The following is a 57,671-nucleotide window of genomic DNA, read 5'->3' on the forward strand; positions in this document are numbered from 1 at the left end:
GCTCCCCACTGGCATAAGCCGACCCCATGGCCCCAGCCGTTGCCGTGAATGACGAAGCGCCCGTTTTTAAACTGAATTTGCGTCAATTTAGTGGATTTCATCCAATTGGGGCCCAAGGCCTGCCTGAGCCGTTCCGCGGGAACGATCAGGCGCCCGTTGGCCGTGATCACTTTGAAATTTAAAACGCGCCGGCTCTTGGTCATTTCGCCGATTAAAAAACTTTTGATCGGCTCATGGAACGTATACCCCAAGCGCCTTAAAACCGCGCCGAGTTCGGCGAGCGGCAACGTCGTGGCCCAGCTGTAATGAGGGCTCATCTGGCAAGAGCCGAAATCGCTGACGGAAATAATATTGTTCACGGAGCCGCCCCAGACATCGCGTATATCTTCGGTTCGTCCGCCGCAGCAAGAATGAAAATAGCCCGCAACAACCGCCCCTTGATCATCCAACAACACCAAACCCCGGGTTTCATCCACCGCCTCTTTGGCGCGCGTATCCTCGACCCCGGCTCCCCAATAAACCTGATGGCTGGACTTTGTTCCGATATTGAACGAAGCCAAAGGGTCCATCCCGATTTTGTGCAAGGCGTAGGATCGCGAAGCCACGGCTTGAGCCTTGAGCGCCTCCATGGGCCAAGTTTTGGTATCCACTTCGCTGGCTAAAACGCCGTACAAATAGTCCTCGATATCCAGCACATTGACCAGACCCATGCGCCCGTCCGGCATGCGGGTGACTTCGAGGCGGCCGCGATAAGGCTTGCCCCGCCAATAAAGATGGCGGCCGTCGTTGGAGGTGACGATCAAGCCGTCGGCTACGCGAAGAGCGCCCTCTTGACTGACCGGAATCTGCCCGTCCTGGCGCGTGACCGTGAAGCCTCCCTCGGGAACCTCCACATGCAAATCACCCTGGGAAATATGGTCCAGCAAAACGCGGATTTCGTGGGCTCCGGCCGGGACGCACCAGGCAAACAAGGCAAAAAAAATGAACCGCCGTTTCATTTGAAAAATCAAAATCAGCTCAACGAAGGCGCTTCAGGAACCGGCGTTGCGGAGCGCGCCGCGCGGCGCTTGATGCCTAAATGCCCGAACGCCTTTTCCGTGGCCACGCGCCCTTTGGAAGTGCGGCTTAAAAAGCCCTCCTGAATCAGGTAAGGCTCGTAAATATCCGTAATGGTGTCCGCCTCCTCCTGGAGGCTGGCGGCCAAGGTCTCCAAGCCCACGGGGCCCCCGTCAAAATGATTGATGATGATCAGCAGAAAACGCCGGTCCATGGGATCAAGACCCAAATCATCGATTTCCATGCGCTTTAAGGCCTCGCGGACCAAGTCCGGGCTCACCTGTCCGTTGTTTAAAACATGGGCGAAATCGCGCACGCGCTTTAGAATTCGGTTCGCCACTCTGGGCGTGCGCCGGCATCGTTTAGCCAGAATATCCGAAGCCTCGGGAATCAAGCGCATGCCCAGAATACGCCCGGAGCGCGTGATGATTTGAGACATGTCTTGAATGTCGTAGAAATTCAAATGCCCGATAATGCCGAAGCGATCGCGCAAAGGCCCGGTCAAGAGTCCCGCCCTGGTCGTAGCCCCGATCAAAGTGAATCTTGGGATCGCCAATTTCAGCTGAGTCGAACCCATGCCCCCGGCCCGGCCGCCCGTATGGATATAAAAGGTGAAATCCTCCATCACCGGATACAGCGCCTCTTCGATGGCGCGGTTAAGCCGGTGAATCTCGTCGATAAAAAGAACGTCGCCCTCTTCGAGGGTGGTCAAGAGTCCGGCTAAATCCCCCAATTTGGTCAAAATCGGGCCTGATGTCACGCGGATATTGACGCCCATTTCCCTGGACAAAATATGGGCCAAGGTGGTTTTCCCCAAACCCGGAGGCGCATAGAAAAGAGCGTGATCCATGGGCTCCTTTCTCTTTTTGGCGGCTTGGATGTAAATCGACAAATTTTCTTTAAGCTGCGCCTGGCCCACGAATTCAGCCAAGGTCTGAGGGCGAAGCAAGGCCTCGATATTTTCCGGAACCTGAGGCTTTTTGGCGTCGGGATTCTTGCGGGGAATTTCTTTTTCCATCATCGATTCAGCCCGCTCGGCCCGCCCCCAACTCCCTTAAGGCGCGGCGCACCAACGTTTCCAAATTGATGGGTTTGTTTTCATCGCCCTCGCTTAAACGCAGCACCGTCCCTAAAGCCTGATCCGCGTTCCGATAATCAAAGCCTAAAGCAGCCAAGGCTTCCCTGGCGCGCTCCCAAAGAGCGCCGTCAAATTGAAGCAAGGGGCCGTCCGCTTGCGTTTGATCCGGGACCGCGCCCTTAGCCAACATTTTCTGCAGCAAAGGCTCGGCCCGGTCCTTTAAATTCGCCAGCATTTTATCCGCAGTTTTGGGGCGGAACCCGAAGAGATTGCCCAACATTTTGGCGTCCCCGCGCAACAGGCCCTGAAGAAAACTCACCGGCGACTTTTCCTTGATTTTCTCGAAGTAATCAAGGGCCTTCTTGGCTCCGGAGCCGGGGACATCGCGCAAAAGATCAAACAGGGCGCGGTCTTCTTCGGTCAAGAATCCATAAAGCGTCGTTTCTCCGCCGTAAAGAGCCGATGACTGGGAAACGTAAAGCAAAACCTCCTGATTGGCGGACAAACGCTTCGCCGTCCAAGGAGCCACGGCCAAGCGATAACCCACGGAACCGGCCTCAAGCCAGACTTCGCAGGGAGCGCCTTTGCCCTGGGCGCCCACATGAACAACCGAGCCGCGAAAATACGCGTACATAAATCAAGAAACAGAGGCGAGCAAAGGAGATTTGACGCTCAACGCCGCGGTCAACGCGATGGCCACGGCATCCGTCGTATCGTCTAGTTGCCCCGAAGGCACGCTGCCCACGAGAAATTTCAAAAATCTGGCCACATCCTGTTTGCTGGAGCGCGCCGATCCGGTGACCGCGGATTTGACGGTCAAGGGATGAATCTCGGAAATGGCGAGTCCGGTCTGCCCGGCGGCCAGCATCAACACGCCCCGCGCTTCGCCCAAATGAAGCAAATTGGAAATCCGATAACCCTGGGGAGGCAAATGAATTTCTTCAACGGCGACATGCTGCGGCCGGGGCGCTTTTCTAAACAAACGGCAGGCTTGGCCATAAAGATCCGTCAAACGCTCGGTTCTGGGCCGGCCGCGCTCGGTGGTGATGACGCCGCATTCCAAAAGTTCCGGCTTTTCGCTGCGCCGGGCATTCGAACCTTGCGCAACGCGCAGCTTGGCCCAGCCGCAACGGTCCCATCCCGGATCAATGCCCAAAATAATCATGGCGTCGACGTAGGATACAAAAATCAATAATATCCAAACTCATGATCGCCAAGAGCCTAAATATTATTCTCGATCGTCCCTCCGGCAAATATCTTACGATCGCAGGTCTCACGCTCTTATCCTACTCGGTCTTCGGCTACACCTACGCCGGCAACCCCAATGTGATCCAAGTCCTTCCCTTCATCCGTAAAATCATGGACCCTGCGCTTTATCCCGGCGATCCTTACGTCGACACGTTAGGCTCTTTCCCCAGCCTTTATCCGCGCCTGATGGCTTTTCTGGCTCAAGCCGTCGATCTTGCCAGGCTGCATTTGCTCCTTCATATCGCTCTCAAATATCTATTGCTTTGGACCGCGTATCACCTGGCGGAATTTCTTTTCGCCAGGCGCGCGACGTCCTGGCTCGCCTGTTTCTTATTCGCCCTATCGCCGCAGGTTCATTTGCTCTCCATCTTGGGCGATGAGCCGATGTTTAAAACAGCGCTGTATCAGACTTCGATGTCCGGGCCTTTCCTGCTGCTGGGCATCCTATGGCACTTAAAGGAACGTTATCGGTCCGCTTTCGCTCTTGTCGCCGGCCTCTATTACATCAACCCGTTAACCGCGAATTTTATCCTGGTTTTGTTCGCAGCCGCAGGATTCGACCATTGGCGAAAAGCAAAATGGGGCTGGGGTGTATTTGTTCTGCTGTGGCTGCCCTGGCTTCTTTGGTATTTGAGTCTAAAAAATCCTTTCGGCGGTCCTACGAACGACTTTCTAACGGCCTTGCGTCTATGGGACCCCAGCCATTACTTTCCTTCGGCCTGGCCCTTGGAAAAATGGCTGAGGCTTTCGACCATGGGCGCGCTGTTGGGGTTTTTTCTCGCTCAGGGCTTTGCCCATTGCCGCAAAGCGAATAACATCAAACTCTTCTGCCGAGCGATGGTCATCATGTGGTCCTGTGCTTTCATTTTCGGTGAAATATTCCCCGTCATACCGGTCATCCGTTTGCAATTATTCAGAAGCGATATTTTTTTGGTCGCTTTCGGGTTGATTTTCGGCGCGGATTTCTTGCGGCGCTTGGCTGCTGACGCCCGGCTCCAATCCCTGGCCGCCGCCGGGCTCATCGTCGTCGCGCTCGTCGAACTCTCCCCGCCTTATTACGGACTCATGATCATGCCCATTCTCATCGCCCGGGCCTGGACCCGGTCCCGGAGCCTAATCCTTGGCCTGACCCTGAGCGCCCTGGCCGTCATCTTGTGCGACGCTTTGGGAGAATCCCCGGCCGTCACAAAAACGCTGATCGCTCTGCTCCTGCTGACTCTATTCGCGTTCTCCGTGCTCGCGGCTGAAACAAAAAAATACGCCACAGCCGCGCGAGCCATGATCCTTGTCTTCTTGATTCCTTGCGCGCTCAATGCCCGCGTCATCATCCACAGAATCAAATTCCTGGATTTTGACCATAAAAATACAAAACAGATGGATTGGGACGAACTTCAGCTCTGGGCCAACAACAATGCTCCGCCCGGCGCGGTATTTTTAACTCCGCCCGGCGCGCACGGTTTTCGCGTCCTATCGCTTCGCTCGCCGTATATCGAATGGATCGACGGAGCGGCCATGCACTGGGCTCCCGGATTTGAAAAAGAATGGCTCCAGCGGCTGGCTCAAGCGGATTTTATGATGACAATCGGCCTCTCTCGCGTAAGCGACGATATCCCGATCGAAGCCGTTATCGTGGAGGGACGAAGCGAACAGCCGGCGATTTATGAAAACGAAACATTCAGCGTTCTGAAAAACTATTGACGCTGAGCGAGGATTTCGTCGGGGACGTTGTAGTTGGCGTAAACGTTTTTAACGTCGTCGTGCTCTTCCAACGACTCCATCAAGGAGAGAACTTTCTCGGCGTCGCCGCCCGTTAGAGGAACTTCGTTGGTTGGCAAATACGTGACTTCGGCCGACATCATCGGGATTTGAGCCGCTTCAAGGGCCTTTTTCACGCGCTCAAAATCTTTAGGGTTCGACAGAACCTTAAAAATCTCTTTTTCATCCGCCTTCACGTCCTCGGCGCCGCCGTCGATCGCCACCTCAAAAATTTTCTCTTCCGCGACCTTGGCTTTCTCGACTTCGATATAACCCTTTTGCTGAAACACCCAGGAAACGGATCCGGCCTCGCCCAAGGACCCGCCGCTTGAGCTGAAAATTTTGCGAATTTCAGATGTCGTGCGGTTTTTATTGTCCGTGGTCGCCTCCACCATCACGGCCACGCCGCCGGGCCCGTAGCCCTCAAAACGCACCTCTTCGATGGTGGCGCCGGGAAGCTTGCCCAAGCCGCGCAAAATTGCCCGATCGATATTGTCCGAAGGCATATTGGCCGTTCGGGCGTCATCCATGGCCTTTCTTAAACGGGGATTAGTCTCGGGATTGCCGCCTGATTCTCTGGCGGCGATGACGATTTCCCGGATAATCCGGGTATAAACCTTCCCCTTTTTGGCATCCAAGGCCGCCTTTTTATGCTTAATGCCGGCCCAATGACTATGTCCACCCATATTGCGAAGATTATGCCATATCCCGGCTTTTCCTCAAAATCGCCCCTCTCCCCATTCGGCGACGACCCTCAGAAGATTCGCATTGCGCGTATTCAATCCTGCTTCGCGCATATTGCGGCCGATTTCCTTAACCAAAACATCCGGATTCAACTCTTGTCTGCGCACTTGATTCTCAACCTGATGAGGGTCGATAATCAGACGGCTTTTGTATTCCAACGTTTTAGGCAGGCCGGCGGGCCAACGGTCCCGCCGCAGCAAAACCATGGCATTGCCGTCCCACCAGATCAGGGCCCAATCGGATTGCGGATAAGCCAACCCGTGCCAGCTGCGCACGGCATAACCGGGCTTTCCGGAGGCAGCGTTCGATGAATGAACGGGCAAGAACGCCTCCGCATCCGGGTGGTGCATGACGCAGAGATCGACTTGGCGCTGCTTGAGATAATCCGTCCATTGATCCGGCCGGGCGGCGCGCTGGAACAGCTCTTTAAGCTCGTGATGGAAAATATAGCGTCCATCCATGAAAAATCGCGCGCCCTGATCATGAAGCCGCCAGGAAGCAAACCCGCCCCAGCCCCATTCCACCCAGATATTGAGACGCAAGAGTTCCGGGTTTCGCTCAAGAAACCCAAAAGCAAGCTCGGGGTATTTGCCCGCAGCCAGATACGCTTTGGGAATGCCGCGGTAATTCCAAAGATTACGCCCCGTTTTAACAACGCGTTCCCCCAAAAAATAGCCGCCATAGCCGACGCCGGAGGCGACCATGAGCAAAACCATGACTTTAGCCGCCGCTTTCAGCAAAACAACGAAGCGCCGCTGCCCTTTGAGCGGCCAATCCCATCGCGCGAGCAACCAAGGAGCGGCGTCCCGGAGAGCCTCCCATAAAATCGGCAAACTGACCAAACCGAAAACAGCCAAATTGCGCACATGCCGGGCCGCCCAAAGACCAAACGCGCCCACCAAAAGAATCCCAAAAAAACGCAGCCGTCCGGTCGCGGCCCATAGCGCAATCAGCAACCCCACGGCCAAAGGCAACGCTCCCCAGTAATGCCAGCTCAACGGATGATCGATCCGGGTCGGCTGCCATTCGTGAATCGCCGTGGCGATGAAAGGCGCGTCCTTCATATGGCGCACAATCACTTCATAAAGCTTGATTCCATAAGGGTTGACCAGCGTTGCGGCGAAGGCCGCCAGAGCCGCGAAAGCCACGATCGTCAACCGGCGCCGGCGCTCCAGCGCATCCTCTCCCCCCCGCGCCCGGCTCCGGATCGAGCCGGCTGCGGATCGGTGCCAGGCATTGATCCAGGCCAAGATTTCCGCCCCGAACAAAATCGCCAGGTAACCCAAGGCCCAGACAAAACCACCGTGAATATTCGCCCACAGAGAAAAAAGCAAACAATATAAACCGGCTAGCAGATATGTTTCTTGATCCGCCCGCATCTTGGATAACTTTGCCGCCAGTTTATCGAAAAGTAAAAAGAAAACCGGCAAACAAACGAACGTAAAAAGTTCCGGCTGCATGGTCGCCCGGGAGGCCAGGAAAGCGTGCGTCATTAAAATATTGGCCGAACGCGCGGCCACGCGCCAAGGCTCCGCCGCGGCCCGCCGCCAGCCCAAGCGATGAACCAAATAACGATCCGCGGCAACGATAGCCAGAAGGATAAGCGCGGCGCGCGCCAAAACCAAGGCCCGGAAATCGCCCCATCGGTAAAGCTTCCAAACAGCCATTTCAAAAAGCCATTCGTAGTTGACCCACGGCGCTCCCTGCTGAGTAAAGGAGAAAAGCTCTTGATCCAACAGCCATCGGCCCATGGCTTGGGCTTTGCGGCCGGCGGCCAAATGCCAAAACAAATCCGGATTGTTCTCCGGGTAAAGAAGGGAAATAAAAATTGCGCCGTAAAGAAAGTAAAAAATGAAACGAACGTTGATCCGCATAAGTCCTGATACTTTACCGAAAATTTGCGAAGCCAATTTCTGTAAACTCACGATGTGACCAACGGCGCCCAACGGCCATCCAATCTCCGGGAACATGCTTCCTGGAACGAAGCGATGGCCGGCCGTTACGACCCGGACGCGTTCATCAACAAGACAAGCTGGCCCATTCGCTGGATGGAATCTCTGCGCTTAAAAAAAACTTGCCGGGCTCTGGAACCGCGCCCGGGAGACCTTGTTCTTGATTTAGGCTGCGGCTCCGGCAACTTGATCGAATTGCTGGCGAACACCCAAGCCGTCGGCGTTGATTTATCCCAACGGCTGCTCAATCAAGCCAAGAGCCGGCTGCGCTCTCACCCGAACGCGTATCTGGTCAAGGCGCCGGGGGAATGCCTGCCCTTCGCCGATGGAACCTTCGACCGAATCGTCTGCTCCGAGATGCTCGAACACGTTCTAAAACCCGAGGCCGTCTTAAAAGAAATGAGCCGCGTGGCCAAAGCGCAGGCTAAAATCGTCATTACCCTGCCCAATGAAACCATCATCAACCGGATCAAACGCCTTGTGTTGGCCCTCGGCTTAAAAAAGATTCTGGCCAAGGACTACCCCATGTCGGATGACATGCTGCAACAATGGCACCTTCATGAGGTCGACCGGCCATGGCTCGAGCGCCAACTCAACGGCGGCACCCTGCGCCTAACGTCGGAATCAACCGCGCCCGGCCCCTGGGCGCCGTTTCATTACATTTTCTGCTTGGAAAAGGCCCCGGTCAGCTCATCGAAAAAATAACTATCGCCCTTTTTGACTATTGAAAAATCGTCAATAATACTGCAAACTACCCATTATGTGGATCGCGCGTGAAATTGAACACACGATCAAAAAAATCGCCTCGCAAAGACCTGTTCTTATCGTAACGGGATGCCGCCAAGCCGGGAAAACCAGCCTTTTAAAACAGCTCTTCGCCAAGGCCAACTACATCTCTCTTGATGTGCCGGCCGTCGCTCAGGAGGCCGAGGAGTCCGGGGAGGGCTTTCTGGCCAAATACTCCGCGCCCCTTGTCGTTGATGAAGTTCAGTATGCTCCAAAACTGCTGCGCTATATAAAAAAAGAAGTGGACCGCAATCGCGAACGCTCCGGTCTTTACTATTTGACCGGTTCTCAAAAATTTTCACTGATGCAAGGCGTCACCGAAAGCCTGGCCGGACGGGCGGCCATCTTGGAGCTTTATTCGCTCTCCGCGCGTGAACTGGAAAGCTTCAGCGGCCACCGCGCCGAGGGCAATCAACTGGCCCAGTGGATTTTCAAGGGAGGGTATCCTGAAATCTACGCCCGGGACCTTGATCCTCAACGTTTTTTTTCGGATTACTTAGTCACTTATTTGGAACGGGACGTCCGTCAAGCGCTTCAAGTAAGGAACTTGCGGGATTTTGACCGATTTATGAGGCTGGCCGCCGTCAGAACGGGACAGCTTCTTTCGCTTAACTCGTTTGCTTCGGATTTGGGACTAAGCCCGAACACTATTAAAAGCTGGCTTTCGGTTTTGGAAGCTTCCAATATCATTTATCTTTTGGAACCCTATTACCGCAATTTGGGCAAGCGCATCGTCAAGACTCCTAAATTGTATTTTTTAGACACAGGCCTTGCCTGTTATCTCGCCGGCATCCGCACAACCGCAGAATTGACTCAAAGCGCTCTTTTGGGCGCCATCTTTGAAACCCATGTTCTAGGCCAGATGATCCGCCGTGACGCCAATCGCGGACGACGGTCTTCGATTTTCTTTTATAGGGATCATTACGGGCATGAGATTGATTTCGTGATCCCTGTCGGAGAAAAACTCAAGCTGATCGAGGCTAAATGGGCCGAATCTTACGCTGATACCCCGAAGGGTTTCAAGGAAATAGCGGCCTTGACCGGTCAAAAAAATATCCTCACGCAAAGCGTCGTCACCGCCCTGCGGGGCCCGCGAAAACTCACCGGCAAGAACCTTTGGCTTGATGACACCGTAGAGCTGCGAAGCCTGGAAACAGGCGCCTAGTGGACGCGCCCGGGCCATGGGCGCCGTTTCATTACATTTTCTGTTTGGAAAGAGCTCGGGTGAGTTCGTCAAAAAAATAGCTGTTGATAAAATTGGAACCCGCCTCATCGTAGTTGCGGCGCATTTCACGCTCAAGACCGCGGGCATCAATGCGTCCTGTTTTCAAACCAAAGTGAACCGCCTCGAAATCAAGCGGCGCCCAAAATTGATACTCCCGTCTGGCCAAGAAATGCGGCGATACGGCGGAACGCCGCACCAAAACAACGCTTAACGCATCCCACCAGATCAGCGCCCACTCCTGAGGCGAATAAAAAACAGCGGTCTTGCTGCGCAAGAGGCGCTCTTGGCTGGCGTCGGCATCCCAGGCTTCGGACGGCATGTAATCACCGGTCTGAGGCAGGGATCGAATGACAAGATCGACTCCCCTTGATTTTAAAAAGCCGCTCCATGCTTGCGGGCGGTCGGTATATTTCATCCCCTCTTCCATAAGGCTGTGAAAAAGATACCGCCCGTCAAAAAAAACTTTAAAACCATTGTCCGCCAACCGCCAATCAACATAGCCTCCCCAGCCCCAATCAGACATGATCCGTTTGGGCAGATCAGCCTCATAGCGCTCCACAAATTCAAAGGCCAAAACGGGAAACATGGAGGCGTTAATATAGTCTCTATTTAATTTGGGTTTGGCGCGAATAATGCGTATGTTATGCTCGGCGCTGGCTGCGGCCAACCAGAAGAAAAAACAAGCCACTGCTGAGATGGAAAGGGCGGCCAGCGTTTTAAACCAAAGAGGGGCGAGCCGGCGGCAATGGCTCCACGCCTCAAGAAAATAAGGCATTGTGGCGACGCCGAAAACAGCCACATTCCTCGTATGTTCAAAGACCATATGGCCGCAGAAAATCAGAAACAAAAAACCTTCCAGCATCAACCGCTTTCTCAACAAGCTGGCGGCGCTCATCAACGCCAGGCTGACGGAAAAATAGCTCCAAAAAATGGCGCCGCTGCGCACGAATTCCGTCGGTCCCCATTCTTGGATTGTCATTTGCAAAAAATTTATGTTTTGCATGACCCAAAAAATCAAGTAATACACGCCAAAGCCGAAAGGGTTCAAGAGAGCGGCCGCGGCGCCGAGCAGCATAAGCATCATGAGGGGCCGGATTTTGATCCATGCCCGGCGCGCTTCCAGGCTCCAATCCCACGACCGGTAAGCGCTAATGATTCCTTCCAAGCAACGGCTTGCCGCCTGAAGTCCAAGCACCATGAGGCCGAAAAAAAAGCTGCTATGGATATTGGCCCAAAGCGCGAAAAAAAGAACATAAATGGCCAGCCACCATCTAGCGCGCGCTCCTTTTTGCCCAATAACCAACACAAGACGATCGCGCAGGAAAAAAAAACCGACCAAAAAAAGCAATCCGAATAACTCAGGCTGCATACTGCTTCGGCCGCCCACAAGGCCGACGCTCAGCATGATCACCGCCAACCAAAGGGCGCTCGAATAGCCGGAACTCCTGCGCAATGAATAAACCGACAGCAAGAGGGCGAGTGCTACCGTCAAAGCAGATTGAACTGCGGCCAAAAGCCAAAAAGAACCGAGATCGTGTATCCTAAGCGCAATCCACCCAAAAAGCCATTCAAAATTGATCCAAGGAACCCCCGCTTTCGTGAATGAAAAAGTTTCCGTGTTTAAATAAGCAAGCCCCCCCGCTCTCGCTTCCCGGGCCGCTGCCAAATGCCAAAACAGATCAGGATTGCTGTTGGGTATAAAGAGACTCGTCGCTAAAAAGAAAAGCAGAACCGCCGTGGCAAGCGGCAAAAAAATGAAACGACCGGAATATTCGGTCTTAAACGACAGGAATTTCAGAAACAGCTAGGGCCAAACGAAAGCGCAGTTGATATTGCTGTTGTTCCAGTTGCGGTTGCCCGGGATGCCGCCTGAGTTAAAATTAACCGTCATAAAATAAGCGTTGGTGCAACCCGTGGGCCAACCGGTTGTGCCGCCTTCCATAGCGGCATTTCTTTGCATTTGCGCTATATTTTGGCTGATACCGACAGGCGCCAAGAAAAACCGGCCGGCCACGATATCTACATCCAGAGCCTGCCCCGTGGTTGAATAGTTGCCATTTCTCTGACGATAGCGATCTTGAGCCTGGGCGATGGCTGAAAGCATGGAAATCGCCTCGGACGCGCGCGAACGTTCTACGGAACGAAAATATTTAGGCACGCCCACGGACGCTAAAACACCGATAATGATTAAAACGACAAGAAGCTCGATCAGCGTAAAACCTTTTTGATTATTCACGAATTTGCACCCCCCGTATCCACTATTAAGATTAATAGCATGAATATATTCGTTTTTCAAGGGCAGGCCGGAGCCGCGGTGCAAGCGGGCCAAGCGCCGACGCAGCAGGCTACGCCCTGAGGCAAAGGCACTTGCGTGCCGTAACCGCATATCGTTCCTCCCGCCGTGATCGCATAGCCCCAGTTCGCGAAATTGCCAGTGCCGCCGTTTCGCCTCGCGAATGCCGCACGCGTTGTTGCCGTTGCATTGTTAGCGGCGCAATACGAATACGAACGAGCAGGGGCATTGAGATTGGGGACATAGTTTAAACTGACCAGGCTTTGAGTGCCCGCCTGGGCAGCATCACAATCGGAAGTGATCAGGGGATTGCAGTAACAGTTCAAGCCCGTCGGGCAATTATTGATGACGTACATTCGATTGGCCGCATACACGGCGTTCATCAGAGCCTGGGCTTCCTCGGCTCTTGAGGTTTCGACCGTTTTTGTGTACATGGGAACGCTGATGCCCACAAGCGTCCCCATGATAATCAACACCACCAACAGCTCGATCAGCGTAAAACCCCTCATTATCTTCCTCCTGTTCCGACGGACGAGAGTTCGAAAATCGGCAGAAAAACGGCCATCACGATGACGGTCACGATCATGCCCACGCCCACGATCATAATCGGGTCGATGACCGAGGACAACCGGGCGATAAAATTATCGATTTGCCGCCGATAGTAGCTGGAAAGGGTGTCCAAAATTTCAGGCAGGCGGCCCGACTCTTCGCCGATTCTCATCATTTGCACGGTAATGGGCGGAAATGCCTTGGATTGGGCGAAACCCTGGGCAATGGTGCCGCCGCCCTTGATCGACTCCCTGGCCGTGGCAATGGCTTTTGAGATAATTCTGTTTCTGCCCAGAAGTTTTTCCATAATCAACAACGCTTTGAGAATATCCACCCCCGATTTAAGCAGCAAAGCAAAATTCACCAAAAATTGCTCAACCAAAATATTTTTGACGAACGGGCCGAACATGGGCAGGCTCAGCATCAAGCGCGCGCTGGTCCACTGACCGGCGTCGCTTTTTAAATAAAGCCGCCATAGAAAAAAAGCGCCGGCCGTTCCTCCGACAATCAAACCCAAATTACCCGTGATGATACCGGAGACGCTGATCACCAACGCGGTCAGAGGCGGAAGCTTCAGGTTAAAATTTTTGAAAATATCGCTGAAAACCGGCACGATTTTGATGATGAAAAAAGCCAGGACAAAAATGGAAGTAGCCAACAAAATCGATGGGTACATGAATGCGGTTACGACTTTGGCGCGCAAAGCCTCGCGCTGATTCAAATAATTGCTGATGTCTTCCAAAGCCTTGGGCAATTGCCCGCTGGCTTCGCCCGCTTCGATCATGGGCACCCAGATATCCTTAAAAATCCTGGGGTGGCGGGCCAAGGCTTGGCTCAAATTGGTGCCGCCGGCGATGTCTTGAGCCACTCGATCCAAAGCTTTCGTCAGCCTGGGGCTGGAAACATTTTGACCCAGCAATTTCAGGCCCTGAAGCAGAGGCAAACCGCCTTTTAAAAGCGTGGACAACTGCTCCGCCAGGAAGACCATGTCCGCGGCAGGGACGCCGCCGCCGGCAAAAAATGAAAAAGATTTGGCTTGGGGAGTCGCCGTCGTCTCGCTCGTTCCATCCGCAAGCCTGCGCGTGCCAAGGCCCCTGATTTCCCGAACATTTAAGACCAAAAGCCCTTGGCGCTGAACCTGGGCGATGGCCTCCATCTCGCTGGGAGCCTCGATCTCGCCGCCGACTTCCTTGCCTTGTTCGTTTTGAGCTAAATAAACGTAAGTAGGCACATTAATCCTCGATCATGACCGTGGCCAAATATTCTTCCAAACTGGTCAAACCCTGTTGAACCTTAAGATAGCCCGACTCTTTCATCGTCATAAAGCCGCAATCGCGGGCGAGTTTTCTAAGCTCCTGAAGGGGCAAATTCTGATGGATGGCCGTTCTCAGGCGATCATTGGTCAAAATAATTTCGTAAATCGCCTTGCGTCCCATATACCCCGTGCTTGAGCATTTTAGGCAACCCTTGGCTTTAAACAACGGTTCTTTATAAGGCAACCCCAAGCTCTCGACTTGCGCCTTGTCCGGGGTGTACGGCTGTTTGCAGTCTTTGCAAAGCATGCGCACCAACCGCTGAGCCGCCAACAAAACAAGCGTCGAAGAAACAAGAAACGGCTCAACGCCCAAATCTTTAAGCCTCAAGGCCGCGGATAAGGCGTCGTTGGTGTGAAGGGTTGAAAGAACCAAGTGTCCGGTCAAAGCCGCGCGAATGCAAAGCTCGGCCGTTTCCAAATCGCGCACCTCGCCCACGAGAATAACGTCCGGGTCCTGGCGCAAGAAAGAACGCAGGGCCGCGGAAAACGTCAATCCGATTTGAGGTTTGACCTGCACTTGATTTAACCCCCTGATCTGAAACTCAACCGGGTCTTCGATGGTCATGATATTGATATCCGGCGCCTGAATCGCCTTTAGAATGGAATAAAGGGTGGTGGTTTTCCCGGAACCCGTGGGGCCGGTGAGCAAAATCAGGCCGTGGGGATAAGCCGCCGCCTTTAAAAAATCCTCCTGTTGCTTGGGTTCCATCCCGATTTTTTTGACGTCGAGCTCCACGGCCTGCTTGCTTAAGATGCGGACGACGACTTTCTCCCCGAAGACGGTCGGGCAGCTTGATACGCGCATATCAATGGTATTGTCTTTATGCTTGACCGCGAAAGAACCGTCCTGTGGAAGCCTTCGTTCCGCCACGTTCAACTTGGACAAAATCTTGATGCGCGAGACCATGGGCCCGCCCAAAATCTTGGCCGGGGGCGGCTTCTCATGAAGAACGCCGTCGATTCTGAAGCGCAGGCTGATCAAATCTTCCATAGGTTCAATATGAATATCGGAGGCCCGCTCCTCGATCGCCTGGCGGATGATTTCATTGACCAATTGCACCACCTTGGTCTCGCCGGCCTGAGCCACATTTTTATCAAGGTCGGCTTTTTCTTCCTCTCCGACTTCCTCGATCGGAGCGATGACATTGGCCTTGGCCGAAGCCTCCTGGGCAATTTTGGAAAAATCAGCGGCCCCCTGGCCGCCGCCGTAAAGAGAATCCAAGATGGCGCCGATTTCCGTTCTCATGGCCAGGTAAACCATCAAATTTTTTCCGGTCAGAATCCTTAAATTATCCATGGTGATGACGTCCATCGGGTCGGCCACGGCCACGCCTAAAGTTTCATCCCGGACAAAAAGAGGGGCCAAATGATGGGAACGCGCGAAATCCTGGGGGATCAACGATTTCAACGCCTCTTTGTCGCTGACCGTCAACAGTCCGTTGGCGCGGCTGGCGAAGGGAAGCCCGAATTGCCGCGACAGCGCTTTGGTCAACTGCTCTTCGGAAACAAAACCGTTTTTGACGAGTATTTCGCCGAGCATGCCTCCGGTCTGCTTCTGGATGGTCAGCGCGCGATCAAGCTGCTCCTGATTAATGAGCCCTTGCTCCAAAAGAACATCGCCGATGCGTAATCGAATCATAAGGCTACCCTGTTGGTCATCCCTCCATTATTGACGGCGTCAGGAAAATCGCCAGTTCGGAGTTGACTTTCTGGGTCGACCACGAACGAAATAAAATCCAACCGATAATCGGAATATCGCCTAGAATCGGCACCTTGCGGACGATGCGCTCCTCGCGGGTGTCCATCAAACCGCCCAAGACGATGGTTTCCCCGTTTTTGACGCGCACCATGGTCTTGACCGCGCGCGTGATCGGGTCCTTGACCCCGATGCCCACCGTGGAATTGACGGTTCTGGTCAATTTGGGTTCGATGACCAAGGTGATATAACCGTCGCCGTTGACCTGGGGCGTGACGCGTAAAATCAAGCCCGTCTGCTGGCGCTCAACGCTCGACTGGGCCGCGCCCACATTGCCGACCACGGCCGCGGTGCCGATGGCTTCATTCCTGGTGACGCGGATTTCCGCGGGCTTGTTGTTGACCGTTGAAATCCTGGGACGGGCCAAAAGCTTGCCCCTTGTTTTGGTCATGATAGCCCTCAATAAAATTTGAAATTCGCTGAAGGAAACGACGCCGAACGTGACGCCGCTGCGCGCGTCAAAGGCCGATATGGGAATGGCGTTGGGCGAACTAAAGGCCTCGTAACTTTGGCCGGTATTAAACGGCGTCCAAAATGATTTGCGGTCCTTGTCGTAGCCGTCGCGCATCAAGTAATCGGTGTAGCGCGAGGGGCCGATAAAACGCACCAACTCCCCGTTTTCTCCGCCGAATTCCAAACCCATTTTTTGCAGCCCGTCGCTGTTGATTTCCACGATTTGGCTTTCAATCGAAACCTGGGGGGATTTTTTATCGAGATCGCGGATCAATCTGTCGATCTCGGGGAAACGCTCGGGCAAGTCCGTGATAATGAGGGAATTCGTCCGCTCATCCACCGCAATGCGGCCGAACGAAGAAAGCATGGTCGTAATCACGCCGACGATATCCTGCCCGGCCGGCTGCGCGGCGGAAGCGCCCGATTGGGCTTCTTCGGATCCGCCGGCCGTACCGACCGAACTCTGATCTTCACCCTGCAATTCGGTGATTTCAATGTCCCTGAGGGGAATAAAGCTGAGCTCAAAAATCCTGGTAGCGGTTCTGGGCTGGGTTTCTTTTCTAGTCGTGATCAGGTAGGTGTGGGTCTTGCCAGGAATTTTTTCATACGCCAGGCCCTTGATGCCCAGGAGAACCCCCAGGGCTTCCTCCAACGTAACGCCTTCCAAAAACGCGGTGACTTTCTTGTTTTCAAGCCCTTCGCTGATGATGAAATTGACCCTGGTTTGCTGGCTGACCGCCCTTAAAAAAACGGACAAAGGCACATCCGAAAGCCGGATCGTGATTTTGGCCAATTCCGGCGACAGGCGGCCCGCGGTCTTTTTCACCGGAGCTTTGGCCGTTTCTGTCAACGGAGGCTCGGGTTTAATCGCCGACGGAGAATTGTCGGGCTTGGCTTCGGTTCTGGCCGGAACGCTTCTGGGAGCCGTCGGCCTTGGAGCCTCGGGCTCTTCCTGTTCCTCATCAGGAGGGGGCGGAAAAACTTCGCTTTGCGCCGCCGCCGGCAGAATTGAGCTCCCCCACAACAAAACCGCCAGACTCACGGCAACGCCTTTTTTCAGATACTCGGAAAAACGCATCATCCCCCCCTAACCGTCCGCGCATTATTCGCACTCCCGCAAACAGGCGGGATTTTCGTGCTGCTAAATAGGATAAGGGAAGTGTCTTAAGCGCGCAATAGGAAATTTGCCGCGCGGGCTATTTCTTTTCTAGCGTCAATCGGCGCAGCTTAAGATGAATCTGGGCCTGCAGTTGGGCGACTTCGCGCGGATCAGGCTCCACCATTTGAGGCAAAGTCAGCGCCACCTCCTCCTGTTTTGAGGGCGGGAGGCTCGAAAGCACCTTGCCGGCGATGTCGGACTCCAATGCGCTGATAAAAATAGCGATGGCGCGGGAATTTTCCTCAGCCAGAACGCGCGCCAGCATTTCCGGATCGGCCTTGGTGAACGAGGCCGTGGAGCTTGCCGACGGCTCAAACGACGGATTCATGGCCGTCAATCGCCCTCGCGAAGCATGCGAGAGGGCGTCCACCTTGGGGCTTAAGGTGACGTCCACATCATGCGTCCTGGTCGTTGTCGCTACCCGCTCCAACGAAACGCTGATCTGATTCGCCGAGCGCACGACCGTCACCAACACCAGCAGCGCCATCAGCAAAAGAACGGCGAACTTGATGAGATCAAGCATGGCTTCAGGTGAAAAGAGAAGGTCCTTTAAGTCCGTCTGCCGGGCAACGGCGTAAACGTTAACAGCGTCGCCGCGCTCAGGCGCCATGCCCAAAACGCGAACCGCCAAATTCTGGATGAATTCGGAATCCGCGGAAGAGTCTTTTTTGTCGATGAGCACCAAGGCTTGGACGCGGGCGGGCTCAAGGCTGGGCGTTTCGCCGGCCTGCGCCTCAGGCCATTCGAATTGCACGTGAACGCCGACTTTGCCGGCGCCCAAGACGCGCTCCAAAAGGCTCAACAATTCTTGAGATTTCTTCGTTTCGTAGCTTTGGCGGGTCCAAAGATAAAAGGGAAGATTCGTCGTTTGAGCAACGGCGGCCGGCGTTTCGACCATCGGTTGCTCAGCCGCGTCGACAGGCTGCTGCGCGGCGGCGGACCCTCCTGTTTTGGCCTTTTTAGCGGGCGCAGCCGCAGCCCATGGGCCGGCCACCAATAAAAATCCCAACAAGCCGATCCCCGCTATTTTTATTCCCGAACCGCTGACCCTCTCGCTCCCTTGCATCATTTACTCCCCTCCACTGAATGTTTTATGAAAGATTCGATCTTTGAATTTAAAAATCACGCGATTGCCCTGAATCTGAACGATTTTAGCGCCCATATAGCTTTCGCCGCGCTTTAAAATCTGATTATTGACGATGACGAGCACCCCTTCATCGGTATGCAGCACGCCCTGAATGCTGATTTTTTTCTTGACGATTTCAAACGGGTCATTAGCCTTGCGGCGGGCGGCTTCCGCCTCCAACCTGCGGCGTTCTTCGTCTTCTTTCTGCTTGCGGATACGGTCGACTTGGCGAAGCTCTTCGGGAGTGATGGTCGGATCCCGGCCTGAACGAGGCTCGTAAGCGACTTTAAAATCGGAAAGCGCCTCAGCCGAGGGTTGCCGGGGCGCCGGGGCGGCGGCCGGCGCAACAGTTTCCTGCGGTTTCACCGGGGGTTCCTGGATTGCCCGTTGCGGCGTTGATTCGATTTGATCCGCGGCAACCGGAGCCTCGGCCGCGGAAGACACGGGCGGGGCCGGCGCAACGGGGATGTCCGCAGGCGGCGCGGTCTGGGCGGACATTTCCATCGACGGCCGTAGCGCCGCTTCTTCCTGGCCCGGCCGGGGAGGCGCGGACACGGGATCGGCAAAAACCGATGACGCCGGCGGCGTGACCGAATCCACGGCAGCCTGCTGAGCCTCTGCGGCGGCCGCTTGCGTTTGCTGGTTCGTTGCTTGACCCTCTCCTTCGGAGGCCGGGGGCGTTGGCATGTTTCGGCTTAAATCCTGCTGAGGCGTTTCAACGGCGGCCGAAGGCTGAGGAATCTGTTGAGCCGCAGGCGAACCCATGGCCGGCGCCGCTTGAGGCTCAGGCTGCTGGGCTGGCTCCATCTTAACGGCAGGTTCCGGCGCAAAGGCCTGCGCCTGCTGCTGAGGAGGCGCCGGAAAACCGGAGCCTGCCGGGACGGCTTTTTGTCCGGAACCCGGAGCCAACCCGGCCACATGAGCCGCTTCCATCGTCGACAACGTGGCCATGATTTGAGCCTTTGAATCGACGCTTGAGCCGAAAAACACCAACGACAAAAACCAAATCATCAACCCCAAAATCAACAGGGATGATCCGAAAATAGTGACTTCCAAGAATCCGATCTTTTTCATGGGACCGCCGCCTTGGCCGCTGCTGCGCCGCTGAGAAAAACATACGCCGTCAAGCGCACCGAGGGCTTTGCGTTTCCCTCTGAAGACAAGTCCCTTTTTAACGAAAAATCGGTGACCCCGACATAGGGCCTGCTGTTTTCAAGATCCGCCATAAATCGTCCCAAATCATGATACGATCCGCGCAGCTCAAAAGACCCCTGCTGCCAGATCAACGAACCCGTGTTCACGGCTTCCCCGGAAGGATTGGCCGCGATCACCTCGACGCCGCTGCCTTGAGCATAGGAAGAAATCTGGGAGGAAAGCCAATCCTTCGGATCCTTGTCGGGAGGAAGGAACATGGTTTTGGAAAATTCCCCCCACCCAACGGCGACCTGCCGGTACTCTTCGGCGATTTGAGATTTGACCTGAGCGTCGTTGGCCAAGGCTGAGGCCGTGGCGATTTTCGACGTGCTTGATTTGATCAGGAACCAGCCGAGAAAAACGCCGACCACGGCGACGATCAACGGCGCCTGCAGGGACTTATCCTTAAGGCCCGTTTCAAAGCCGTTTTCATACAGCCAGTTCTCAACGGATTGTTTGTTAATTTCTAATTTTGCCATCGTTTTTAAAATCTATGGAAAAGGCCAACAACGACCGCGATTTTGATCGAGACCGCCTCTCGAAAGAAATACCGGTGTTGATCATGTCCGGCGAGAGCCCGGCGTTCATGTTCGCATCGCCGCCCTCGCGGCCCTCCACTTTTTGAAAAGAAATGTCCGCGGCCGCGAATTGTTTTGCGATCATGGGGTCCGCTTTAAGCCTCTTGAAAAATTCCTGGATGATGGAAGACTCCGAACGGTCGGCCTGGACCTCCACCTTGCCCTCCAGCGAAAGCCGCAGCATGGGGGCCGAGCCCAAACCGTGGCCCGTGCCCACGCCGGATGAAGAAAAACTGAATTGTTCGACCCATGCTTGCGCGGGAACCAAATCCGCCACCGCGGCCAAGACCCGCGTCAAGTGGAGGCGGCCGCTTGGATTCGTCATCTGCCGGGCCGTGGCCATGCCCGCAATCATGGCTTCCATCATGGTCCTGATCGTCGCCTCATCCTTGCCCTGGATTTCAGGCAGGCTCGATTCAACGGATTGGAGCGTCCCGAAAGCCTGGGCCTCGATCGAGCGCGCCTTCTGCGCGCGCAACAACCCGAAGCCCAGCATGAGGCCGGCCGCGGCCAAACTGACCGCCCAAATTTTCTTTAACGCCGCTTGTTTCGGCGCCGCCACAGTGTTGACTTGAGCCAAGTTAAGCTCATGGGCTTCGAGCTCCGGACTGACGCCGCGCAAGGCCAAGCCCAGATTGACGAGTTCCGCCCAGTCCGCAAGCTCGAACGCGGCCCCGTCCTTGCCCTTCTCCGCGAAACCGATGCCCAGCGGCTTGATGATTTCCACTTTAAGCCCCAGCTCTTCAGAAATGCCGCTGGCCCAATTCTTCAAAGACTCGTCGTCCAACAACGGGGAACTCAACAAAAGAATACGCCCAAGGGTGGTCAGACCCAATTGACGATTGACGAAATCAATCGTCGCCTGCAAATCAAGCTTGCGCCGCTCCAGCACAAAAGAACCGCGATGCGGGGAATCCATCATGTAGATGCTGCGCTGCAGCACAGGGATGGATTTGGCAAAAAGAACCATTTGGACCTGCTCAAGATCAAGATAAACGGCCAGAGCGGCTTCCTTAGAAATATCGACAGGTTGAGGCAGGCGCCGGCAAATGGCGGTGACGCAACGCGCCGCGGCGAACGGCAGCGTATCCACGAACGGGGCCTCATAGCCCAGGCTCTTCAACGTCTCTTTAAGCGTATCGTAAATTTCCCGGCGCATGGCCGAGAAAATAACGCCGAGCATGGTCCTGCCGGCGACCGCAATTTCCGTGGCGCGCCAATCGAACAGGCAGTCCTGAAGCGGAAAAGGCACGTATTTTCTCGCTTCAATGGGGATGGCCTTGCCCCAATGCGCGCGCTCGATTTTAGGCATGGAAAAGTAACGGAACACGGCGAAGGCTTCGGAAAAACAAATCCCGATTTGATCGCTTTTGATGCCCAGCTTTTTCACGGCCTCGGCGATGGCGGCCTTCATCTGGGGCGCGGCCAGCCAGCGCACGATTTGCCCCGAACCCTGGGTAGTTTGGATGGGATTTAACGTCGTTCCCTGGCCGGCGAATTCGGAATCGGCGAAAATTTGTGAAAACGGCTGCTCAAAACGCGCTACCAATTGATGGCCCGAGCGCGTTTTCTCCAGGGCCATCCAACGCAGGCCCTTAGTATCGATGTAGAGCGCCGGATAATAACTCGCTTTTTTCATTTTTCTTGCTTCAACTATTATCCATTATTGTTGAACATTTCCCCTGGCCGTCAATGTATAGCTGCTTGAAGCATAGGTAAAATCCACTTGAACATTGCCGGCTCCCGTCGCATAGGTGCAATTAGCCGGCAGCGCCGGAGGCAACGGTGAGCATGTTGAATAAAGAGCCGTGCATCCACCTCCGGTCCATGTCCCCGCAACGTTGGGGTCGTAACAATGCAAATCCTCATAAGCCATGGCAATAGCCGCTTCAGCCGCGCCCCGATTATCGATGCTCTGCTCCACGGTTGCGGTTCCCATAAAGCCCGACATAATCACGATCAGCATGGCCGCCGCGGTCAAGGCCATGACATTGACCATGACCAACGCCTGCAGGAGGGCCACCCCGCGTGAATTCAATATTCTTCTCATATCAACATCCCGTATCGCAACTGAACGGAACTTTCGCGGTGGTCTCAAAAAGCCGTCTGGTTTGAACGGCTCCGGCCGGCGTTCTCTCAACGATCGCGTTTAAAATAACGCGCACGTCCTTGTTCGCGCCGCTGCAGGTGAAAATATTTTCTCCTCCCTGATTATCGATGTCCCTGGCGATCACGACTTGGGAACCCGCGCAAGCGGCCGTGGAACCCATGGCGGCGACGCTGGTGCAATAAGTGAGCTGATCTGTCGTCGTATTGTAATGAAAACGGGCGAAGACATCGCCGTGAAGATCGGGGTTCGGATGTTTTCTGACCCAAAGCCGATGATCGACGCCCACGATGGAACACATGACAATGCCGGTCACGCCGTCAAAAACCGTGCATTCGGTGGCCGAGGTGCAGCTGGCGGAATTCAATTCGCTGACCATGACTTTCATGGCCGCCAAAACGGAAAAGGCGCCGGTGGATTTTTGCTGAAGTGTCGCCATATAGCGAACAATCGCGGTGTAGCTGACCGAAAAACCGACCAAAATATTGGTGGCGATCATCATGGCCACCAAAACTTCAATCAGCGTATATCCCTTGGTCTTGTTCATGGCGCCGGCTCCGAAAAAGTCACTCGAGCGTCCATTTGTTTTCTGGTAAAACCGCTGACCGTAATATCATTGACCAAATAAACGGCCGTTGCGTTATATTTCGTTACCAACTCATCCGTTGACGGCAGCATATTGGTGCCGTCCGTACGAATGGCTTGATGCTGGGTGGAGCCGCCGCCGTTATTGTCTTCAAGGATATAGTGCGTGCCGCCGCTACAGGCGGGAGTGCAGGTGCAAGTATGATGAATTTCCCCGAACGTCGTGTCATCTGCGGAAAGGTGCGCCCAGGGTGTTTCAACGATATAGCTTTTAAGCTCATCCAAAATTCTTTTTTGTATGAAAGCGGCGCTGGTTTTATTAGCCGTGGTTCCGGATTGCTTGGCGGCCAGCAAAAACACGCTCATCATGCCCGCGGTGGCTGTGGACACCACCATCACGGCAATCAGCACCTCAAGAAGGGTATAGCCTCGGGAGAACCGTTTGAGCTGCTTCCTCATTGCTCAACAAAGACCTCCACATAGCGCTGACCGGTTTCACCGGTGCCTGACTCGATGACCATGCGCGATCCGGCCACGCCGAAATCCCCGCTTAAAATTTTGGCCACTTCCCGGGCGCGCTGCTCGGCCAACACCTTGGCGTTGTGCTCATCGGGAGAGGCTGCGCCGATCAACGTCAAACGCTGAGCGGGATGGAGCCGGGCGGCCTGGGCCACTTCATTCAACATGGCCACCTGCTCTTTGGAAACCTTGGTGTCGTTGGGGCCGAAGGCGATTTTAAAATTAGTCAGATTAAACGAGGTGGCCGAGGACTGCTCAGAGGCTTCCACGGGCACAGTTTTGCCGACTCCCTTGCCCGCATCCCCGACAGGCGCGGCAACGGCGGCCGCCGCGGTCACGGCCTTGGGCGCGGCAGCTTTGGTAATAGAAGCGGCTTTAGGCTTGACTGCTTTTGCTTTTGGTTTAGGTTTGGGTTTGGCCGCCTTTGCTTGGCCGGATTTGACCGCAGGTTTAGGTTTGGGTTTGGCCGCAGACGCCGGCTTGGGTTGGCTGACGACTTTTTTGATGTCCTGGCCGACAACGTCGATCACCTTGGTGGAACGGACTTTGCCTCCGCCCACATCCAACGCCTCGGCCTCAAGCGTGTATCTGCCCGTGGGCAAAACCTCAAAATCGCCGATTGCGTCTCTCTTGCCCTCGAAATAAAACGTTTCCAAAATCGAACCCTTGCCCTCATGCGTCCAAACCGTGCTTTTATCCGGCGCGACCAGCCTCAAACTCCAGTGCGCGATCACCTGCGGATTGCCGCTGGCGAACAATTCGATGACCATCCCCTGGCCGATGCGGGCGTCGATTTTTTCCCGGGAAACGCCCAAGTACAGGGACGGGTATTCGCTTTTTGAGCTTTGGCGCGGAAGGTATTTGGTGAAAAAATAATGCGTATGGAAAGGGTTGGCGAATTCCTCGAACACCAGCATCATGGTGGCCTCACGATTGCGGGACATTTGCTGCAACGCCTTGGGAAATTCGGTTTCCGGGCCGATGGAGAAACGCGGCTGGCCTTCCAAATCCACCTCGATTCTGGCCGGCGCCATGCCGCGGCCGGTCAGGTAGCTGCTTAAAATCGTGGCCCGCTGAAGATTCGAGATGCTGGAGCGGCCCTGAGTCTGGGCCGGGTAAATGCGAATCAAATGCTTGGGGTGATAATACGCGGATTCCGCCAAAATTTTGAGCAAATCGCCGGCCTGTCTTTTAAAACTGGTTTCCTTGGCGAAGAGCAGGCTTTCCGGAATCGTGAGCGCCAAAAATTTATCCGTGCCCTTAAGCACCACGCCCACGGCGTCTTTTTTCTTAACCGCCTCGATCAGCTCCTTGCGGCGGTTATGGAGCTTGAGCTTCACGTATTCGGTCAGAGCCTCGGGCGTAGGCTTGGGCATCGGCGGTTTTTTGGCCCCCGCCGGCGCCATTTCTTCGGGTAAAGGCGGAACGGATTCGGCCGTCTTTGACGCCGGCGGCCGGGATGATTGAGCGGCCGGGGCCTCGTGAGGCGGCGCGGAAAGGCCGACCGCCGATTGAGACGGGGCCTTCGGCTGGGCGATCGGCTTGCCGGCCATGCGATAGCTGATCCTGTTGACGTATTCCTTGGCCAGCGCCACCTCTTCGGGGCTCGCCCCCATGCGGATGACTTCCATGAAATTTTCCATGGCGTCTTCCATTTGTCCGTCTTCGTAAAGATCGATGCCTTGGAACAAAAGCTCCTCGGAAGATTTGCCGCGCCGGCGGATTTCGGCCGAGCAAACGGATGAAAATAGGAAAAAGAGGCATCCCAACAATACGCCTACTCTCATATCGTCATCCCTTCAATAAAACGCATGAATCCTATTTTAAGAGTAACACCAATTCGCCTAAATCGCAACGGGCTGATGGCCATAACCGGGAGGGGCTAACGAGGCGGCAATCCAGGGGCCCGGCCCACGGACTCGCTCCAGCGCCGGCGGATTTCCTCGGCCTTGGAACGCTCTCCCTTGCGCCAATAGTCGGCCATCAAACCCTGAAGATTGCGCGCCGTAATTTCATAGCTCGGATCCGCCTTCAACGCCTCGATAAAATACGCCACGGCTTCCTCCCCCCGGTTGGCCTGAAGCGAAAATGAGCCCAGGTTGTTCAAAATTTCTTTGTCGTTTGGAAAAAAATGCAGCGCCCGGCGCAAAACCCGCAAGGCCATGTCCCCGTAAAAACGCGTGTCTTTCAAAAAAATGGTGCTGGTCAACTGCTTGTAAACAAGGAGGTTCGCGGGGTTAATGAACAAGCTCGCCAGGTAATCGTCGAGAGCCTCCTGAGTGCGCCCCAGGCTGCCCAGCAGCACGGCGCGGTTGAAAAAAATCTCATCGTAGCCGGCATTTGATTTCAACGCTTCGGTATAGCCCCAAATCGCTTTTTCGGCGTCGCCCAAACGCGCGTACACATTGCCCAGTTCGTAATTCTTATTCACCTCTCTTGGAAAAAGCCGGTGAGACGCCAGGAGCCGGTCCAGCGCAGGGTTGAGCTTTCCTTCGCGATGCAGGACGAACCCGCGGAAATAATAAAACTCGGAAAGCCAATAACGGCTGAAACGCACGCCCATGGCAACGACGACGGCGCAGCCGAGGGCGGCCGCGGCCCAACGCGCCCACGGCCGCGAACGCGGGCTTGCTCCGGACGCGGGCATCGCGGCCGACGCAGGGATGGGGTAAAAAACCGCCAGATTGCCCAATAACCACCAGAATAAATACCCGGGCATGGCGAAATGAAGACTGACGTTTAAGGTGTTGTCCACCATCATCCCGATCAAGCCGCCGATCAAACCGCAGGCGGCCAAGCGCCGCGGCGGCGCGATCAGCGTCGGGATATTGCGGACGGACCAAATAAAAAAGACGGCAAAAAATCCGAAAAATAGCCCGGCGCCCAGAAAACCTGTCTGTGAGAACACTTCGATCAACTCGTTATGCCCGTTGTTGGCATGCGTGCGCAGGGGGCCGAAACGTTTGTTGTAAAGCAAATCCGCCTGATAAAAAGGATAAAAAAGTTCGAGCGTACCCCAGCCCTTGCCCAAGAGAGGACGCTCCCGGACGAATTTCCAGCATCCGGACCAAATGAGCACGCGTTGAAAAAAAGGCTGATACGGCGGCGCGGCCTGCGCTTCATCGGCCACCACTTGTCCGACCTCGAGCAACCGGCCGACGGCCGTTGGGCTGCCTTTCTGGGCGCCGGGGGGCCACAGCAGAAAAAATAACACCGCGCCCGCGCCCAGAACCCCCACGGACTTCCATGGCCGGCGGGCATCGGCGCCGGCCGGCGCATCATCGCCGAAACGCCGCAGCAGCCAAAGAGTCACGCCCGCGCCCACGAGCGCCGCGGCCCAAGACGAACGCGTCAGCGTTGAGAGCAGGCCGGCTTCAAAAATAAAAAACAACAACCCATGAATCAGGCGGCTCCCCCACGATTTGGAAGCCCAAACGCCGACAATGAGGCTGGGCATCAGCGTGGCCAAATAAGGCGACAAAAAATTCGGGTTGCCGAACGTCGAGATGGCGCGCGAGCCGTAGGGATTCAAATTCCTCGGCCAGATGAAATCAACGCCGAAATACTGCCCGATGCCGTAAATGCTGGCCAACGCTCCGACCGCGTAATTGACCCAAAACAAAACAGCGGGCCCCCGGCGCTTCCACCGATAAAACAAAAAAATGAGGAAAGCCGCCCACAAAAAAAATCCGTAAGGATCCCATAAAAAACCGATGACGGACTCCGAGGCGCTCGGCGGATTCGGCAGGCGCATGCGATGGTAAAAGAGCCAGCCGCAGCCGAACAAAGCGGCGCCCGCCAGCGTCGGGTAATCCGGGTCGAGCGCGTTCTCCGGGCGGCGCTTCAATTCCATCCCCGTTAAAACGCCGGCCGCCAGCACGAAAACGGCGTTGACCAGCCAAAACAAATTGACCCTTAAACCCTCGGCCAAAATCGACGGCCTGAAAAAATCGCCGTGCGCCCGCCACGACACCCCCCAGCTGATCCAACAAACGGCGGTGAATGCGCCCAACGGCCAAAACACCCGCCAAGGGAAGGGCTCCCCGGATGCCTTCGGCGAACGGGCGAATCCCCACAGCAACGCGACCATCAATCCCAGAACGCACAAATGAAGCAATGTAATCTGGGTTTGATACGGATTCCTGGTGAAATTGGTGAAAAACAGCAACGGGCAAACGCTGTGGATCACAAGCAGAAGAAAGGCGAACATGAAACCCCGGCTTTTTGTCACTATTTGCCGATGACGGACTTTTCGACGCCGTAGCCCACGCCCGGTGAGGAAACGGGCGCCATCTGGCGGATTTTCTGCAAAATGGCGTCCCTGTTGTGCATCAGCACTCCGAGCTCGCCCTGGATCTGCTGATTATTGGGATCGATTTGGCGAAGATAGCCGATATGGGTCGCCACCGCTTTGCGGTAATCGCCGGACATCAAATAGCTTTTCGACAAATTCAGATAAGCCTCGGGATCGGGATGGGCATGGCTGGTCCAATGCGATTGATTGATCAGGGAAGCGAACGGTCCGTTGCCGGTCAAGTCCGCGCAGCGGAAAGCCAGGATTCTCTTTTTGAATTCCTGCCGCGCATCTTCGAAACGCCCGAGGCGCGTCAGAACATAGCCCATACGGTAATAATTATCGGGGAATACCGGGTCCAGATGTTGATAGAGGCGGTACCGGCGGACGGATTCCTCATAAAACTCGCGTATTTTTTCCGGCGGCTCGTTGTTTTGAATGCCCCATTCAGCCCGTTTCAAAAACAGATTGCCGACGTGATAATGCATCTGAACATAGTTGGGGGCGAGCGTATTGCGGATGCGCTCGTAAACCTCGATGGCGCGGTCGAAATCGCGCCGCATCACGCCGGGGGGATCGCCCCAATCGGCTCTGTTTTTGGGCTCCATATCCCAGCGGTCGTTGAACACATTGCCCAGGAAGTAATACGACATGACGAAACCCGGATTTCTCTTGATCACCTGCTGATAGTGCTTGATGGCGTCATCCCACTGACGCCCTTTGGAATGAACGATGGCCACGTTATGATGAACGTCGCCCCTGAACCAGCCCCAGAAAAAGTATATGGGAAAGGCTAACAAAGGCGCAGCCAAACAAGCCAGGATGCTTTTAGCGTTCCAGATCGAATGAAAATAGCTGTACGCGCTCAAACCCATAAACATGATGAAAAACGCCCAGGCCAGGAAAACCATCAACTGATCGCCGGGGTGCGTGGAGCCGAGCATGCGCTGCTGGATGTCGAAAAACTCGACGAAAATCTTGTAGCTGACAACGGCCACGACCAAGGCTGCGGCGCCTTGAAATAGGCGTCTTAAGACACTCATGACCGGCGACGTTTCCATGATCGCGCGCACCGGAGCGACCGCGGCTTCGCGCCAGGTCCGGTCGCTCAAGGCCAACGCCACGGCCATGGCCGGCAACAGGCCGGTGAACACCCCGCTGGAAACGAAACGGATGCTGACGTCGAAATTATTGTGAATCATGGTGCCCAGCCATCCGGACCAAACGCCCAATAAATGATAGGCCCGCACATCCACCCGGCCGTCCCGGCGCCAGCGCTGAAGCGCCCGGTAAGACAAAAGGCTCACCATGAAAATCAGCCAAACATAAACACCGAAGCCCAAAATACCCTCGTCCATGAGCACTTCGATATGTTCGTTCTCGGCGTGATCCGTTTCCGTATTATGTTTGGCTTCGATATGAAAAATCGTCGGGCGACGATAGGCGGAGTAGGCCAGGCGGAAATTGCCGATGCCGATGCCTGCGACGGGGCTGCCTGAGATGATTTCCCAAGTGGACAGCCATGTGTAGATGCGGAAAGGAATGGAGAAAGGATTCAGCCCCGGCGTGAGCATCAGAAGCGTCAGCGCGCCGGCGGCGGTGACGATAATGACGGAGCGGATTTTCTTTCTCAAATACTCGACGAAAGGAAGAGGAATGCATAAGGAATAAAGCACCACCCATAGGGAGGTGACAATCCCCACGCCCATCCAAGCGCCCTTCGTTTCCGTAAACGCGACGTTGAACCAAGCCAACGCCAGCAGGCACCATGCCGCGAAACTTTTTTTGGCCAAGGCCCAGGATAAAACGATCGGGGTCATGATCACGATGTAGTCGCCGAAGAAATTTGGATTGCCGAATGTGGAGAAAATGCGCTTTTGAAACGCCTGGCGCCAAATAAAAATATCCAGCCCAAAAACGGGCATGGACGCGGAATTCGGCGGAAAAAAACGCGAGTCTAGAAATTGGATGAAGCCGTAAAACGTCGAAACGAAAAGAGCCAGGAGCAAAAACTTTAGGATCCGCTCCACGGCATCGAGGCTGCGGATTTTATCGAACACGATCAAGGCCGCGCTCATGTAGAGCAGGCGCCGCACCATGTCGTCGATATTCCAAAGCTTGAAATGGGAAACGACCAGGTAGGAAAACGCGCCTGATAAAAGCAGGGCCGCGAAGGGCGCATAAACGGGCAAATATTCCGCGCTCAAGCTCAAGCGCCGCTCTTCCAGCTTCTCCATCAGCCAAAGGCCCAAGAGCGCGGTGATGCCCATTTGGGCGACGGTGATTTTAACCTGGGCCGAGTCGTAGGTGCGCAGATAAAACGTCACCACAACCGCGAAATACACCAACGGCAGGCCCCAGAGAATGCTTCTGGTGGTGATTCGGGATAAAGCGGTTGCCGGCATGGTCAGTTCGATTTCCGCCGGCCGAAGATTTGAAAAACCAAGCCGGAGGCGGGAATCGAACCCGCGGCCAACGGTTTACGAAACCGCTGCTCTACCGCTGAGCTACCCCGGCGCGACATCAATTCCCCCCGCATTCGACTCGTTATTTTGACTAATTTTAGAGCGAATAACCACGCCACGGGAAGTTTTCAGCGCCGGAAACAAATGCCCGGACGAAGCCGTCCGGGCATCCGTCGATTTATTGGGCTTAGCTAAAAATCAAATCACCAAAACCTGAAATAAATTGACTTTTTATTAGCCCAAAGATCTTTCCTATGAGCCGACGTCACCCCTGGCGAATCATGTGGAATCTTTATCCTAAAAACTGTCAATATAGTCTTGAGTATATTTTTCCTATGTTTTCTAAACACAGATCGTTGCTGTCAACAAGCTTAACCAAACGCAAAATAGCAACTCAATTCCTTCGGGGAAATTTTAGGATGCGGGAACCCAGATGACCTGCATATCTTTCCCGTTCTTTTCCAAGCACAAAGCAGCGGTCGCCGCCGTGGGTCTTTTTGTGGTTTCGGTAGGCGTCTTTTGGCCATCCCTCTCTTTCGAATTTTTGAGCGTCGATGACTCTGTTCAGATCACGAAGAATCCACACGTACGCAGCGGATTAACTAAGGACAGCGTACGGTGGGCATTCCAACCTGATTCTTTCTTTTCCAAGATAGAACCATACACTTGGAGGATACCGCTTGTTTTTCTTTCTCATATGCTGGATGTAGAAATTTATGGACTCAATCCCGAGGGGCACCGCCTGACCAATGTCCTTCTCCACGCAGCTAGTGCTGCATTTTTCTTTCTTTTTCTTTTTCGAATTACCGGACGGTTGGATTGCAGCCTTTTGGCTGCGGCGCTCTTTAGCGCTCACCCCATGAAGGTTGAATCAGTCGTTTGGCTCGCCGAAAGAAAAGATGTCTTGAGCGGATTTTTTGTCGGACTTACCTTGCTTGCTTACGCCAATTACATATCAAAGCCGGGATGGAAACTTTATGCGGCTATTTTGATCTTTTATACGCTCGGCCTCATGTCCAAAGCTTCGATCGTGGCCCTCCCACTAGGAATGATGGCTTTTGATTTTTGGCCGCTCAAACGTTTTCGATGGGGCGACAGATCGACGATCCTGAAATCTTTTCTAGAAAAAATACCGCTTTTTATTTTGTCGTTGATTGCCGGTGTCATTACGATGGCAGGATCCACTTTTATCGTCACAAACATAAAACCATTCAATGCATCGCATATTATTGAAATTTCTTTAAATCGTTGTTTCGATTATTTAACAAGAACTATTTGGCCGGTCAATTTAGCGTTTTTATATCCCTTGACGCCTGACTCGTTGTCTCTTTGGAGAAGCATCCAGGCATTTATCTCTGTTGTAGGATTGACTGCGATATTTTCAGCGCAATACGTCAAAAGACCCTACTTGATTGCCGGTTGGCTTTGGTTTCTATTCAATTTGATTCCCTCCTTCGGAAACATTCCAGTTTTCCATAATCACTATACCTACTTATCCAGCATAGGTATTTTTATCGCAATCTCCTGGTTCTTAAACGAAATAATGTCCAGGCAGCGATTTTGGACATACTGGATTGCGGGTGGGCTAATTTTTATCTTGAGTGTTTCCGGAACTTTTTATCAGATGCAGTTTTGGCGTAACAGCGAGACTCTTTATCAGCGTGCCTTGAAAGTTACGGGGCCTAATGTTCCTGTTCATGTAGCTCTGGGTAATTTATTGAGCGACCAAGGCAGACTCGATGAAGCGGAACGGCACTATCTTGAAGCGCTTAAAATTCAACCGAATCATCCATTGACTCACCTAGGACTGGCAAAGGTGTTTGGGTTCAAAAATATGTGGGAAAAGGCGGCTTTCTTCAGCAAGACCGCCCTAAACCTAAATAAAAATCTCCCCATGGCACACTGGTATCTGGGAACCTACTTGTATGACCGGGGTGAGGTCAAACAGGCTATTGCCCACTACCAACAGGCAATTGAGCTTAAACCCGATTACTGGGAAGCGTGGAACAATTTAGGGGTGGCCATGCAGGAGCAGGGAAAATGGAATGAGGCCGTCTCTTGCTACCGCGAAGCCTTAAAGCAAAATCCCCATTCAAGCGAAGCCAAGCAAAATTTGATACGCGCCCTTTCTACTCTTCGATTGCAGTGACAGATTAATCGGCAAAATCCGCCAAGGACAAGGCCTACCTAAATAAGGGCTACTTAAGATAACCCAGGGCTTTTAACGCGAGGGTTCTGTTGTGCGACACGATGGGATCGGCAATACCTAGTTTTGAAACTTGTTCAAAGGCATCAAGAGCCAGCCTGGGCTGATCATTTTTTAAATAGGCAATACCAAGATTGGTAAGCGCCCTGTAATTGCCCGGATCAAGTTGACCGGCTAAATAGTTCAACCGAACAGCTTCGGCATATTTCCTTTCATCTAAACAAAGAACGCCAAGATTCATCAGTGCTTGCGCATAAAATCCTTTAACCTGAGGCGTCACGGCCATTCGTTGAGTCAGACCTGGATGGCGGTCGGTTTCCATGGCAGGGATTAAATAATTCAATGCTTCGCGGGGCCGGTTTTGATCTAGTAGAACCATCGCGGCAACATATTTGGCCCACGTCGTGCTCCCGTCCAAGGCCAAGGCTCGCTGAGCTTCTCTAAGAGCATGACGCTTTTGACCGTAAAGATAATAATAGTGAGCCAACATTTCATGAACTTTTGCGTTGTCAGTGATGTCGTAAATTAAAATAGAGTGCCCGACTCTATCGATAGGCTGAAACGTTTTGAGCCAATAAAAAGGATCGGCGCCAAGTTGAGGTGCGAAATAAACCCCCTGGAGCTTCGTGACGCTGATGGCTAAAATTTCTTGTTTGGGGTTTGGGGTGTTGATATGGGAATGCAGTCCGCGGAATTCCGACATGAAATCCTGGAACTCAAAGCCGATTGATTTTGGAGGCACAGGCCCAAAATAGATGAGCACGACCTCGGCGTCAGGATACTGTTCGATATAGCGGCGCAAATACGGCAAATCCTGGCCCCAATCGATGTTTGAGTCCACTAAATAATGCCAACCTTTTTTAGCCCCGCCGAACATTTCATTGAAATATTCCAAATGGTGAGGACCGATGCTTACTGCCGAAAGAATATGCCATGGCAATAGAAATAAGGCCGCGAATTTAAGCCTTGGGCTTTGCGTAATCTTAGCGCACAATACATACAACAGCGGATAAATAGGCAAGATGTGCCGGTGGCCTATTTTAAGCGGGGTAAATATGCTGGCTGCAAGCAGAATTACGGCCGGCACAAAAAGAAAAAAAACGGTGCGCCTACGGAGGCGATCCTGAAATTCCAGCCAAAGCCCGATGGTTCCAAGCAGCAACGCTGGGATCGTGGTTTTGGCAATAAATGTAAAAAAGAAATAGTGCCAAAATCCGGTTGAAGAATACTGACCGGCCATATAACTCATCTGCCCACGGCTGATATACCGATAAGCACCCAAGACACCCTTGAAGTATTCATCAACATGGATGAAGCGATAGAAAAGAAGGATGGTTATGATCAGCGAGAACGCTGCCAGTGGAATATATCGAAACAGCCTTGGTCCGGGTTTTTCGCTGCTAAAGCGCATTGAACACCAAACGGCGCCGATCAAGGCCGGCAACAGAATAATAGCGCTGTGCTTGGATAGTAGGGCCAGGGCCGCGCAAACGCCCAAACCTATGGCTCTAACGGCGACAGGTTTCTCGTAATAAAGCCAGCAACTATACGTCGCCATGAAAAAAAAGGCTGTGATCAGAAGATCCTCGGTGGCTAAAGACGAGTGGGCCAAAATGTTTGGACAAAATGAATACAAAGCCAGAGCAAGCAATCCTCCCTTAATGCCATAGAGCCGTTTGGCCCATGAAAAAACTCCCAATGCCAACAAAAGCGAAACCGCCAGAACCATCAAACGGCTGACCAAGAGTATTGTTGAGGTCGAAATAACATTGTTGAAAATAAAATCTTCCACGAAAGGAATGGCTTTGGTCCATTCGCTGGGCTCGGGCGATCTGGCATAAATAGCATCCTTCCAGAGTTGCGTATCCGTTCTCATGCGCACATTTGTGAAAATCAGGGGCAAGCTAACCAAGGACATAGGCAAAATGCCCTTATCTTTTCTTAGCCTGAAATCTCCTGTATTCCAAAGACTATAGCCTGCGGTAATAAAATAAGGTTCGTCATAAGTGGCCGAATGATTAAGAATCGCCCGTCCACCCTGAAACACCAAACACAACAAACATAGCGGCAACAATATCCAAACTGCCCAACGGTGAAGATTTGTTTTTTTTATTGACGTCGGCTCTTGAGAGGTTAACTTTTGTTTATTGGTCAAGGTGGGAAGAAGGATTAAATCGATGATCGCTAAATCGTCGGAGGGCAAACATCAGCAAAGTTGGGGGGCGTGGTTTAATTCTGGTTACGAAACCGCTACTCTACCGCTGAGCTACCCCGGCGCGACATCAATTCCCCCCGCATTCGACCCGTTATTTTGACTAATTTTAGAGCGAATAACCAGGAAATGCCATGGGATTTACGCCGGACGCGCTAAATCAGAATTTCTGCTTGTTGGGAACGCTCGCGCAATAAGGCGGCGCGTTTTTTATTGACATCGGGGTTGTAACAGCCGCCCCGGTTGCCCAAAGCCAGCGCCATGAACACGCAGCGATTGCAGCTTTCGCAAATCGACGCCCGCCGGTCACCGGTCAACAGCCGGGCCGGCAAGTCGGGTTCCGCGTACAACGGCCGGGCCATGCCCACCATATCAGCCTGCCCCGAACCTAGAATGGACTCAATATCCTCCAAAGACCGGATGCCGCCGACGGCAAATGCCGGAATGGACACGGTTCGTTTGATCGCCGCAAAAATGTCGCGATTCCAAACGCTTTGAAATGGTTCGCGCCGGGCGGCGTAAGCCGTCGTCCAACGATAGAGGTGAAAGCGCCACCAAGAACCGGAGGCTTCTCGCATTTGCCGTGCAATGGTTCCGTTTTCGTAGACGCCGGCCGGATAATCGCCGCGCGTCACTTTTGCGGTCGGGAACGCGTCCGCGGTTGTGGGCGTAATGGCGGCGAAACCCCATTGCTCGCAAAGGCGCGCCATGGCGAGGCCGTCTTCAAGCGTGATGCGCCTCTTCGCATGCTGGGTGTCCATCATGGGCAGCTTGGTTAAAACCGGGTAATCAGCTCCTGCGTGCCGGGCGATGGATTCCCGAATCACCTTAAGAATACGGGTCCGATTTTCCACCGTTCCTCCGAACTCGTCCGTACGGCGATTAAAATACGGGGTCAAAAATTGATGCAGCAGCTTGCCGTTGCCCGCGGCCAATTGAACGCCGTCTAAACCCGCTTCCCTGGCTAAGGCCGCTGAGCGTCCGAATTTTTCAGCCAACTCGTAAACTTCCGCCGTTGTTAACGCATGAACAGGCCTGATCATTAAGGAAAAAGGCAAAGGCAGAGGGCTGGGGCCGATCAACGGCTTTTTTCTGCGGCTTTTGTAAGCCGTATGCCAGCCTTCGAGAGCAAAATACCCGCCATGACCCAACTGCATCACGATTTTGGCGCCGTGCTCATGAACCCGGGCCGTTAAACGGGCCAAGGGAAGCACGTTCTCCCGTAAGTGCACCGAGATCATGCCCGGGGCGGCATGACCCTCTTCATCAATACAGGAGGAGCCCATAATGATTAAACCGATACCGGCCTTGGCATTGGGGATGAAATGCTCCTCATACGCTCGAATAAAATCCTTCTCGCCTAGATAGCCTTCGAGCACCGGCGCGCGGTAAAGCCGGTTGCGAACCATCATGCTGCCGATGCGCAATGAATCGGATAATCGGATTCCTTGCGGCCCGGGGAGAATGTCCGTTCCTGTTTTAATCATTGTCGAACTCCTTCGCTTTTGCCTCGAATTTCTTTGTTAAATTGTTGTTCTAAACAAACATTTAACATAAAATAATCCGTATGTCAATACGCGTAAAAAATAAAAAACTGGTTGACTTTAAACAAAAGTGGGTGTATATATGAATTTAGGATGTCCATGATTAAATATTCTCTGCTTCTTTGGCTTACAATCGGCCTGTCTGCCCAAAACGGATATTGCGATGAACCGCCGGAATCCCCGGCTTTATCTGCGGAAAGCGAAGCCAACGGCTATCTTGACGAACGGGCATCCTGGCGGCAATGGACAGCGAGCGAATGGCGCTTTTGCGAAGAAAATTCCCGGCCCCAACACCCTTGGACCAAAGATGAAATAACCGTTGATTCTGCGTTTGTCGATGATCATGGTTTGCCGTGGCGGCGCCTGCAATACCGCAGCGCGCTTCATGGCGCGCCGGACTCCTATCTTTGCCTCAATGGCCGGTGGGTTTGGCTGGGCTCAGTCACCCTGCGCAGCGCAACCTTGACTGCGGACGGCAAAGAAATAGTTCTGATGCTGGAAGACCCGCGCCAAATCATCAACGACTATTGGCGGATCAGGGCTGCGGACATCGAACGCTATGATGCTTCCGACCGCAGGATTTATATCGCCGAGATCGCTTGGGTTTATGCGATGGTTGATTTACGCCGAACCGATCCGCCGATTCATAACATCAGTCTTTACCTGAATTCGGAAACAGGGCTAAACGGAGACGCCGTGGCCGTCGCTTTATGGCGGATGAGTGAGGAAGGGTTCCTCAGACGATCGCCTTTGCGCAACATGAATTTAAGAATAACCGCAGCCAACTGGGTATCGGAACGTGCGCCCGCCGGCGTCAAACTCTTCACCCGGGTCTATTTATCCCCTGCCGAACGTTACGAGGGCTGGGCGTCCACGGCCGTAGAAATTTACGAACAAAACAGCATCGATCCTTTGGCTCAGATAACCTGGCGCCAATTGAAACGCAGGGCCCGCCGGTAAAAACCGGCGCCGCTTATTCGAGCGTCCGGTCCAGGGCGTCCAGCGCCCGGTCGCGGGTAATCGGAGCGCCGCGCGGATCATCATGAAAAAGATCGGGGCCCGCCGGTCTGGGTAAATTTGGATCCCCGTGGAATGTGGCCGCATCAAGAACAGGACGGCCTTGCTCGGTGATGATGCGCCCATCATAGCGGCCGCCGCGGGGCGTATCGCCCACCGTATGCAAAATCGCAAAGCCTCCGTTTTGAGCCTGGTAAACGGCCAAGGCCGCCTCCGGGTCGAACGTGTTGGTGGGAATAATATTTCCCCAATCCACAAAAACAAACCCCTCCCCAGGAAGACGGATCATGGGCACGGCATGGCCGATGGATTGCTCATTTTCATCGATAGAAACCACCTTAATGCTGCTCGCTTCAACGTTTAATCCCAGGCGCGCGCCTAGATCAACCGCCAATTCCGATGCGACTTGCGCGGCGCCGATGCAAACCATCATGGGATCCTCTTGGCCTGAAATGTAGCTCTCGCGCCAGCGCCGGTAAAGATCCTGAGCATTGCCCGCGTTGATGGTATCACCCTCATCAAAGTTATAGTTCAAGTCGTTCAATGAATACGTCATGAGAGCGGCGGCTTGAACAATTTGTTTCGCATCGGCGACCCGGAGATTTTGCGCAAAAGAAGAAAGGTTGTCAGAAGCGTGAACCGCGATTTTAAAATTGTCCCTGAGATCCCGGTCGATTGAAGAAAAAAACTCGCGGCCGGCCTCAAACCTAGCCGGCGACAGCGCCGGGGTTCCCTGGCGCCTGAGCCGGCGGCGGGCTCGGATGTTTCCCCTCAGGCGGCCGGCGTTATGACGCCAATCCAAGCCGCCCATAACCGCCACATCCGGCGCCAATTGATGCCCTTCGATGTCCTGACGATCCATGTACGAAGCCGCGGCTTCAACACCGATGCCCCGGCCAACATCCACATGCAATGTTGCGGCGACGCCCGTTTCATCAAGCGCCCATGGCGAATGGGATCGTTGGGATTTCAAAGCCGCGGCCGCCTCGACGCGGCGATGATCGATTTGAAAACCTGCTTCGGAACTCCTGTACAGCGGGCCGTAATAATGCTCGTACCACAGCCTCATCCGGTCCTCCGGGGTCCAACGATGCGTGTAGTCGGCTCCCGCGCGCACGCCGTCAAAAAATACCCCGCCGTTCCAAAGGCCGTTGGGTTTGTCATTCCTGAACGAATCAGCCCGATGAACAACCCCCTCGACCTGCGCCCAGGCGCGAATCCGGTCCCGGCCGGAAAGATTCATCGCCGCGGCCAAGCCGACATTGCCTTCCCGGTCCGATTGGCTGCCCGGGGCCGTCATGCTCCAAGCATCGGCCGCCCCAAAAATAGCCACCGCGGCCCGCTCGGATAAGCGCAAAATGCCGATGCTGTCCGCGTAAAAACTGAAGACTCCCGCGGGCGTCAACAACACGGGTTCCGCTTCTGAATCATCCTGGCCTAACGCGGGATGCGTCCTCAATGTGAGCGAAGTCGCTGTTCCCATAGCCAAGGCATCCCAATTCTTTCCCGCGTGGCGAAAAGACAACGAACCACCAAAATATGGACTTGCGGCCAATGTGGCCAGCGGGATGCCTGGTCCGCCCAAAAAACTTGCTCCGCTGACAACGCCGGCGCGAAAACCCGCGCGCAAGCCGCGATAAGCGGGAAAATAGGCCGAGCCTTCGATACGATGATCTTCGACCGTGGCCGCAAAATCGGCGTTCATACGCTCGGGCGGAGTCACCAAAAGGCGGCTCTTTCGACGAGGGTTTTGCGGCGGCTGATTGACGGGGATTGCCGAAGGCTCAGGGGACCGCAAACCGGTCAACGCTAAAGGCCTGACGTCAGACGATGCCGCGGCGCTGCGCCGGTCGAATGTCTGTTCCAGTTGGTCAGGGTTCGGCGGTGGCTCCGCGGTCAGGGCCGATGCGCCACGGGCAAACACCAGGGCGCAAAGGAGAAATAAAAGGGATCGTTGCACTGATCTATTTTGGATGAATAAAGGATTCGAATCATGGGACTTTCGGGTAAAAAACGCCTCCCTCGAGTCCCAAAAAACTGGAAAAATCGAATTTATTCGTCTTTTATCAGGAATTGGACGCTGAAGAAACGACGCGCGAGGCCAAGTCCACGATATGACGCCGGCGCATGGACAGAGTTTCCGGCGACAAGGGTTCTTTCCCGAGCAAATCGCCCAGCATGGGGCTATACAAAAAATATCCGGCAATAGCGCCGAAAATGCTGATGCCGGCCTGCTCCAGGAGATCGGCGCGCTCAGGCGGCAGGCGGCTTCGCCAAAGGCTCCTCATGGGCGTGACATACCGATGCACAAAACCGGAAACAGCCTGACCCTGGTCCAGAATCTCGCGCATCAGCAATTGCTGCAATTGCTGCTCCTCGCATAAAAAATCAAAATACGCGCCGGCCAAACGGCCGGCCATCAGGTCCGTATTTTGCTCCATCAGCCGCTCCGCGAACCAAATATTTCCCAGCCGCTCGGCAAGCCGATTCATGGCCTCATCCACCACCGCGGCATGAAGGGCTTTTTTGCTGCGGTAATAATAATTGATCATGGCCGCGGTGACACCCGCTTTTGCTGCGATGCCGCGAACGCGGGCGCCTTTGAGGCCATGACGGGCGAATTCGCTTTTGGCTGCGGCTAAAATTTTAGCCTGGACTTCGGTGACTTGATCGTTCATTTAAAAAATATTTTAGACAAAAAACAGCCTCCCGCCGAAAAGCGGGAGGCTGTTCAATACCGTGCGGGTCTAATTACCGGCTCAGCGCAGGCGCTTTATGAGCCTGTTTTTTTTTGGCATTGCCCTCGGTTTCGTCGATGAAACGATGCTTCAATTTGTCCATCACCTTAGGCATCGTGGTGTATTCCATGGCTTCCAAGCCCAAACGATGAGGCTGAAACGGCCCATGGCGGCGCATATAATCCGCGACTTTCCAAGCCGTGTTCCTGGTCAAGTCAAAAGCCGGATCGCGGAAAAAGTCCACAGGACCCTCAAGACGGCCTTTGTTCAACTGAAATCCCGCGCAAATGACGCGCGGCGGCCCGTCGAAACGGGTCGGGCGGGCGTCTTCGAAGGCGACAGGCACCAGAGGCCCATGATGGGAACCCCGGGTCCAGCCTTCAACCAAATGCGGGAAGGCGAAAGGTTCCAGGACCTCGCCCACAGCCGGGAATCCAGCCTGAGCGCGCACAGCCAACACAGGGTCATCCTTGCCCACGTATTGTCCGGCGATATGGGAGAGCTTATCCGTGGAAGCCACGGCCGCAATTTCATTGTCCGAACGGCGGTAAACGGCCTTGACCATATAACGATCGATGGTGCCCAGAAACAGCAACAGATCGTAGGATTCCTCCGGGGTATTGAGTTTGATGGTTTTGTTTTCTTCGACATCCAACACTTCGAAGGTAAAGCCTCCGTGGGCGGCCGGATCGATCACCAAGCCGGGGCTGCAGAAAGGATCCGCGAACATTCGATAGACGGGCAGATTCCAAGCGCCCGGAGATGTTTTATCCGCCATGAAAATCAACACAGGCTCGCTTTTTCTCTCGGAAAATTCCATTTCCGCTACGCCGGGGCCGAGGCCTTTGATATTGCCCGAAAAAGCGTCGGAGAGCAAATCCTGCCCCGCGCCATAGAGCTTTAATTCTTTGGCCACATCCGTGCATTTATGGAACGTATCCCAGGCCAATGCATGGACCGCGTCGTTGGAAACGCCTTTGCCGTGCGTCATGATCAACTCAAGATCATCGCCGCAGGCCAAAACGCAAAAATCCGTCAACAGCCCGTCTTTTTTTGCCTTGCTCATCTCCTCCTGGGCCCGCTCGAGCAACCGGGGGTGAGAACACGAATGACCGACATAGCCGCCGACGTCGGCCTTAATAACGCTTAACGTCACCTTGTCTGACATTGATTTTTTCCTCCTTACATCCTAATCCTACGCGTTGCGCCTCGCTAGAGACTCCCGCCTTGAGAAACAATCATCATCTCCGTGGCGAAAGCCGCTACAAATCCTATCAAAAGCCCAACCTCGACAAGCGCCTCTCCTTTGAGACGGCGGCCTAAGTGAAGCAATTCCCCGATTATATAAAGGATGGCGCCGGCGGCGACAGCCATAAAAAACGTTTCCAACATTTTATTCACCCAAACCCCGCCCAATAACGCTCCGATAAAAGTCGGCAAACCGCCGATGAGTCCGAGACCCATTAGGTAGCGGAAACCGGGAGAATGGCCGGCCATGGGCGCTGCAATGCCGAAACCTTCTGTGGCGTTATGAAGACCAAAACCCAAAGCCAACAAAAGCGCGAAGTTCTGTTCACCCCATGCATATTGGGCTCCGATCACCAATCCTTCGGTCAGATTGTGCAGTCCAATGCCGATGGCGATGAACAGGGCCGTCCGGCGCGCCCGCATCATGGGCAGGATTTCGTCCTTGCCCTGTTTGATGAAGCGGCCCTCGAAATAAACAAGCCCCAGCAGGCCGGCGGCCAATCCTGCGATGAACAGAAACGAGTAAAGCCAAAAATCGCCCCAGGTCGGGTAATCCGCCATGGAGGAAGCCAACAAATCCTCCAACTCATCCAATGTTTTGGCGCAAATTTCAACGAATAGATAGATTAAGATGCCGGTGGAAATCGACGTCAACAGTGAACGATGCCGTTCCTTGACGCCGGAGGCGAAGGCAATGGGCAAACCGGCAAAAATCGCACCCCCGGCCAAAAGACCCAAAATCGCGGGTGTCGCCAACACGGTCAGAAGTTTATAAAAGTACAAGGCGCAAAGGGCTTATGGCGCGGGCCGGGCCCCATTCTCTTATGGGTACGTAGCTCAACGGTTAGAGCACTCGCCTTACACGCGAGGGGTTGTAGGTTCGAATCCTACCGTACCCATTTCAGCGCTCACGCGCGGAAAAAATGAATAATGCCAGACAGCCGAACGTTGGGATCCATATAAGCCGGTCATGTCCTTAAAGAATCGGATTAAAAATATTTTGCCGGATTCTGCGCTCAATGCCTGGCGCCGGGCCAAGAAAAACGCCTTCGAGGCCTACCTGAACTGCCTTCCCCGTCTCACGGAATCGGATGTCCGGGCTCTTCTTCAAGAAGTCATGGGTATTCAACCCGGCGACGCCGTGATCGTAACCAGCTCCATTAAAGCCCTGCGCCTCGCATTCGCCCCCGAACGCTTGTTGGAAATCCTTGAAGAGATCGTCGGACCGTCGGGCACGATCGCCATGCATTCATTCTCGCAGCCGCCGTCGCGTGAATTTTTGAGAAGCGGCCGGGTGTTTGATGTCAAGAATACGCCCTCGTCCACGGGTTTGCTGACCGAACTTTTTCGCCGGCGGCCCGGCGCCGTGCGCAGCCTCCACCCCATCAAAGCCGCTTGCGCCAAAGGGCCTTTGGCCGCGGAACTAACCAAAGACCATCACAAATCCATCCGGCCCTTCGATGCAACCAGCCCCTACTATAAATTGGTCGAGGCCCGCGCCAAGAGCGTCGGTCTGGGCGTGGACTCCGACACCATGATCGTGATTCATTGCGTCGAAGACTGCCTGAAGGAAGCGTTCCCCGTGGATCTTTACGAACCCGAAGTGTTCGAGGCCGTTTGCATCGATTATGAAGGCCGGCCTGTCCGGGTCAAAACCCTGGCGCATTCGAGGACCGCCACGCTTCATGATACGCCGGGCTTCGGCCGGCGCTACCTCAACGGCGTGATGAAAGATTTTCGCTACAAGCTCGTCCCGTGCTTCGTCGCGGACACGCAGCGCGTCTTCGAAGGAATGCTCGCTTGCGCGCGCCGCGGCATCACCATCTACCCTCAATCCTGCTATAAAGAAACGTTCAAGAATTCATGAAGCTCGGCCTCATCCTCAGCAATGACTGGGAAGTATTCGGCGACGGCTCCGGCGATTTCTTCAACATCCAATACGAGCCAACCGAGCAGCTGCTCGATGTCTGCCAAAATCACGACGCAAAACTGACGCTCATGGCCGAGGTCGGCTATTATTGGGCGCACGAGCGCCATCAAGACGCCGTCCCCGGCGCCGGCGAAATCTTGGCGGCTTGGCGCGAACAGGTCCGAAACGCCGTGGCCCGCGGCCACGATGCCCAACTCCATCTGCATCCTCAATGGCTGGCGGCCCGGTATGCGGATGGCCGCTGGCGGCTCGATTTTAGCCGCTGGTCCTTGTCCGCTTTACCCTACGAAGAACAAAAAACGCATCTTGATCGCGGGCGCGCGCTGCTTGAGGGCATCGGCAAACCCGCGCGAGCCTCCTACCGCTGTCTGGCCTATCGCGCCGGCGGCTACGCCATGGAACCGCCGCAGGACATTGTGCGGGCGCTGGCGGCCAGCGGCATCCTGGCCGATTCTTCGGTGCGCAAGAAGGACCGCATGAACGCGGCGCATGGCAGCTATGATTATCGGTCGGCTTACAGCTGGGCCGTTCCTTGGTATGTCGATGAACGTGACATGAATCGGCCGCAGCAATCGGGACAAAAAAAACTGCTGCTGGAAATTCCTATCTACGGAGAAGCCGGCTGGTCGCCATGGCGCCAAATCAAAAGACGGCTCTTTTGCCCCTCCTCGGAACGCCTCCATCAGCAACAACGCCGGGTTAAAGACGCCCCCGCCTCTTCGCCCGATCTCATCGAGGCGCTCGAGCGCCGCCGGCAAAGCCTGTTTTGGAAAATTTGGACGCACCTGACATCAACAACGCCGATTTTTCTCGACTACATTTTTGTCGCGCCCACGGAATTGACCTGGATGCTCAATCAACTCCACCGGCGTTACGCCGAATTCGAGGGGATTCTTCCGGTGATGAGCATCGGGCACGTCAAAAACATGCGCTCAGCCGGCGATGTGGGCGTTTTCCTGGAAAAATCTAAAAAAGCGCTGGGCTCCGAATTGCTTTTTTGGAGCTACCAGGAGGCCGTGGAATACCTTCTGGCCAATCCCCGGATTCTGGACTTGCCGCCCGATTAGTCTATTTCTTCTTCAAAAAGTCTTTCAATAAATCAGCCGCCGCGTCCCGGCCGCCCAGACCGAAGGCGATAGCCACGGCCAGGCCGATGGTCCCCAGGATGATCTGGAAGCTCGATGCCAATAACTCGGTGTTGATGCCCAGGTGCTCCAGGGCCATGAGCGCGGTAAAAATAATGACCACGACATTGGCCAGCTTGGCCAAACCCTGGCCGCCCTTAATGCTGTTGGAAACCGCGGCATTGCTGACGATTTGGGCCATAAAATGCCCCAGCGCCAACCCGCCGAACACGATCAAAATACTGGCGATCAATTTCGGGATGAACAACACAAAGTATTCCAACAGTTCCGAAACCACGGTCAACTCAACGACATTGGCCGCGGAAACAATGAAAACGAGAACAACCAGCCAATAGATAAGAAAACCGAACACAAATGAAGGCGAACGCCCGAATCCGACGCGGGCTAGAATCTCATTGAAACCCACCTTGTCGGTGTATTCGTCCAGGCGCACCATGCCCAAGAGCCGCTCCACCGTGGCCCTCAACGCCCGGCCCAGCATGAAGCCGATCAACAGCAGGATCAGCGCCGCCACAACGCCCGGCAGCGTTGCCACCACTCTGCTCCAGAAATTCAAAAACGGATCGGATACGATTTTCAACCACTCTGTCGCCATAAATTCCCTCCCCACGCTAAAAATACACCAACGTTTTCAACGCTAACAGAACTTCTTTATTTTGGCAAGGGCTTTTTTAAAAATTCGAAGCGCGCTGCTTGGGGTCCGTTAAGGAATTAATGATCAATTCCTTAACGGACCCTTAGAGGGCTTGATTTTGAAAACGTCGGCCGCATTGTCATGGAAAACGGCCCGCCAATGCTGCTTGGGGATGGCCCGCTTAACAGCCTCGATGGAGGAAGCCATGTCCGAAAGCGGCCAATCGGAACCGAACATGAGCTTGGAAGGATTCTCCAAATAGCCGAATACCCAGGCCAACGGACGCACCAGGTATTCATCGACGGTTTCACGGGGCAGCTCGTTTAAGCGGCCGATCAACAAAGCCGAACTGTCCAAGTAAACATTGGGGTTTTTATAAGCCACTTCGGCGGCAGATTGTATCCACGGATTCCCGCAATGGGCCAGCACAAAATTCACCTTAGGATGATCCACCGCCACCTCATCGATGGTCAAGGGATCGGCATATTTGAGCTTGCCCCGGGCCTCGTAAGTGTCGCCGGTGTGAAAAACAACGGGGACATCGTACGTTTCCGCCAAGCGGTAAACGGGATCGTAAATGGGATCATGGGCATAACGGTAAACGTAGCCCAAATAAATCTTGACGCAGGCGTATCGCCCCGAACGCAACCCGGCTTCCAGACGCGCTGCGTCCACGGCATCCCTGATGCCCGCGCAATGGACGACGCCGTGCTCGCGCAAATCCGCATAGCCCTTTTCGTATTCATCCGTATGCGCCACCGCGCCCACGACCCCGGCCTTGCCCATCTCCTGCAGGTATTGCTCGCGGGTAAAAAGAATACCGCTGGCGGCTTCCGGCTTGCCGTCGAAATCCGCATGGGTATGCGCGTCGATGACGGCCAAGGGAGCAGGGTTGCGGCCCATCGAAGCGCAGGCCGAAAGCCCCAGCAACAAACCAAACGCGGATAATTGACGCATAAAAATAACGGGTATCGAAGAGCCTCATTCTACCAACCTTGTTCCCGCATGTGAGCAAACTCACATCGACAAAATACGCGCCCGGATCAATACTTAATGGTTTATCACAATGGATACAAACAAACGAAACCAACGCCATGAACGGCCCAGCATCCTGATCGTTGATGATGATGTGACGATCTGCCAATGGCTGTCGCTCGGCCTGGAAGTGCACGGCATTGAGTCGGCCTTTGCCGGGGACGCGTTTTCAGCCATGCACTTTTGCAAAAAATTTCATCCTGACCTGGTTGTCCTCGATCTGCATTTAGGGGATCACGCCATCAGCGGAACCGAGGTTCTTTGGGGGATTAAAAACGACCCGGAACTGGCCTCCACCGTGGTGCTGATCTTTACAGGGTGCGCGGACGAAGAGGTCCAGCGCCTCTGCATGGATGAGATCGGCGCCGACGGGTATTTGATCAAAGGCGCCACGAAAACATCCGATTTGATTCAAGCCGTCGACAAATGGCTGCGCCGCATCAAGGTCCGGGGCGCGGCCCAGGAGATTTCAGGCGGACCGGTGCGCGTCAATTTATCCCAGAGCCGGGCTTATTTGGGAGAACAGACCCTGCCGTTAACCCCTCGCGAGTTTAATGTTCTGGCGTTGACGATACGCAAAAAAGCGCTGGTTCCCTGGGCCACGCTGGCCGGCCGGCTTTTTAAGATGGGCAAACGCTATCAATATCAAGCCGCGGCTGATCCGGTTGAGACCTGTTTAAGACACCTGCGGGCCAAGCTTGGTCCTGAATCCGAACGCTTGGTCACGGTGCCGGGCGTCGGGGTCGTGTGGGTGGGCGATTTATCCGACATCGCCGCTCTGGGATAAAATCCTACCCCCCCTGTTCTTCAGGAGATTCCTTAAGCAACAGCCTGCGGCACGGGCGCAAAGCCCGCGGCCATTCGGGCTCCTCTTCCTCGACCTGCTCAATGCGCTCTTCAAGCGAGCCGTGGGTTTCGTCTTCATGCCCCAAGCCTAATGCCTCGATCCAATCTTCCATATGCTCGAAGAAAGCCGGGGCGGCATCACGGTTAAAATCAGCGCGCTCCATGATTTCCCGGCCCCTTAAATCCGCGGCCCGCTCCAGACATTTCGTGAATACTTCCCCTCGTTCCCGCAGCATGGCTTCACGCAACCGCTCGTACGCGGCCGGGTCCCTTTCCCGATGATCCCGATACTCCCGTCGAAACCACCGCCAAAACCGCCCCAGTTGAAATCTGTAAAAACGGTCCTGCCGGTCGCCCAAATGCGCCATTTCATGGGCGATAACGAAGGCGATTTCATCGCGGCTGCAGGCAATTCTTTTCAGCGCGCGGCCGATGCGGATCCTGGGCCGATGCGAAGCGTTGTGCGGAGAGTTCACATAAACCGCCAAGGCCGGTGAGCTGCCGGACCCGGGCCAACTGGCGTATTCTTCATCCGGAAGATAGTCCAGCCGCAACCTGTTGCGAAAGGCGATGCCGTAACCCGAACGATCCTTGACCTGCTCGAACACCTCGGCGAGAACATCGCCGAATGAGTCGCCCCAATCCGCGCAAGCAGGCAAACTTGCGCCGGGATTCTCAATCGCCCGGGCAACGGTAGCCGTTAAAAACCACAACGTCGCCACAGCCGAATAAGGCCGCATGCTGAAAGCTTAAGGTGAATTCGCCGCCGGAGCAAGAGGAGGCCCTGTCCAGCCCTATTTTGTTCTCATGCCGATCGCTGAAACGATCAGTATTAAGTCAAGCTAGACTGAAACTCTGACGCTGTCTCTGGGCTTTTCAAAAAAGGAGCAAAAGGTTCGATTCTGCGTAAAAAATCGTCATCGTCCTCCATATAATATGCGGTGACGAATCTAAACGGTTGATTCTTCTTCCCTCTAACAATAACAAGAAAATAATTATTTATAGGTCCGCTCGCCGTTGGAACCACCATTACCATTGCATAAGCATAAGTTACCCAACTTTCCTCAGCTAACCTATATACTTCTTTGGAATTTTCAATTGCATAGCGTATCCAAGGAAGCCGCTTTGCTCGATGGACAAGAAAATTTTCTGGTAGCATGACATGTTTTCCATCGGACGCTTTTTCTTTATAAAGATGCCTCATCCCGTCTTCATCTATAACCACTTTTCTTTTATAAATATCCATCACTTCCCCTATGACACTTTTTTCATAGTAATCTAGGGCGACGGTTTCATTAATAGGTGGGCCCATAAATTGAGTTAGAAGAGGGTTCAACTTGACATCGCAATGATGAACGGCTTCCATATGAAATTTGAGTAATCCTAATGCCCCAATAACATCCCGACGTTTTAATTGCTGTTTATTGATTCTCTCTTGGCGATGATGAAGCATGCGCATAGCATCGGAAAAAACCGGCACTGCTATCCGAAGATTCGGGCGAGATAATTGGGATAACAAATGCAAATGCCTAACTAATATGGCTAAATATGCCTCGTCATAGGCTCCGTCTGGACGCTGGCCTCTTTCCAATAAGGAGCCGGTAAGTTTAGATATATGCTCTTTGTTGTTCATAAACTACCAAGCTCTAAAAAAAAACCCACTTTCGTGGGTCAAAAAAATTTGTCGGCGTTGCTTACGAGAGGTAGTGCCCCCAGACCAACCCCGCCGACTGAGTCCTAAGGATAGTCTCTCTCGTAATCTAAGATTGTTTCTATTCTAGCTGATATCCCGCGTACGATCAAGTAGGGTTTCCAAAAAAATTGTGGGGGCGGGACATTGGCATCGCGCAGAGTTATTTCGTGTTCTATCTCGTTATGAGTTCTGGAAATGGTATTTCTCCAGTCTGGATAAAATGAGCCAAAATGCGAGCGTTCGCATCAGCTTCTTTATAAAAAATCGTGTTACTGCAATTGACTGTAAAAATATCTTTATCAACCCCGGGAGATCGTACAACCTGATATGCAGCTCGACCTTCGATTGAGTTATATGTCTGGAGGACAAAATCAGTAGCGACTTGCAACTTCATGCCGCTGTATTTTCCAACGAAGGATTGCGCCCTACCCCACGCTGCATTTGATTCGTCCTTTGGGACGCCGAATTCAAGTGGGGTGCGCAACAAAGAAGCCACGGCTTCTCGCTTCTTCTCAAGTTGAATTTCATCGTACCCCTTGTCACTTTTACGATATTTTGTGGGATTTCGATTTACATCTTCCAGCAACATTTTGTCTTCCTTGCTCAAAAATACCTGCCCGCATGAAGCGGACGTTAAACACAAAATGGAAACCATAAATTTGCCAATAACCTGATTTACCGACATCCTGCCTGCCTTCCCGACCAATAAAAAATACTAACGTCTGTGCGGGTGTCCCTTCTTTACGGTAAAGGTCTAACCTTTACACCCCAAAAAATTCGAGGCTAATTGTAATCTAACAGAGCAAAAAACGAATGTAAAGAGCTTGATTGATTTCAAGGCAAATGGCTGGGGCTCAATTCCACTTTTGATTTAAGACACATCGATCGCTAAAACGATCGCCACTGGTAGGCTCTCAGGAGGATATCGGGCTAGCTTTTGAAGCGTTTCTCGACGAAAAAAGCTTGGTGCCCCCAACGAGATTCGAACTCGTCCTTCGGCCTTGAAAGGGCCGTGACCTAACCACTAGTCTATGGGGGCGTTTCTGCAGGCGCTCATTATACGAAGCTTGCCGGCTGCGCATCCCTAGCCCGATAATTCCGCCTTGCTTTTCAATCAATCAGGGGATATACATGATAAAGAGGGGCCAAGGAGGTTCCATGAAATTCAAATCCAAGATGCTGATCGCCTTTGCCGTTGCCGCCATGAGCGGCCTTGCGCATGGAGAGCTTTGTCCGGGCGATCCCCTGTGCAACGCGCTGGTTCGACCCGTTCAGCAACACCGCGAGGACTGCATGCAGGAAATTTATCGCGCGGAACAGACCTCCGGAAACACCGATTTCAGCATCGCAGCCGAAGGCAATATCATCGCCGAAATCATGGGCCAACGCATCCAGCAACGATTCTCCGCTGAATACGGGCTGCCGCGACTTCAACGCGATCTTTATTCCGGCAGCCAATGGGGCACAATGGGGCCGAGGTTTGATCAGCAACGGTTGGCCGTGCGAGTCACCCATCCCGCCGAAGGACGCAACGAAGCTTATTATGACCGGCAATTCCATCGATGCTTCCAGCGCTCTTTAAGCCGATTCCAGCGTTCCTTTCGAACGCCGGCCTTTACTCTCGCGGAGGGCGGAGGCGCGGAGTATTATGAAATCATTCCCATCAACGCAACGAGAAGAGCGATCGGCAGAACCGAGTTCGATGAGGGGGAAATGGTCGCTGAAGAGGACGACTGAACATCGGCGTGAAAATTTTGATCGCGGATGATGAGGTTCGGCAGCGCCAGCTCCTGGGATTGATGCTGTCCAAATACGACTGCGCCATTGTCGAAGCCGGAACCGGGTTGGAAGCCGTGACCGCGGCCAAACGCGAACGGCCGGACTTGATCATCATGGACCATCATATGCCTGAAATGCCGGGCTACGAAGCCATCAAGGAAATCCGGAAAGACCCGGCCATGGGGAAGGTTCCTTTCGTCATGGTGACCATCGATCCCCATATCCAGGGGCGCCAGGAAGAAGAGGCCTTGGAAGGCTGCGCGTATTTGCCGAAACCCTACAGCCAGGAACAGCTCTTAAGCACGATCAGCGTGGCGATCGGCAAAACCTTTCCCCTCATTAAACAGTAAGCCTCCCTACAACTTGGAGTCAATCAAACCCAATTGCCGTCCCATCCAATAGGCGATGAGGAAATCAACGCCGCTGTAACGATGAATCACGCCCTGGGTCTGATCAAGCTGATACGGATCGCGCTGCCAAATAATGTCCGTATTGGGGCGGCGCCAGACAGGCAGGGGCTGTTTGGCCCAGCGTCCGATTTTTTCAATCGACGAATCCGTTGAATTTTTGACAGACCCGGGCTTTTTGGGAAAGGCGAACTCCTGAAGCGTCTGAACGGCGATCTTCAGGCGATGAGGCTCCATCGGGTAATACGTCCCGTAAACGAAACTAAAAAACGAATTGCCTTCCTTGCGAAATTTATGAAACAGCCGGTTAAAATTTTTATCCAACAGCCGGCGCAACTCGGGATCGGACTCGGTCCCCAACAAAACGTAGTAAGCCATGAAAGCCAGGTGCTGATGGTATTCCTTGCCGTACCAAAGCAAATGAACCTCACCCCTGGCCGCGCCGCGCACGACCGCCGAACCTTGCATCAATTTCGCCTTTTCCCGGTCAAACAGAGGGTCGTCGGAAAGATAGTCCGCGAAACTTAAAATCGCGATCGTCGTCAAAACATTGGGCGTTCGGATCAGCCACCCCACGAAACGCTGATCCCCATATCGCGTCGCCGTGCCGTCGGCATTCCTGAGTTTGTAATCGTTGGCAATCAGGTTGCGGGTCAAATTTAAAAATAAATCTTTGGCCCGGGCCGAGATCTCGGGATTGCCGAATTTATAAGCGCAATAAAGCCCGAAGACATGGCCCGTCAAGGACGAACCGCTGGCGTCTTCGACCCAGTCATAAGGATCGCCTTGGCGTGAATAACGGTGCGGATGTGTGTCGCCTCCGGACGGATCGATGCCGCGCACCAAAAACGCGTTGCCGTAACCCGCCTGAAGCAACGCCTGGCCCTCCAGCGATTTGGCCAAATAGAGACGGTCTCTGGGGGAATGGGTCGCCGCGTATTTGAAAGCCCGAAACGCGGTGTGATAACCCTGCCAAATGGCCATGTCCCCCAAATCATTAGGGATCATGCTCCAAAAAAGCCGGTCGTCGTGTTTTAAAAAATCAGCCTTGATTTCCTCATCGAACAGCTTGGCTTTCCGATGCAAAGGCCTGGCATCTTTGATGTCCGGCGGTCGCGTGAATTCATCGAACGGCTCTCGCTTGTGCAGCGAATCGGCCAAGCGCATGGTCGCCAACTGAAATTCCCAGACAAAAGGCTTGAGCAAATCCCATGGGTACTCGACATGCCGGGACCTGGATTCGGCGGCGCCCAGGGGGCCGATAACGGCGGCCGGCAATAAAAGAATAAAACAGAATCTTCTCATCACATGAAAATTCTAACCTTTCCTGATGAGAGGCGGGGCGCCTAAAGAGACTTGAGCGCGATTCTTATCTCAGGTGTTCGGCATTAATCAAGCCGCGGCCCTGTTCTTCGGCGGAGAGCCCCGGCAAAGGAACCGCCGCCCGCATCAACGCGGCGCGTATGGCCGAAGGGGTCCTTGACCCTTTGGCAACGGCCAACACCGCCAAACCGGCCACATGGGGAGTGGCCATCGACGTTCCGGAGTAAGCGGCAATCCCGTTCTGCCTCACTGTTGAGGGGATTTTCACCCCGGGAGCGATGAAATCAACCTGGGGTCCGCGGCTTGAAAAGGCCGCGATCCCTTCTTCGGTCGTCAGGCAGAGCCTGGTTTCCGTAATCCCCTGCGGACAGAGCGCCGACACGGCGACGGCGGCATCATAAGCCGCCGGAAAATTGACCGCGCCGCCGTCATTGCCCGCGGCCGCCACCAAAGTCACGCCGCGCTGCACCATGGTATTAACGGCATATTCGAAAAAGAAATTGCCCTGAGGCGCGCCCAAGCTCATATTGGCGACGCTCATGCCGTTTTCCATGCACCACATCATGCCGTCGATGATGGACGTCAAAGAACCGGAACCATCTGCGGACAACACCTTAACGGCGTAAAGCCGGGCCTGTGGGGCCACGCCCACGACGCCCTGGCCGTTTAACGCCGCGGCCACAATGCCCGCCACATGCGTGCCGTGGTTATGATCGTCCGTCCAAGACTCTTCCTTGTTGACGGCGTTATAACCGCCGGCCACATTGCCGGCTAAATCGGAATGCGAAGCGTCGATGCCCGTGTCCACGATCGCCACCTTGACGCCTGCGCCCTGATTGCTCGGCCAAGCGGCCGGCGCATTGACGCGGCGCACGCCCCATTGAACCTCCTGCGATTGTTTCTCACGGCGCGCGCTTTGACGGACTCGGGCAACGGCGCGGCTATCAAAGCTTTCCCGCAATGTTGTCATCTGCACTGCGACAGGATCGCTCAATAACCAATCGGTTTCAAAGTCGTTTTCGAAACGGCTGACTTTCGGGTGCCTTCTGAGATTGCCCTTGAAGGCATCTTTGTTCGGCAACGCGACTTCAGCGGCCACGGCGTTTAACGGCGGCCAATCGCGCAATACGGTTCCGCCGAGAGTTTCGATGATTTGCCGGCGCTCCGACGCCGAGGTCCCCGCTAGAAAACCGATAATGAAACGGTGTTCTATGGTTTTGACGGGAGCGGCATGGATTTGGACCGAAGGAATAAGGATTGCGAACAGCGCGACGACGAAGATGAGGCCTTTCATCTGGCTCCTCCTTAACGTCTGCACTTTCTTCAAAGGGACCTAAAGTCCCAAATTGAATTGGGACTATTGATACATATTTATTGATTATTGTCCAGAACCGGAAAACGACGCTAAGCCTCTAGCGCTTCGGGAGGAACGATCACTTCGCGGCCGTCGGCTTCTTTTAAATAGCCGGCTCGTTGCTTCGGGTCATGCTGAAAAACCAACAGCCAGTCGCGCTCCTTGGCCTGAGCCAAAAGGCGACGCTTGGCATGAAGAGTGTCCAGCGGAAACAAATCGTAACCCATAATCCATGGCAAGGGCACATGGCTTCGCGTGGGGATCAAATCGCCGAGAAACAAAGCGCCTTGGCCTTGAGATTCCACCAAGGCGCATTGATGGCCGCGCGTGTGGCCGCCGCTTTTTAGAACCTTCAAGCCGGGCTCGATTTCAAACTCTCCGTCCACCAACTCAAGCTGTTTGGCCTCATCGACAGCCAAAAAATTTTCAGGCAGATAACTGGCTTTGTTTCTTTCATGAGGGTGAGTCGCATCCTCCCACTCGGCTTTTTGAACGATATATTTGGCCTTAGGGAAGGCGGGTTTGACGCGGCCGTTTTCGCGCAACGTATTGCCCCCGCAATGATCGAAATGCAGATGGGTATTGATCACCAAATCGATGTCTTCGGGCTCCAGGCCCCGCTCTTTAAGGGCATGAAAAAGAGTCCGCTCGCGGCGCACGTCGAACATTCTGAGGAACTTGGGATCGCTCTCGTACTTCGATGAGAGCCCGGTGTCCACCAACACATGATGACCGCGCGGGGTTTTCATCAACAGGCAGCCCAAGGCCAACTCGATTCTGTTGCGGTCATCAGACGGGTTTGATTGATCCCAAAGAACCTTGGGCACGACGCCGAACATGGCGCCTCCGTCCAAACGAAAAAAGCCGTCCGATACCGAATGAAGCTCGAAATCGCCGATCTTGAGCATGGATTTATGCTACCAGTTTCACGAGTAAAAGCGCGGCGATGATCAACAACAGAGGGGTTAAAAAACGCTCGGCGTGATCGATGGCCAAACGCGCGCCAAGGAAGGCGCCGCCGGCGAGGGTTACGGCGAATACGCTTCCCAAACGCCAATCCACGTAACCTTGCCAAGCGTAACTCGATAAAGAAAGTACGGCCGAGGAAAAATTGGCGATTTTAGCCGCGGCCATGGAACCTACCAGCCCCAACGGCGTGGTCCATAGAAGAACCAAAAACATAAACGTACCGCCGCCGGGACCCCAGGCCCCGTCATAAAAACCAACGGCAAAACCCAGTCCCAGGGACAACGTCGACACGGCGCCGTTGCTTTTGCCCGCTCGCGACGACGGCGCGTTGAGCGCCTTATTTTTAAGCAAGAGCGTGGCCGCGCACAACGCGGCGCCCAGCCACAACAATACAGGATAAAAGGGAACGAGCAAGCGAGGAGAGACCGAAGCGCCGCAGAATGCGCCCAATCCGACCGAAACCGCGAAACGAATGGCCGGACCCCAGGCCATGCGGCGTTTGACGCCGTAAACCGTGATGGCGGCCAGGGTCGCGGCCGCGGCGCCGATTTTATTGGTGCCGATGGCCCACGGGGAAACGCCCAGGTGCAGCATCAAGGCGGGCACGGTGATCAAACCGCCGCCGCCGATCACTGAATCGATAAATCCAGCCAAAACGCCGGCAGCCAACAGCAAGGCCATTTACGGGATAATGAACAGAGCTTTCAATCGCATATCAATTTCAGAGTTTAAGAAAATTTATGATCGAATATGACCATTAAGATTTTTTCCGATCTCAAAACCACCGCCTATGAATCGCCGGGGCATCCGGAAGCGCCCTGGCGCGTCGGCAAAACCCACGAACGCCTGAAAGCCGCCGGGCTGACCCCTCAATTGCCTGAAATCAAAGCCTCGGCAAACAACGTGCTGCTGGCGCACACCGACAAACACTGGAGAAACGTTCAAACGGGAAATTTCGAGGACGTGGACACGCCTGATTTCCCCGGCATGGATCAAATCGCTCTGATTTCCCTTTCCGGCTGCTTGTCCGCGCTTAATTCCGCCCTGAATGGGACCCCTGCTTTTTCCCTGATGCGTCCACCCGGCCATCATGCCGCCCAAGAGCGCGTCGCCGGTTTCTGCTACGTCAACAACATGGCGGTCGCCTGCCGCAAGGCGCTCGGCGACGGGCTGCGCGTGGCGACCCTCGACATCGACGTGCATCACGGCGACGGAACCGAGGCCATCGCCATGGGAGAAAAAAATTGGCTTTTTGTTTCCCTGCATCAATCCCCTCTTTATCCCGGCACAGGGCTTTCTTCGCGGTCCAATTGCGTCAATTTTCCCCTGCCGCCGTACACGAATGAACTCGCTTATCTTGAAGCGTTGGAAGCGGCCATCAAGCGCATCGGGGATTTTAAACCGGATCTTTTGGGCGTTTCCGCGGGTTTTGACACGTACAAGGAATGTCCGATCGCTCAATTCAAACTCGAAAAGGAAACCTACGCAAAAATCGGCCGTCTGATCGCCGAAACGAAATGGCCGCGTTTTGCGACGCTGGAAGGCGGTTACGCCCCTGATCTGCCGGTTTTAATTGAAAATTTCATCAAGGGTTTCGACGGCTAAAAAACTTCCAGGGGGAACAAAAGCGGCGCCTCGCCTTTCATTCCGTCGATTCGCCCCAAAACGCGGACCGGATGATCGGATTCAAGCGGCGGGATAGGCTCATGCTCCCGCCAAAAAACAGGCATTTGCTCATGACCCTGATAAAAATGCCCTTGTCCGTTGAGACGGACGATTTCCCACAACACCGCCTTGCCGATGAAGCTGTCGGGGCTGACGGTCACGTCTTCATAAGCCAATGGATTGTTTGCGGCCCAAATGCGGTAAGGCTCCAACGCGATCAGCCGGCTTTCCTGCTCAAAAAAAACTTCCGCCATTTTCGTCAGGCGCTCGGAATCGATACCCCAGGCCAAGGCCGCGCCGAGCAAGGCCGTCACGAGCCAGGGGCTTGGGCCCCGTTTTTTGGGAGCGAGAGCGGCCAATTCTTCGGCCTCGATCTCCTCTTGAGATTTGAGGCCTTGATCGGTGAGGATATAAACTGGGGGTTTTTCGTTAGGATCGTGCTGAGGAGACAACGCTTCAATGACCTTGAGTCTAAAGCTCAGCAAGCCACTTAAGAATACCGCGCGCCAAAAAAATCCCGCTGACAATGCCGCCGGCCAAACCGATTAAACCGCCGAGGATGCCCAAAGTAATGGCCAACCCCATCGATGACATGGCGCCGAAACCCGCGCCCAAGTAAGCCAAGCCGCCGCCGGCGATGGCTCCTGAAGCCACGGCCGCCAAAACCACGATGGTTTTGGTTTTGGCGGTCTTGGACTTAATGGGCCTCGGAGGTTTCGTTGCCCGTATGTCAACGGACGAGGGGCGCTCCATCACCGTTGTCCGCGGCGAATCAGGAAGCTCCACAGGCCGCAAAACGCCTTCGGGATTCGCCGTTGAAGAGAAAAATTGATCGTTGAGAAATTGCCACCGGTTCAACGGGGCGTCTTCGGATGGAGCGGCTTGCGCGACGCTCCCGATTAAAAAAACGAAACAAACGGTTTTGTTCATGGAGCCTCCAGATAATGAAGGTTAATCATGCCGTCAAGCGCCGCTTGCTGCAAACCGGCATGGGTCAAGCCGCGCACCGCCGCGATCTCCACGGCGACGCGGCCCTTGAATCTGTTGCGGATGGACTCGACCAAATCGAGAAAGTCTCCGTCGCCGCTGGCAATGGCCACGACGTCGAGGCGATTAGCCTCCTCCATCACGTTTAAAGCCAGGCCCACGTCCCAGTTGCAGGTGAACTCCCCGGAAACTTTTTTAGCGGGCTCTTTTTCAAACACTTGATAACCCATGGCCTCCAAGCATCCGCGCAGCGTTTTATTGCGCACGATATAAGCCGATTTAAGGGCCAGCACACGAGCGCCGCCGGGCGCAGCGATCAGGCGTTCCGCCTCCTCGAGCAAGCGCTCCATGGGCGGGTCTTGTTCAAAACGGTGCTTCCAGCAAAGACGGATATTTTCAAAATCTATGAATAGACCGGCTTTTTTAAGGCTTAAAAAATTATCCAAGCGCCGCTTTAATTCGCCGGTTTCGGTCCGGAGCCGTTCGTTTTCCCGGCGAAGCATTTCCGTCTGCGAAGCGCCGTCTTGTCCCTGTCGCTGGACCTCGGCGGCCAGCTCATGGACGCGCTTTGACTCGCGCTCGAATTTTTCTTTTTCCTTTTCGAGCGCCCGGCACCGCCGCTCCGATTCGTCAAGCTTGATATTCTTTTCTTTGATTTCCTTCGTTTTTTCTTCGAGCAGCCGCTCGATTTTCTTCTGTTCC

At 54.2% G+C, this 57,671-nt stretch carries 51 protein-coding genes and 3 tRNA genes (1 of these 54 cut by a window edge); 12 read left to right on the forward strand and 42 right to left on the reverse strand.

Annotation, left to right across the window (positions count from 1 at the left end; translation table 11 throughout):
• From HYT79_01455 to HYT79_01470, 4 genes are all read right to left on the reverse strand, one after another.
• Window positions 1–998, reverse strand: a 998-nt coding sequence (locus HYT79_01455) for a SpoIID/LytB domain-containing protein (GenBank protein ID MBI2069243.1), incomplete at its 3' end; no start/stop codon positions are given.
• A 14-nt stretch (window positions 999–1,012) separates the two neighbouring features.
• Window positions 1,013–2,074 carry a Holliday junction branch migration DNA helicase RuvB gene (gene ruvB / locus HYT79_01460; protein MBI2069244.1) on the reverse strand — a complete coding sequence of 354 codons (1,062 nt, stop codon included), beginning with the start codon at window positions 2,072–2,074 and terminating at the stop codon, window positions 1,013–1,015.
• A 7-nt stretch (window positions 2,075–2,081) separates the two neighbouring features.
• The gene (locus tag HYT79_01465) at window positions 2,082–2,768 is read right to left on the reverse strand and encodes a hypothetical protein (protein ID MBI2069245.1); all 687 of its coding nucleotides are present in this window, start codon (window positions 2,766–2,768) and stop codon (window positions 2,082–2,084) included.
• A gap of 3 nt (window positions 2,769–2,771) precedes the next feature.
• Window positions 2,772–3,326: a crossover junction endodeoxyribonuclease RuvC gene (locus tag HYT79_01470; GenBank protein ID MBI2069246.1), complete on the reverse strand. Its 555-nt coding sequence runs from the start codon at window positions 3,324–3,326 to the stop codon at window positions 2,772–2,774.
• Window positions 3,327–3,340: 14 nt separating this feature from the next.
• Between HYT79_01470 and HYT79_01475 the strand changes: the two genes are divergently transcribed.
• Entirely contained in the window at window positions 3,341–5,080 is a 1,740-nt protein-coding gene (locus HYT79_01475) for a hypothetical protein (GenBank protein ID MBI2069247.1), read from the forward strand.
• Here HYT79_01475 and HYT79_01480 read toward each other — a convergent pair.
• Both HYT79_01480 and HYT79_01485 read right to left on the reverse strand, forming a co-directional pair.
• Window positions 5,074–5,823 (reverse strand): YebC/PmpR family DNA-binding transcriptional regulator, encoded by a 750-nt coding sequence (locus HYT79_01480; protein ID MBI2069248.1) that lies wholly within the window; start codon window positions 5,821–5,823, stop codon window positions 5,074–5,076. The genes HYT79_01475 and HYT79_01480 overlap by 7 nt on opposite strands.
• 33 nt (window positions 5,824–5,856) lie before the next feature.
• Window positions 5,857–7,755 carry a hypothetical protein gene (locus HYT79_01485; GenBank protein ID MBI2069249.1) on the reverse strand — a complete coding sequence of 633 codons (1,899 nt, stop codon included), beginning with the start codon at window positions 7,753–7,755 and terminating at the stop codon, window positions 5,857–5,859.
• A gap of 54 nt (window positions 7,756–7,809) precedes the next feature.
• Between HYT79_01485 and HYT79_01490 the strand changes: the two genes are divergently transcribed.
• Both HYT79_01490 and HYT79_01495 read left to right on the forward strand, forming a co-directional pair.
• The gene (locus tag HYT79_01490; protein MBI2069250.1) at window positions 7,810–8,538 is read left to right on the forward strand and encodes a methyltransferase domain-containing protein; all 729 of its coding nucleotides are present in this window, start codon (window positions 7,810–7,812) and stop codon (window positions 8,536–8,538) included.
• A 55-nt stretch (window positions 8,539–8,593) separates the two neighbouring features.
• On the forward strand, window positions 8,594–9,784 hold the full coding sequence (locus HYT79_01495) for an ATP-binding protein (GenBank protein MBI2069251.1): 1,191 nt from the start codon (window positions 8,594–8,596) through the stop codon (window positions 9,782–9,784).
• A 31-nt stretch (window positions 9,785–9,815) separates the two neighbouring features.
• Here HYT79_01495 and HYT79_01500 read toward each other — a convergent pair whose 3' ends face one another.
• The 17 genes from HYT79_01500 to HYT79_01580 form a co-directional block, all read right to left on the reverse strand.
• Window positions 9,816–11,594, reverse strand: a complete 1,779-nt coding sequence (locus tag HYT79_01500) for a hypothetical protein (protein ID MBI2069252.1) — start codon at window positions 11,592–11,594, stop codon at window positions 9,816–9,818.
• Window positions 11,595–11,648: 54 nt separating this feature from the next.
• Entirely contained in the window at window positions 11,649–12,080 is a 432-nt protein-coding gene (locus HYT79_01505; protein ID MBI2069253.1) for a prepilin-type N-terminal cleavage/methylation domain-containing protein, read from the reverse strand.
• Window positions 12,081–12,136: 56 nt separating this feature from the next.
• The gene (locus HYT79_01510) at window positions 12,137–12,646 is read right to left on the reverse strand and encodes a prepilin-type N-terminal cleavage/methylation domain-containing protein (GenBank protein ID MBI2069254.1); all 510 of its coding nucleotides are present in this window, start codon (window positions 12,644–12,646) and stop codon (window positions 12,137–12,139) included.
• A complete protein-coding gene (locus HYT79_01515; GenBank protein MBI2069255.1) occupies window positions 12,646–13,917 on the reverse strand; it encodes a type II secretion system F family protein in 1,272 nt (423 codons plus the stop codon). Before HYT79_01515 ends, HYT79_01510 begins: the two co-directional genes overlap by 1 nt.
• 1 nt (window position 13,918) lies before the next feature.
• Window positions 13,919–15,640: a Flp pilus assembly complex ATPase component TadA gene (tadA, locus tag HYT79_01520; protein MBI2069256.1), complete on the reverse strand. Its 1,722-nt coding sequence runs from the start codon at window positions 15,638–15,640 to the stop codon at window positions 13,919–13,921.
• Window positions 15,641–15,656: 16 nt separating this feature from the next.
• Window positions 15,657–17,291 carry a hypothetical protein gene (locus HYT79_01525; protein ID MBI2069257.1) on the reverse strand — a complete coding sequence of 545 codons (1,635 nt, stop codon included), beginning with the start codon at window positions 17,289–17,291 and terminating at the stop codon, window positions 15,657–15,659.
• A 115-nt stretch (window positions 17,292–17,406) separates the two neighbouring features.
• Window positions 17,407–18,438: a hypothetical protein gene (locus HYT79_01530; GenBank protein MBI2069258.1), complete on the reverse strand. Its 1,032-nt coding sequence runs from the start codon at window positions 18,436–18,438 to the stop codon at window positions 17,407–17,409.
• Window positions 18,439–19,569, reverse strand: a complete 1,131-nt coding sequence (locus HYT79_01535) for a hypothetical protein (protein MBI2069259.1) — start codon at window positions 19,567–19,569, stop codon at window positions 18,439–18,441. It abuts the gene before it with no gap.
• Entirely contained in the window at window positions 19,566–20,168 is a 603-nt protein-coding gene (gene pilO / locus HYT79_01540; GenBank protein MBI2069260.1) for a type 4a pilus biogenesis protein PilO, read from the reverse strand. The genes HYT79_01535 and pilO overlap by 4 nt, the downstream gene beginning before the upstream one ends.
• Complete coding sequence (pilM, locus tag HYT79_01545) at window positions 20,149–21,906, reverse strand: pilus assembly protein PilM (protein MBI2069261.1); 1,758 nt, start codon at window positions 21,904–21,906, stop codon at window positions 20,149–20,151. Before pilM ends, pilO begins: the two co-directional genes overlap by 20 nt.
• Before the next feature lie 24 nt (window positions 21,907–21,930).
• Window positions 21,931–22,317: a hypothetical protein gene (locus HYT79_01550; protein MBI2069262.1), complete on the reverse strand. Its 387-nt coding sequence runs from the start codon at window positions 22,315–22,317 to the stop codon at window positions 21,931–21,933.
• Between the two features lies 1 nt (window position 22,318).
• Window positions 22,319–22,921, reverse strand: a complete 603-nt coding sequence (locus HYT79_01555) for a type II secretion system protein (GenBank protein ID MBI2069263.1) — start codon at window positions 22,919–22,921, stop codon at window positions 22,319–22,321.
• Complete coding sequence (locus tag HYT79_01560; GenBank protein MBI2069264.1) at window positions 22,918–23,418, reverse strand: prepilin-type N-terminal cleavage/methylation domain-containing protein; 501 nt, start codon at window positions 23,416–23,418, stop codon at window positions 22,918–22,920. The genes HYT79_01555 and HYT79_01560 overlap by 4 nt, the downstream gene beginning before the upstream one ends.
• Window positions 23,415–25,265, reverse strand: a complete 1,851-nt coding sequence (locus HYT79_01565; protein MBI2069265.1) for an OmpA family protein — start codon at window positions 25,263–25,265, stop codon at window positions 23,415–23,417. Before HYT79_01565 ends, HYT79_01560 begins: the two co-directional genes overlap by 4 nt.
• Before the next feature lie 95 nt (window positions 25,266–25,360).
• Complete coding sequence (locus HYT79_01570; protein ID MBI2069266.1) at window positions 25,361–27,688, reverse strand: O-antigen ligase family protein; 2,328 nt, start codon at window positions 27,686–27,688, stop codon at window positions 25,361–25,363.
• A 20-nt stretch (window positions 27,689–27,708) separates the two neighbouring features.
• Window positions 27,709–30,177, reverse strand: a complete 2,469-nt coding sequence (locus tag HYT79_01575) for a tetratricopeptide repeat protein (protein ID MBI2069267.1) — start codon at window positions 30,175–30,177, stop codon at window positions 27,709–27,711.
• A gap of 40 nt (window positions 30,178–30,217) precedes the next feature.
• Window positions 30,218–30,289, reverse strand: a tRNA-Thr gene (locus HYT79_01580).
• A gap of 381 nt (window positions 30,290–30,670) precedes the next feature.
• On the opposite strand from HYT79_01580, the gene HYT79_01585 reads away from it, so the two are divergent.
• Window positions 30,671–32,386: a tetratricopeptide repeat protein gene (locus HYT79_01585; GenBank protein ID MBI2069268.1), complete on the forward strand. Its 1,716-nt coding sequence runs from the start codon at window positions 30,671–30,673 to the stop codon at window positions 32,384–32,386.
• A 49-nt stretch (window positions 32,387–32,435) separates the two neighbouring features.
• On the opposite strand, the gene HYT79_01590 is transcribed toward HYT79_01585, so the two are convergent.
• Both HYT79_01590 and HYT79_01595 read right to left on the reverse strand, forming a co-directional pair.
• A complete protein-coding gene (locus tag HYT79_01590) occupies window positions 32,436–34,319 on the reverse strand; it encodes a glycosyltransferase family 39 protein (protein ID MBI2069269.1) in 1,884 nt (627 codons plus the stop codon).
• Between the two features lie 491 nt (window positions 34,320–34,810).
• Window positions 34,811–36,142, reverse strand: a complete 1,332-nt coding sequence (locus HYT79_01595; protein ID MBI2069270.1) for an NADH:flavin oxidoreductase — start codon at window positions 36,140–36,142, stop codon at window positions 34,811–34,813.
• A gap of 150 nt (window positions 36,143–36,292) precedes the next feature.
• Here HYT79_01595 and HYT79_01600 point away from each other — a divergent pair, with 150 nt between their 5' ends.
• Window positions 36,293–37,159 carry a hypothetical protein gene (locus HYT79_01600; GenBank protein ID MBI2069271.1) on the forward strand — a complete coding sequence of 289 codons (867 nt, stop codon included), beginning with the start codon at window positions 36,293–36,295 and terminating at the stop codon, window positions 37,157–37,159.
• Between the two features lie 13 nt (window positions 37,160–37,172).
• On the opposite strand, the gene HYT79_01605 is transcribed toward HYT79_01600, so the two are convergent.
• The 4 genes from HYT79_01605 to HYT79_01620 all read right to left on the reverse strand — a co-directional run bounded on the left by HYT79_01605 (window position 37,173) and on the right by HYT79_01620 (window position 41,961).
• Window positions 37,173–39,176 carry a hypothetical protein gene (locus HYT79_01605; GenBank protein ID MBI2069272.1) on the reverse strand — a complete coding sequence of 668 codons (2,004 nt, stop codon included), beginning with the start codon at window positions 39,174–39,176 and terminating at the stop codon, window positions 37,173–37,175.
• Between the two features lie 106 nt (window positions 39,177–39,282).
• Entirely contained in the window at window positions 39,283–39,894 is a 612-nt protein-coding gene (locus HYT79_01610) for a TetR/AcrR family transcriptional regulator (GenBank protein ID MBI2069273.1), read from the reverse strand.
• 73 nt (window positions 39,895–39,967) lie between these two features.
• Window positions 39,968–41,122: a fructose 1,6-bisphosphatase gene (locus HYT79_01615; protein ID MBI2069274.1), complete on the reverse strand. Its 1,155-nt coding sequence runs from the start codon at window positions 41,120–41,122 to the stop codon at window positions 39,968–39,970.
• Between the two features lie 44 nt (window positions 41,123–41,166).
• On the reverse strand, window positions 41,167–41,961 hold the full coding sequence (locus HYT79_01620; protein ID MBI2069275.1) for a ZIP family metal transporter: 795 nt from the start codon (window positions 41,959–41,961) through the stop codon (window positions 41,167–41,169).
• 67 nt (window positions 41,962–42,028) lie between these two features.
• Here HYT79_01620 and HYT79_01625 point away from each other — a divergent pair.
• From HYT79_01625 to HYT79_01635, 3 genes are all read left to right on the forward strand, one after another.
• Window positions 42,029–42,101, forward strand: a tRNA-Val gene (locus HYT79_01625).
• 71 nt (window positions 42,102–42,172) lie between these two features.
• Window positions 42,173–43,069: an AAC(3) family N-acetyltransferase gene (locus tag HYT79_01630; protein MBI2069276.1), complete on the forward strand. Its 897-nt coding sequence runs from the start codon at window positions 42,173–42,175 to the stop codon at window positions 43,067–43,069.
• Window positions 43,066–44,199 carry a hypothetical protein gene (locus HYT79_01635; GenBank protein MBI2069277.1) on the forward strand — a complete coding sequence of 378 codons (1,134 nt, stop codon included), beginning with the start codon at window positions 43,066–43,068 and terminating at the stop codon, window positions 44,197–44,199. Before HYT79_01630 ends, HYT79_01635 begins: the two co-directional genes overlap by 4 nt.
• A 1-nt stretch (window position 44,200) precedes the next feature.
• Here HYT79_01635 and HYT79_01640 read toward each other — a convergent pair whose 3' ends face one another.
• Complete coding sequence (locus HYT79_01640; GenBank protein MBI2069278.1) at window positions 44,201–44,872, reverse strand: hypothetical protein; 672 nt, start codon at window positions 44,870–44,872, stop codon at window positions 44,201–44,203.
• A gap of 123 nt (window positions 44,873–44,995) precedes the next feature.
• On the reverse strand, window positions 44,996–45,868 hold the full coding sequence (locus HYT79_01645) for an amidohydrolase family protein (GenBank protein ID MBI2069279.1): 873 nt from the start codon (window positions 45,866–45,868) through the stop codon (window positions 44,996–44,998).
• A gap of 109 nt (window positions 45,869–45,977) precedes the next feature.
• On the opposite strand from HYT79_01645, the gene HYT79_01650 reads away from it, so the two are divergent.
• On the forward strand, window positions 45,978–46,733 hold the full coding sequence (locus tag HYT79_01650) for a response regulator transcription factor (protein ID MBI2069280.1): 756 nt from the start codon (window positions 45,978–45,980) through the stop codon (window positions 46,731–46,733).
• 4 nt (window positions 46,734–46,737) lie between these two features.
• Here the strand turns inward: HYT79_01650 and HYT79_01655 are convergent, their stop codons facing one another.
• The 4 genes from HYT79_01655 to HYT79_01670 all read right to left on the reverse strand — a co-directional run bounded on the left by HYT79_01655 (window position 46,738) and on the right by HYT79_01670 (window position 49,524).
• Complete coding sequence (locus HYT79_01655) at window positions 46,738–47,532, reverse strand: M48 family metalloprotease (GenBank protein MBI2069281.1); 795 nt, start codon at window positions 47,530–47,532, stop codon at window positions 46,738–46,740.
• 92 nt (window positions 47,533–47,624) lie between these two features.
• The gene (locus HYT79_01660; protein MBI2069282.1) at window positions 47,625–48,425 is read right to left on the reverse strand and encodes a hypothetical protein; all 801 of its coding nucleotides are present in this window, start codon (window positions 48,423–48,425) and stop codon (window positions 47,625–47,627) included.
• Between the two features lie 232 nt (window positions 48,426–48,657).
• Window positions 48,658–49,092, reverse strand: a complete 435-nt coding sequence (locus tag HYT79_01665) for a hypothetical protein (protein ID MBI2069283.1) — start codon at window positions 49,090–49,092, stop codon at window positions 48,658–48,660.
• A 357-nt stretch (window positions 49,093–49,449) separates the two neighbouring features.
• Window positions 49,450–49,524: transfer RNA gene (locus HYT79_01670), tRNA-Glu, on the reverse strand.
• A gap of 119 nt (window positions 49,525–49,643) precedes the next feature.
• Here HYT79_01670 and HYT79_01675 point away from each other — a divergent pair.
• Together HYT79_01675 and HYT79_01680 are read left to right on the forward strand one after the other, a co-directional pair.
• Complete coding sequence (locus HYT79_01675) at window positions 49,644–50,222, forward strand: hypothetical protein (protein ID MBI2069284.1); 579 nt, start codon at window positions 49,644–49,646, stop codon at window positions 50,220–50,222.
• 8 nt (window positions 50,223–50,230) lie between these two features.
• Window positions 50,231–50,614 carry a response regulator gene (locus HYT79_01680; GenBank protein MBI2069285.1) on the forward strand — a complete coding sequence of 128 codons (384 nt, stop codon included), beginning with the start codon at window positions 50,231–50,233 and terminating at the stop codon, window positions 50,612–50,614.
• 6 nt (window positions 50,615–50,620) lie between these two features.
• On the opposite strand, the gene HYT79_01685 is transcribed toward HYT79_01680, so the two are convergent.
• The 4 genes from HYT79_01685 to HYT79_01700 form a co-directional block, all read right to left on the reverse strand.
• Window positions 50,621–51,979 carry a hypothetical protein gene (locus tag HYT79_01685; protein MBI2069286.1) on the reverse strand — a complete coding sequence of 453 codons (1,359 nt, stop codon included), beginning with the start codon at window positions 51,977–51,979 and terminating at the stop codon, window positions 50,621–50,623.
• Window positions 51,980–52,040: 61 nt separating this feature from the next.
• Window positions 52,041–53,288, reverse strand: coding sequence for a S8 family peptidase (locus tag HYT79_01690; protein ID MBI2069287.1), 1,248 nt, complete (start codon window positions 53,286–53,288; stop codon window positions 52,041–52,043).
• Window positions 53,289–53,398: 110 nt separating this feature from the next.
• Window positions 53,399–54,256, reverse strand: coding sequence for an MBL fold metallo-hydrolase (locus HYT79_01695; protein MBI2069288.1), 858 nt, complete (start codon window positions 54,254–54,256; stop codon window positions 53,399–53,401).
• A 4-nt stretch (window positions 54,257–54,260) separates the two neighbouring features.
• On the reverse strand, window positions 54,261–54,998 hold the full coding sequence (locus tag HYT79_01700) for a TSUP family transporter (GenBank protein ID MBI2069289.1): 738 nt from the start codon (window positions 54,996–54,998) through the stop codon (window positions 54,261–54,263).
• Window positions 54,999–55,067: 69 nt separating this feature from the next.
• Between HYT79_01700 and HYT79_01705 the strand changes: the two genes are divergently transcribed.
• Entirely contained in the window at window positions 55,068–55,922 is an 855-nt protein-coding gene (locus HYT79_01705) for a histone deacetylase (protein MBI2069290.1), read from the forward strand.
• Here the strand turns inward: HYT79_01705 and HYT79_01710 are convergent.
• The 3 genes in view from HYT79_01710 to HYT79_01720 are tightly spaced (each overlapping or abutting the next) and all read right to left on the reverse strand, a layout consistent with a single transcriptional unit that may run on beyond the window.
• Window positions 55,919–56,467, reverse strand: coding sequence for a hypothetical protein (locus tag HYT79_01710; protein ID MBI2069291.1), 549 nt, complete (start codon window positions 56,465–56,467; stop codon window positions 55,919–55,921). The genes HYT79_01705 and HYT79_01710 overlap by 4 nt on opposite strands.
• Complete coding sequence (locus HYT79_01715; GenBank protein ID MBI2069292.1) at window positions 56,454–56,912, reverse strand: hypothetical protein; 459 nt, start codon at window positions 56,910–56,912, stop codon at window positions 56,454–56,456. Before HYT79_01715 ends, HYT79_01710 begins: the two co-directional genes overlap by 14 nt.
• Window positions 56,909–57,671 carry the 3' portion of an NYN domain-containing protein gene (locus HYT79_01720; protein ID MBI2069293.1) on the reverse strand. The gene runs 2 nt beyond the window's last position, so 763 of the gene's 765 nt are visible here — the last part of the coding sequence; its start codon straddles the right edge of the window (only 1 of its three bases is visible, at window position 57,671); the stop codon is at window positions 56,909–56,911. The genes HYT79_01715 and HYT79_01720 overlap by 4 nt, the downstream gene beginning before the upstream one ends.

It is taken from the genome of Elusimicrobiota bacterium (assembly GCA_016180815.1).
Lineage (GTDB): Bacteria > Elusimicrobiota > Elusimicrobia > JACQPE01 > JACQPE01 > JACPAN01.

Coding starts and splice junctions, on each gene's coding strand:
- ruvB (MBI2069244.1), bottom strand. CDS start 2,074: ATGGAAAAAGAAATTCCCCGCAAGAATCCCGACGCCAAAAAGCCTCAG.
- HYT79_01465 (MBI2069245.1), bottom strand. CDS start 2,768: ATGTACGCGTATTTTCGCGGCTCGGTTGTTCATGTGGGCGCCCAGGGC.
- HYT79_01475 (MBI2069247.1), top strand. CDS start 3,341: ATGATCGCCAAGAGCCTAAATATTATTCTCGATCGTCCCTCCGGCAAA.
- HYT79_01480 (MBI2069248.1), bottom strand. CDS start 5,823: ATGGGTGGACATAGTCATTGGGCCGGCATTAAGCATAAAAAGGCGGCC.
- HYT79_01485 (MBI2069249.1), bottom strand. CDS start 7,755: ATGCGGATCAACGTTCGTTTCATTTTTTACTTTCTTTACGGCGCAATT.
- HYT79_01495 (MBI2069251.1), top strand. CDS start 8,594: ATGTGGATCGCGCGTGAAATTGAACACACGATCAAAAAAATCGCCTCG.
- HYT79_01510 (MBI2069254.1), bottom strand. CDS start 12,646: ATGAGGGGTTTTACGCTGATCGAGCTGTTGGTGGTGTTGATTATCATG.
- tadA (MBI2069256.1), bottom strand. CDS start 15,640: ATGATTCGATTACGCATCGGCGATGTTCTTTTGGAGCAAGGGCTCATT.
- HYT79_01525 (MBI2069257.1), bottom strand. CDS start 17,291: ATGATGCGTTTTTCCGAGTATCTGAAAAAAGGCGTTGCCGTGAGTCTG.
- HYT79_01530 (MBI2069258.1), bottom strand. CDS start 18,438: ATGATGCAAGGGAGCGAGAGGGTCAGCGGTTCGGGAATAAAAATAGCG.
- HYT79_01535 (MBI2069259.1), bottom strand. CDS start 19,569: ATGAAAAAGATCGGATTCTTGGAAGTCACTATTTTCGGATCATCCCTG.
- pilO (MBI2069260.1), bottom strand. CDS start 20,168: ATGGCAAAATTAGAAATTAACAAACAATCCGTTGAGAACTGGCTGTAT.
- pilM (MBI2069261.1), bottom strand. CDS start 21,906: ATGAAAAAAGCGAGTTATTATCCGGCGCTCTACATCGATACTAAGGGC.
- HYT79_01550 (MBI2069262.1), bottom strand. CDS start 22,317: ATGAGAAGAATATTGAATTCACGCGGGGTGGCCCTCCTGCAGGCGTTG.
- HYT79_01555 (MBI2069263.1), bottom strand. CDS start 22,921: ATGAACAAGACCAAGGGATATACGCTGATTGAAGTTTTGGTGGCCATG.
- HYT79_01560 (MBI2069264.1), bottom strand. CDS start 23,418: ATGAGGAAGCAGCTCAAACGGTTCTCCCGAGGCTATACCCTTCTTGAG.
- HYT79_01565 (MBI2069265.1), bottom strand. CDS start 25,265: ATGAGAGTAGGCGTATTGTTGGGATGCCTCTTTTTCCTATTTTCATCC.
- HYT79_01570 (MBI2069266.1), bottom strand. CDS start 27,688: ATGTTCGCCTTTCTTCTGCTTGTGATCCACAGCGTTTGCCCGTTGCTG.
- HYT79_01575 (MBI2069267.1), bottom strand. CDS start 30,177: ATGCCGGCAACCGCTTTATCCCGAATCACCACCAGAAGCATTCTCTGG.
- HYT79_01585 (MBI2069268.1), top strand. CDS start 30,671: ATGACCTGCATATCTTTCCCGTTCTTTTCCAAGCACAAAGCAGCGGTC.
- HYT79_01590 (MBI2069269.1), bottom strand. CDS start 34,319: ATGAGAACGGATACGCAACTCTGGAAGGATGCTATTTATGCCAGATCG.
- HYT79_01595 (MBI2069270.1), bottom strand. CDS start 36,142: ATGATTAAAACAGGAACGGACATTCTCCCCGGGCCGCAAGGAATCCGA.
- HYT79_01600 (MBI2069271.1), top strand. CDS start 36,293: ATGTCCATGATTAAATATTCTCTGCTTCTTTGGCTTACAATCGGCCTG.
- HYT79_01610 (MBI2069273.1), bottom strand. CDS start 39,894: ATGAACGATCAAGTCACCGAAGTCCAGGCTAAAATTTTAGCCGCAGCC.
- HYT79_01615 (MBI2069274.1), bottom strand. CDS start 41,122: ATGTCAGACAAGGTGACGTTAAGCGTTATTAAGGCCGACGTCGGCGGC.
- HYT79_01630 (MBI2069276.1), top strand. CDS start 42,173: ATGTCCTTAAAGAATCGGATTAAAAATATTTTGCCGGATTCTGCGCTC.
- HYT79_01635 (MBI2069277.1), top strand. CDS start 43,066: ATGAAGCTCGGCCTCATCCTCAGCAATGACTGGGAAGTATTCGGCGAC.
- HYT79_01640 (MBI2069278.1), bottom strand. CDS start 44,872: ATGGCGACAGAGTGGTTGAAAATCGTATCCGATCCGTTTTTGAATTTC.
- HYT79_01645 (MBI2069279.1), bottom strand. CDS start 45,868: ATGCGTCAATTATCCGCGTTTGGTTTGTTGCTGGGGCTTTCGGCCTGC.
- HYT79_01650 (MBI2069280.1), top strand. CDS start 45,978: ATGGATACAAACAAACGAAACCAACGCCATGAACGGCCCAGCATCCTG.
- HYT79_01655 (MBI2069281.1), bottom strand. CDS start 47,532: ATGCGGCCTTATTCGGCTGTGGCGACGTTGTGGTTTTTAACGGCTACC.
- HYT79_01660 (MBI2069282.1), bottom strand. CDS start 48,425: ATGAACAACAAAGAGCATATATCTAAACTTACCGGCTCCTTATTGGAA.
- HYT79_01675 (MBI2069284.1), top strand. CDS start 49,644: ATGAAATTCAAATCCAAGATGCTGATCGCCTTTGCCGTTGCCGCCATG.
- HYT79_01690 (MBI2069287.1), bottom strand. CDS start 53,288: ATGAAAGGCCTCATCTTCGTCGTCGCGCTGTTCGCAATCCTTATTCCT.
- HYT79_01695 (MBI2069288.1), bottom strand. CDS start 54,256: ATGCTCAAGATCGGCGATTTCGAGCTTCATTCGGTATCGGACGGCTTT.
- HYT79_01700 (MBI2069289.1), bottom strand. CDS start 54,998: ATGGCCTTGCTGTTGGCTGCCGGCGTTTTGGCTGGATTTATCGATTCA.
- HYT79_01705 (MBI2069290.1), top strand. CDS start 55,068: ATGACCATTAAGATTTTTTCCGATCTCAAAACCACCGCCTATGAATCG.
- HYT79_01715 (MBI2069292.1), bottom strand. CDS start 56,912: ATGAACAAAACCGTTTGTTTCGTTTTTTTAATCGGGAGCGTCGCGCAA.